Source organism: Salinibaculum salinum (genome assembly GCF_037645885.1).
GTDB lineage: Archaea > Halobacteriota > Halobacteria > Halobacteriales > Haloarculaceae > Salinibaculum > Salinibaculum salinum.
This window is the reverse complement of sequence record NZ_JBBENW010000003.1, coordinates 1-57,671: the sequence shown is the minus strand read 5'-3', so window position 1 is coordinate 57,671 and position 57,671 is coordinate 1. Positions and strand designations below refer to the sequence as shown.

Here is a 57,671-nt window from a genome sequence, read left to right as displayed (position 1 = left end):
CGAGCACGCCGAAGAGTTGCTCTCGCGCGTCACCGTGTGGGCCGAGGAGGACGCTGGCGACCACGAGGCCGAACTCCGCGTCGAGACCACGAGCGTCGGCGGTGAGGAGTACATCTTCGGCCCCTCGGATGTCGCGGCCCTCCTGGAATCGGAGATTACGAGTCACGAGACCGACCGAATCGTCCTCGACCCCGAGTACGACCCCGGAATCGGCGCGCCGCTGTTGCGGCCACTCGAAGTCGAACTCGCGAGGGAGACGACCGTCTCCGTCGAGGAGGCGCCGGTCGAACACCCAACCCGACGCGTCCCGCTGCTTCGCCAACAGACAGCAGTCGGCGTCGGCGCGCTCTTCGGGCTCTCCTTTATTTTCTATCAGGTCCTTGGCGGCACGTTCGACCTTTTCGACATCGTGACGGGGACAATCAGCGCGACAATCGTCGCTGTTTCCCTTGCTCGCGTCTCGCTGAATCGTCGTCCGAACGGGAATTCACTCGCCCGTCTCGGACGCGGGATGATCTACATTCCGTACCTGCTGTACGAAATCGTTCTGGCGAACATCGTCGTGGCGGCAGTCATCCTCAATCCCAGACTGCCGATCGACCCCCGGATGACTCGCGTCCGGGCGAGGCTGATTGGCCCGCTCCCGGTGACGACGCTCGCCAACAGCATCACGCTGACACCGGGGACGCTGACCGTCAGAGTTCGCGGTCAGGACCTCGTGGTACACACGCTGGTTCCGTGGGCGCGTGACGGCCTCTTCGACGGATCGCTAGAACGCGCGGTCCGGTTCCTTTTTTATGGCCGGTCCGCGATGGCGATCCCGTCACCGCTGGAGCGCGACGAGACTGAAGTGTTGCAGCAACCGTCAGATGCTGCGTCTGAATCGGGAGACGGCGACACACCAACAGATGCCCAGACAGACGGTGAGAATCAATGAGTCTCGATCCGTTCCTGTCGGACCTGTTTCTGGCAACTGCCGCGGTACTCATGCTTCTCGCGATCGCCATGTTCTACCGTGCCGTCAAGGGACCGACGACCCAGGACCGCGTGCTCGCGGTCAACGTCATCGGGACGAACACGGTTATTGTCCTCGCGCTGCTCTCGGCGGGACTGGACGAACCGTCACTGCTCGACGTGGCACTCGTCTACGCGCTGTTGAACTTCCTGATGGCAGTCGCCATCTCGAAGTTCACCGTCGAACGGGGTGGTGTCCTGTGATGAGCACGCTCCACACCGGCGCAATCGTCGTCTGCCTGGGACTCGGGCTGTTCTTTACACTGGTCTCGACGGTCGGTGTCCTGCGGCTTCCGGACGTGTTCTCGCGTGCGCACACGGCGTCACAGGCAGACACACTGGGTGCCGGCTTCGCGCTCGCCGGGACCGCACTCGCCCTCGGCGTCCAGTCGCCGACGGTCAAGACGGTCCTCCTGCTCGTCTTCATTTTCGTCACGAATCCGACGGCCGCACACGCGATTGCTCGCTCGGCCGACGCGGAGGAGATCGAGGCCTGGACGGTCGACGACGACCGCGACGATGCGACGCTGGCGCAAGCGGGCAACGGCCCGGAGCCGAGCGACGAGGAACTCGGGGGTGAGGAGGCATGACAGCTGAACTGCTGCCGCTGGCAGTGCCAGACCCCGTGCCAATCTCGCTGTTCGAGGCCGCGCTGTTCGTGTTCGTGCTGGCGACAGCAGTCGCGACGGCGCTCCTCCGGGACATTCTCGCAGTTATCGTCGTCTTCGCGGCCTACAGCCTCGGCATGGCGATCTTCTACGCCGTCCTGCTGGCTCCCGACGTTGCGATGACCGAGGCCGCAATCGGCGCTGGCGTCACGACGATACTGCTGTTGCTGACGATTGCGAAGACGGTTCGGCCGGCCGAAGAGCGGCTGCTGGAGCGGGTCAGTGTTCCTGGCCTCTTCGTCACCGGTGCGTTTTTGACCGTTCTCGTCGCGACGATTCGGGAGTTCCCGGCCGTCGGCGACGGGCAGTCGATGGCGTGGTTCAATCCCGCCGTCACGCAGTACTACATCGACTCCTCGTACGCCGATACCGGCGTCGAGAACGCTGTGACGGCTGTCCTCGCCGGCTACCGTGGATTCGACACCTTCGGCGAGGCGACGGTGGTGTTCGCGGCCGGTGTCGCAGTGCTTATCGTACTCAAACGGACGGTGTTCACTCGTGAGTGAGCGCAACCGACAGGACGGTGACGGGTCGCCCTACGTCGAGAGCCAGGTCATCATGACGACAGTCCAGCTCATCGCGCCGTTCTCGATGACGTACGGGTTGTTCTTGCTGTTCCACGGCGCCGACACGCCCGGCGGGAGCTTCCAGGGCGGAGCGATCATCGGCGCGACGGTGTTGATGATCGCCTTCGCGTTCGGCATCGAATCGACCCGGGAGTGGCTGCGCAACCGGACCGTGGTCGCACTCGCGGCCGGCGGCACCGCGGCCTTCGCGCTCGTCGGCTTCGTTCCGGTCCTCGTCGGGGGGAACTTCCTCGAGTACGAGATGTACAAGAAGGTGTTCGGAATCAAGGCCAAGTGGGGACTCGAAGCCATCGAGATCCTCGGCGTCGCACCCATCGTGGCCGGCGTCGTCTGTGGCCTGTTTTTCGCCCTCAGCGCCGGGTTTCTCTCGGGCGGGGACATGTGGGGGAGTCAGGAAGAGGATGCGAGCGATGTCGACGCGGTGACCGAGGTGACAGACGATGATTGAACTGCTCACACACCAGTACACGTATCTCCTGTTCGCACTGTTGCTCGCAATCGGCCTCTACATGATGGTCGCCAACTCCAATCTCGTCAAGATGATCATCGGGTTGAACCTGTTCCAGACGGCCATCTTCCTGTTTTTCATCAGTACTGCCTACGTCGCTGGCGGGTCGACGCCCGTTATTCCGGAGGAAGCGGCCGCCTACGACCCGTTCGTCAGCCCGCTCCCGCAGGTCATCGTGCTGACCGCAATCGTCGTCGGCATCGCGCTGACCGCCGTCGCACTGGCGCTCGTCGTGCGTATCTACTCGGAGTACGGGACACTCGACGAAGACGTCATCAGGAGGGTTCGTGCCGATGAGTGACCTGCTCGGCATCGACCCGGAACTGCTGCCGGCGCTGCTCATCGCCGTGCCGATTCTCGCAGCGACGCTGCCGCTCGCGCTGGGCGTCCTTCGCGAACGCGTGGGTTGGGCCGTCGCGGTGGTCGTCCTCACGTTCGAGGCACTGATGGCGACCCTCCTCGCGTACGCCATCTACGCCCAGAACAGCCGCGTCGTCCACGTTCTCGGCGGCGAGGCGTTCGGGCGCAAGGACGTGGTCGTCGCGGGTACCGAGACGGAGAACTTCATCGTCGGTATCGAACTCGTCGGTGACGCGCTCTCCGGTCTCGTCGTGCTCGTCGTCGCTATCGTGGCGCTCGCTGTGCTCGCGTTCACGCGTCGTGGCGGCCCCCGCGGAAACGCCTTCTACAGCGGCTACCTGCTGCTGACGGGCGGACTGATGGGCGTCGCCGTCACCGGTGACGTGTTCAATCTCTTCGTCTTCCTCGAGATCACGGGGCTGACGACGTACGCGCTCATCGCGAGTGACTCCTCGGCGGACTCGGCCGTCGCCGCGCTGAAGTATCTCGTCATCGGGACGGCGAGCGCCTCGATGTATCTCGTCGGCGTCGGCTACCTGTTCGTCCGGACTGGGACGCTGAACATGGTCGACCTCTCGCGGTCGCTGGCCGGCGATCCGTCGTGGATTGATGGCGCGCTGTACACAGACCCCCTCGTGGCTGCGGCATTCGGTTTCATTGCCATTGGACTCATGACGAAGGTGGCTATCTTCCCGCTGCACACCTGGCAGCCCGACGCCTATTCCGAAGCGCCAGACGCGGTGACCATCTTCATCTCCGCGCTCGTCTCGACGGTGAGTGCGTACGCCTTTGCCCGTCTCACGCTGTTCGTGTTCACGCCCGACTTCTTCGCTGTGAATCCGCTGCTCATCGACGCCGTGCTGGTGATGGCCGGCCTCAGCGTCGTCGCCGGGAGCGCGCTTGCGGCATCACAGCGCCGAATCAAGCGGATGTTCGCCTACTCCTCGGTCGCGCAGTTCGGCCTCGTCGTCATCGCAATCGGCGTCGCTGTCCATCCCGCCGGCGGTGAGGAGGCAGTCCGGTTTGCCGTCTACGGAGCGGGCTTTCACCTCGTTGCCCACGCTCTGATCAAAGGCGGCCTGTTCGCGACCGCAGGAGCGATTGCCGAAAGCGAAGACGCCCGGACGATAGACGAGTACGCCGGGCTGGCCAAGCGCCGACCGTTCCTTTCGGGGGCGATGGCGATACTCGGCCTCGCCATCATCGGCGTCCCGCCGACGGCCGGCTTCGTCGGCAAGTGGTACGTCGCCGTCGCCGCCGTCCAGACGGGGCTGTGGCCGGTCGTCTTCGTCGTCTTCGCCAGCACCGTCCTGACGCTTTTGTACGTCGCCAGAATCCTCGAAAAGCTCTACTTCGACCATCCGGACGAAACCGCAGCGACCGAGGCGACAGCCGACCCCGCCGTCGCCGCAGACGGTGGCGAGTCCGACAACGAGACCCTCACCGACAACCGATCGCTGGGGATGATCGGACTCGCAATCGGGGCGGCGATTCTGGCGGTCGTCCTCGGGTTCGCCGGCGCGGAAGTCGCGTCGGCGCTCGACCCGGTCGTCGACGCCGTCGTCGATTCGGCCCCGGCGGTCAACCTCGGCGACGGCACCCCGGTCTGGGAGACCGCTGAAACCACAGAGGTGACCACCAGTGACTGAACACGTCGTCGCGTCGTACCGGCCGCTCGCCGCGGTGCTAGTCTCGGCGCTGGCAGTCGCGCTCATCGTCGCCTCGCACCGCCGGCCGAACGTCCGCGAGGGATGGTCGGTGCTCGCAGCGCTCGCGAAGTTCGGTATCGTCGCGAGCATGCTCCCCGGCGTGCTGAACGGCCTGGAGTATCGCTGGTCGCTTGGCGAGTTCGTCTTCGGCATCGAGTTTGCGCTCCGCGCCGACGCGCTGGGACTGCTCTTTGCGATGCTCGCCAGTTTCCTCTGGATTTTCACTGCCTTCTACACCACCGGCTACATGCGCGGGCTGGACGAGCACGCGCAGACGCGGTTTTTCGCCTCGTTTGCCGCCTCGCTGTCGGCCGCCATCGGTATCGCGTTCGCGGAGAACCTGGTGGTCATCTTCATCTTTTACGAACTGCTCTCGGTGGTGACCTACCCGCTGGTCGCCCACGACGAAACTGAGGAGGCCCGGACTGCCGGCCGGAAGTACCTCGCGTACACCTTCTTCGGCGGTGGCTTCCTCGTTCTCGGTGGAACCGCACTCGTCTACTGGGCCGCTGGAACCGTGCAGTTCGGTGAAACCGCCGAAGGGCTCCGGATGCTGGCCGAAACCGACCCCATCATCGCACAGGGAATCTTCGCCTTCCTCGCACTCGGATTCGGGACGAAAGCCGCAATCATGCCGTTCCACTCCTGGCTCCCGGACGCAATGGTCGCGCCGACACCGGTGTCGGGACTGCTCCACGCTGTCGCGGTCGTCAAATCAGGGGCCTTCGGCGTCGCGCGCGTCCTCCTCGACGTGTTCGAGCCGGACCTGACCGCGGACATCGGGATGCACATCCCGCTCGCGGCGCTGGCCGCCTTTACCTTCCTGACGGCCTCGTTCATCGCGCTCCGGAAGGACAACCTCAAGCGCCGGCTGGCCTACTCGACGATTAGCCAGCTCTCCTATATCATCATGGGGATGGCGCTGCTGACGCCGTACGGCATCGTCGGCGGTCTGCTCCACATCCCCGCACACGCGTTCATGAAGCTGACGCTGTTTTTCTGCGCGGGCGCAATCCACGTCGAGACTCACACCGACGACATCTCGCGGATGGCGGGCATCGGCAAGCGGATGCCGCTGACAATGGGTGCCTTTACCATTGCCGCCGCTGGCATGGCCGGCATCCCACTCGTGGCGGGCTTTGTCAGTAAGTTCTACATGCTCGTCGGTGCGCTCGGCATGGAGGCACGGATTGCGGGCGCTATCTTCGCCGGGTCGCTCATCATCTCTGGCGTATTGAACATCGCCTACTTTTGGCCCGTGGTCTACACCGCCTTCTTCGAGAGCGAGGACGAACACGACGCAAAACCGCTCGCGGAGTTCCCGATGGGCGGCATCCGCCAATCGTACCAGAACGTGGTCGCTGCTGACGGCGGGCCGGCCGCTGACGATGGAGGCCACGAAGATGAGGGTCACGATGAACACAGCGACCACGATGACCACGGCCATCACAACGGGCCGCCACCGGGTGGCTGGGACCGCCGGACGCCCTTCACGGAGAGCACCTGGCTCATGATGGTCCCGATTACCGTCATCGTCACCGGCGCAGTCGTACTCGGCGTGATACCAGGCATGACAGGGTTCCTCAATCTGGCCATCGAAATCAGTGAACAGGTCCTCGATGTCACCATCGGAGGTGGGCTGGCATGAGCGAACTCGCGACGCTCGTTCCGCCGTTCGTCATCGTCGCCGTCGCCGCCGCGCTCGTGACTGTGCTCCCGCGGCGTATCGGACACGCGCTCGGCGTCCTCTCGCTCGTCGCCGTCGCCGCGATCTCGCTGACTGCGCCGGCTGGCACCTACTACCAGACCAGCCTCTTCGAACTGTTCGACGTGGCGCTGTTCAGCGTCAACGGCTTCTCGTCGGCCTTCGGCTTCGCCTTCGCCGCACTCGGCAGTGCTGCGGTTCTGTACGCCTATTCCAGTGAGGCACCCCGTCTGGTGACCGCCTTCGCACTGACCTACGTCGCCTCGACGATGGGCGTCCTGTTCGCTGGCGACTGGCTCACGCTCCTCTTTTTCTCGGAGTTGATGGCCGTCACCAGCACGCTACTGGTCTGGCACTACGGCGGCGCGGCAGTCAGAGCAGGATTCCGGTACGCACTCGCACACGGTATCTCCGGGAGCCTCCTCCTGCTCGCCGTCACGTGGCACTTCGTCGAGACGGGGACGTTCCTGTTCCCCGAATCGGGCGTCGCTTCGATTGCGAGCGGGATGCCGCTGTATCTCGCCATCGTTGGGATGGGCATCAACTGCGGGTTCGTCGGACTCCACTTCTGGCTGCCCGACACCTACCCGCGGCCCCACTTCGCGGCGAGCGTCTTCCTCTCGGTGTTCACCACGAAGACCAGCGCGTACGTCATGTACCGCATCCTCCCGCTCGGCGATTCGCTCACGCTTGCGGTCGCATACATGGGCGGCGTGATGGCTGTCTACGGCGTCGTCTTCGCCCTCCTGCAACACGACATGCGCGCGCTGCTCACCTACCACATTCAGGCGCAGGTCGGCTATATGATCGCCGGGATGGGACTGGGGCTGTATCTCGGCGGCAACGCGCTCGAACTGGGCGCTGGCGGCGCGCTCGCCCACGTCTTCAACAACGTGCTGTTCAAAGCGCTGCTGTTCATGGCCGTCGGCGTCATCATCTACCGGACCGGCATCGAGGACCTCTACGAACTCGGCGGGCTCTGGCGGCAGATGCCGCTGACCGCCGCCGGCTTCGGCCTCGGCGCGCTCTCGATTACTGCGATTCCCGGCTTCAACGGCTTCATCAGCAAGGGGATGATCCTCGACGCCGCAGACCCGCACTACTACGGGTCGGCGGCCACCGAACCGATCTACTGGCTCCTCTGGCTGGGCGCTATCGGGACGCTGCTCTCGTTTATCAAACTCGGCTACTACGCCTTCTTCCACGGCGAGTGGGACGGGCCGGAACTGTCCGACGCAAAGCCCGGGCACACGGTGGCGATGCTCTCGATCGGCGGTCTCTGTCTGCTCTTTGGTGTCTGGTGGGAGGGTCTGCTGTCGGTGCTCCCGTGGCCGCTTGTGGCCGAGGAAGCGTACAGCCTGCACCCCTACAGTACCAGTCACCTTCAGAGCCAGGCGATACTGATCGGTATCAGCGTCGTCGCTTTCGCTGTCATCAAGAAGCCCCTCTCGAAACTTGGTCACATCCCGGACCCGGCCAAGGCCGTCAGCTGGCTGGCGTTCTACGGTGGTAAGGTGGCGGTTATCGGCGTCACCGAACTCTACGGTGTCGTCGACCGCGCCGGTATCCGGCTGGTCCGGACCTGTTACTGGGTCGGGTCGAACCCCGCGCTGGCGGCCGCGCGGGTCGCTCGTCGACTGCCACGCACCGTTCGACCGACCCTCGGTCACGACGAACCGCCGACTGATGGCGGAACTGTCTCCCGGCACTACCTCCGGGCGGACATCAGAACGACAATCCTTGTTCTGACGGCGGTTCTCACTATCGTGCTTCTCCTCGCGCTGTAGTGACTCGGCAGGGTTTCGCCGTTTGCCAGATTCCTAGAGGTGTCTGACCCGATGTATCAACGCGTCCGGCAACACGTCTGGCGAGAGGAAATCCTCGCCTGGAACCGCGTCAGTTTCGAACCCGGGGTCTTCGGCGGGTGGGCCACCTCGGTTTTCCGGTGGCGGTGCATTGTGAGCGTACACGCTGTTGGGGTGGTTATACGCCCAGACGTGCATCACCCACGGTGTCCGGCACGGTTCGTCCAGTAGCTCGCTGAACGAGGGGTTCGAATGCACCAGCCAGTACTTTTTCCAGGAGGAGACGCCCGGTGCGCCAGTGTGGGCGTGCCACGGGAGGCACGGGTCGGTCTCGTTGTCCTCGTCACCGTACACGGCCGGCGGTGGCTCGATGCGATCGCCATCGCGTGTGGCGATGAACATTACGCCGATCGGTCGCCACCATCGGTGGTCGACGAGAATCGACTCTGGTCGCTGGGGGTCGAGGACGCCGTCATCCCCGATATACTCGGGATTGAGCCAGTGTGACCAGTCGCTCTCACCTTCCGCAGTCAGGAAGTCGAAATACGGGATGTACCCCTCGTCGATGAGCGCGCCGACCGTCGGATAGTTCGTTGCCAGCGACTCACTGACCGCCTCTTTGATGGCCTCCGTTTTGGGATGGTCGTCCGCGCAGCCTTCCTTCCCGTGCCCATCGTAATGGTCCATCGCCGGTTCGAGTGTCATGTCTGGACAGGGATTCGAAATGGGGTCGTCCCCACCACCTAACAACGATGAACCGAGGCCGACGGAGCCGAGTGTTCCCGCTGAGCGCTGAAGCACGTCCCGCCGAGATATTTCGAACGGTGCCATTGTGTATCACGGTGTGTCACCTGATACAATATTCGTTATTGACACTTACGTGCGGAGACAGTGCCGTATATCGGTTGTCACGTACGATGTCGCCGCCAACTGGTCCAAATAAAATCCAATCTAACATTCGCGAAAACCCTGGACAGGGGCAGGTTGTGTTACCTCTCGTCTCACTCTGTACTCCGGTGGGAACCGCGTTAGCGGGCGAAAAAAGCTGTTTGAGTCTGTTCAGTAGGCCAGTGCGCGTCCGTCGGACTGTTCGAGTCCGACAAGTAACGCTGTCGTCATCTGGACGAACATGGCAGTCAGTGCGACGAAGAACATCACGATAGCGGCAGTCATGAGCAGTTCACTGGTGACAATTTCGCCGACGAGCGCCACCAGAACGGCGAGTATCTGAATCGTGAGCAGGTTGTTGAGTGAATCCATTATTGTAATTGCAAGAACGTCCTCCAGGGTAATAGGACGTGCGCGAGGCGTGTCGTCAGGAGACCTGGTGGTTCGTTTCGTGGTATCACGAGTCTGACTCTCAAAAGGAGCGTCGAGAATGGATCGGTGATCCCGATATTACGGGACGTAGGGTCAGCGCTGTCCGTCCGGCACCTTGGTCAGCAGTTCGGCCACGTCCTTGATATTCCGGGTGTCGATGAGCAACTCGGCGGCCTCACGAAGCGCGAACTCCGCCTCGATGTCGACACCGTAACACGCCGCGTACAGTTCCAGCCAGTCGTTCATCGCCGACTCCAGCGCGTGGTACGGCTCCGGCGGGAAGTGGACCATGTGGCGACCAGTCCGTGCTTCGACGAACAGCGAAATCGCGGGGCCGGCGCCCTCCCGCAGGAACTCCATCGCCCGGTCCTCCGCGGGGGGATCGGTCGGAGGTTCGAAGGCCGTCTGCTCGGCTTCGACCCGCTCGGAGAGGTCCCAGATACGCTCGGTAAAGCGGGTCTGTGCGTCCATGTTAGCCCTGTTTGTACTCGACGCCCTTGCCACCAGCCGGGTGTTCCCAGTGGGTGTCTGCAACGACAGCGCAGGTCCCACACTCGACACACGGCTGCGTGTCGAGGCTGACGACCTTCTCCTCGCCGCCGTTGGTCTGAATGGTCTCCTCGCGGTAACAGCCACCGCCGAAGTCCTTGGCGCTGACCGGACATGCTGTGACCGCCGTGCCGCTGGCGTCCCAGCTGTTGTCCTCTAGCTCGATGTGGGGGTCGCCCACGTTGTAGGTCAGGTCGCCGATGCGGTCGTCCAGTTCTGGTGGCTCGACATCGTTGGTTCCAGTGACGCGCGTCCCCATGACTTCGCCGACCCGCGTCGGAATCGTCACGTAGGACATCTTCGTGTCGGGAATCATCCCGAGCGCGAACGGCGAGTTGAATGACTTCTCCATCAGGCCGAGTTTGCCGGCGGCTTTCAGCCCGGCAGACCCGACCGGCGAGTTCAGCACCGCGTTACCGACCTTGTTGACGATGCTACTCTCGGAGAGAGCCCTCGTCGCCCGATAGCGGGTCGGGCGCAGTTTGGCCATCACGCCCTCGTCTTCGAGTTTCTGCTCGTAGAGCTGGCCAGCGTTGGATGCGTCACCCCGGGTCTTCGCCTCGTGGTAGGCTTCGGCAGCCAGCCCACCAGCAGTCACGGCGTGGTTCATCCCCTTGATAATCGGACCCTGGGCCTGCATCTGACCGGCGGCGTCACCGACCAGCAGGAGACGGCCGCGGTGTGGCGAGGGATGGGCCACCTTCTTCGAGTCCGGCACCAACTTGGCTGAGTACTCGCGTTCTTCGTACTCGCCCTGGAACCACTGATCCAGCAGCGGATGGGTGAGCAGGTTGTCGAGCAGTTCGTGGGGTTCGGCCTCCTCCTCGGAGATGGAATCGAGGTGGAACACCGTCCCGATAGAGAGGGACTCCTCGTTCGTGTAGAGGAAGCCACCGCCCCGGACACCTTCGAAGAGGTCACCCGAGAACAGGTGGGCAACGCCGTCGTCGGGGTGGACGCCGAAGCGCTCGTTGATGACGTCCGGCTCCATATCGACGACGGCCTTGACGCCCTGGAACCAGTCGTCGGGCTCGTCCCAGTCCATCAGTCCCGCATCGCGCGCGAGTTCGCTGTTGACGCCGTCGGCAGCGATGACGACATCCGCGGTAATCGGGTCGATTTCGTCGCAGGTGACCCCGACAATCTGGCCGCCTTCACGCAGCAGGCCGTTCACGCGGACGTTCGTCAGCAGCCCACCGCCCGTCTCGCGCGTCATCTCGTGGACGCGGTCGGCGAGCCACGAGTCCATCTTCCGCCGGAGAACGGCGTCACACCACTCCGTGTCGCTGTGGTGAATGTCGTGGAGGTCGAACGTCTTGACCTTTCGTCCGGAGACGTTGTGGATGTAGTACTCGTCGACGGGCCGTTCGGCGGCCTCTTCCCGGAAGTTCGGGAACAGGTCGTCGATAGTGTACGGCGAGGACTGCTCGGCGTAGATGAGCCCTCCCGAGACGTTCTTCGACCCGGCGTCGACACCGCGTTCGAGGACGAGCGTCTCGACACCCTGGTTTGCGAGCGTTGCTGCCGCCGCTGCGCCGCCGGGACCGCACCCGACCACGAGCGCTTCGTAGTGTTCGTAATCCTCAGTCATCACTTACCTCCGCGACTGCGTCTGCGAGTGTTCCCTCTTCGAGCGCGTCCGTCAACCGCGGGAGCACCTCGAAGAGGTCTCCCTGGATGTAGTAGTCCGAGAAGTCCTTGATGTCGGCGTCCGCGTCCGTGTTGATGGCGATGATGGTGTCCGAGTCGTCCATCCCGACCTTGTGCTGGACCGCGCCGGAGATACCCGCCGCGATGTAGAGGTCGGGTTCGACCTCCTGCCCGGATTCGCCGATTTGCCGTTCCATCTGGACGTACTGCTCGACGTGACCGTCGAACTGGTAGGATGCAGTGAGCACACCACGGGAGAGACCAAGGTCGGCCTCCTCGAACTGGTCGACCAGATCGACACCGAGTTCGATACCCTTGGTCGGGTCGTCGGCGATGCCACGACCCATCGCGACGATTACCTCGTTCCCGGTGAGGTCGACACCGTCGTCGAGTCGGTCGAACTCCGTCACGTCGACCTGGAACCAGTCGTCGGGCAGGTCCAGGTCGTGTTCGACGATTTCGCCCTCCCGGTCGTGGTCGGGGTCGGGCATGTCGAAGGTGCCCGGAATGACCGACGCACCCTGCGGGTGGAAGTCCCGGTGGGGCTTGTCGATACACAGAATCGTCGAGTACTCGAACCCGGAGAAGTCCGGTCGGGGCATGTGGAGGACGCGCTCGAACTTCTTCGAGTCACCCGGCGTACCGGTCTTTGCCGGGTTCGAAATCATCGCATCTTCGATGTAGAGGTCCGAACAGTCCGAGGCCAGCCCGGAGTCGAGTTCTCCCTGCACCAGCGCCGAGAGGTCTCGGCCGTTGTTCGTCGCCGGGAAAATCGTGTAGCGGGGTTCGTGGTAGTCCCGCCAGTCGGCCTCCCAGTCTCGACACATGTCGACGAATATCTGGGTGTACGGTTTGTGTCGGAACCGCGTGAGTCGGTCGTCGTCGTGGTAAACGACGCGGTCGGCTCCGTAGGCGACCGCGTCGTCAGCCAGTTCACCGACACCGTCGCCGATGAGTACCGCGACAACTTCCTCGGGGTTGCCGTCTTCGTCGCCGCCGTACCCCTCTTCGGAGTTGTACTCGGCCATCAACTGCTGGGCTTTCCCCAGCATCTCCTTGGACGTGGTCGTGAGTTCGCCCTGCTGCGTCTCACAGTAGACCCACATGTCCCGGTAGCTGCCACCGGACGTTCCCTCGATGTACTGTTTGTCCGCCGTGGGGTGGTCGAGGTCCGGATACTTCTCCTCTGGCGGGACGTACTCGACTTCGATCTCCTCGTCGCCGTCGTCGCCCTCCAGCGACTGGATGCGGTCCTCGATCTGGGACTTTGCACCTTTGCGGTCCTGCCCCTCTTTCTCGCGTTTGAGCAGATCCTCCAGCACGTCGACGTCGTCGACGTCCCGGACCATGTTCGCGATGTCCGCGATGGTCAGCTCCGTCAGGTCCGCGCTGGCGGGATCTTCGCCATCCTCGTCGTCACCGGCGACTTTCTCCAGTCGGTCCTCGATGAGCGTGACGACCGGTGCGCGTTCCTCGCCGCCCTTCTCCAGGGCGAGCATCTCTTCGAGTTCCTGTTCGTCGTCGATGTCCTTTAGTTTCGGTCCGAGCTCCGCGATGTCGTGGTCTGTGGGGTCGATGTCCGGCATTCAATCACCTGCCGCGAACGGTTGCATCTCGTCGAGAACGGCTTCCATTCCGTCCTCGTCGTCCGGTTCGATGTGCTGTGCCTCCCGCTCCGAGGGGGCTTTCGGAATCGGGTCGACACCCGAGACGATAGTCGGGGAACCGTCCAGACCGATGAAATCGGGGTCCAGATTCAGGACCTCGTGGTTCCACATCGAGAAGTTCTCCCAGTCGGTCATCTCCTTGTCCGACCCGTCCGCCAAGTACTCGGCGAACTCCTCGGCTCGCTCCTGGGTTTCAGCTCGGAAGTCCTTGTGCCGGAGTCGGTGTTCGGCCTTCCGGTAGGTCGGCTCGAACTCCGGGTCGGCGACGACGAAGGCGGGGAGGTCCGTCTCCACCGTCTCGATCTCGGAGATGTCCCCTTCGACGAGTCGTTTCGCGCGCAGCGTTTCCGCCTCCTCGTCGATGTCGAGCGCGATGACGTGCGTGATGAGCGGATAGTCCGGCAGGTTGTCGTTGATGTTGAGACACCACTCCGTCTGTGGGCCGGTGTGGCCCGTCTCGCCGTCTGCCGTCTTGAACCCGGCAAAGATGATGTCCGGGTTCTCCTCCATCTGGTCGATGCCCGTCGCGACGGTCATCGCCGTCGCCCACGTGTCCGCAGCACCCATCTCCCGGTCCGAGAGGAGATAGAGGTCGTCCGCGTACACGTCGCGCATCCCCTCGTGGAGAATCTCCGCGTAGCCCGGTGGACCCATACTCATTAGCGATACCTCTCCGCCCTGTCTGACTTTGGTTTGCAGCGCTGCCCGGAGTGCGTACTTGTCGTTGGGATTCATCACCGTGGGAGTCTTCCCACGTTCGAGGTGGCCGTCCTCGTCGAACGACACCTTTCCCTCACGAAAGTCCGGAACGCCTTTTGTCAGGACTACACTTCGCATTGATATCACGTACCGTGTGTGAGTTGCACTTCCACATTCACCTAATTGTTTCGTAATGACCCGTACGTTACCGTTTCACAGACGGGACCGATAGCAGAAACTGGACGGGGGCGAACCTGAGAACGAAAAGTCGTTCAGATCCGGCCAGCGCGGCTCGGGTCGACGTCGATCGCGTCGACCGGGCAGACGTCGACACAGAGCATACAGTCGATGCACTGGTCTTCGTGTGCCGGGTCGGCCTTGATTTCACTCTCGGGGTGGCCGGGCGTGTCGACCCACTCGAACACGTCCACCGGGCAGTCCTCCAGACACGCGCCGTCTGCGAGGCAGATGTCGAAGTCGACGGCGACGTGTGTCCCGTGGATACCCTGCTTCTCTTCGGTCGGGTCCTCTCCGTCAGGTGTCCAGACGCGGTGTCCCTCGTGGCGGTCTACTTCCTCGTACGTCTCCTCGAACTCCGGGTCGATTGCCATGGTATTTAATATCATATCGGGTAGATACTTAAACCTTGGACAGAAGGCAGCCGCCGTGGGGGAGTTTTCGGCCGGCCTAAGAGCGTCTCGGGCGTTTTCTCCGTCTCAGGGGTGGGCGTAGTACGCCACCAGGTCGTACTCGTCGTCGCTCTCGTCGTCACCGTCTGCCGCTCCAAATCTGTCCAGACGGGCGAACCCGACGCGCTCGAACTGAACCAACTCGTCAGTTTCGTACTCGCCGATACCGGGTTCCGCGTAGCCGTCCACGTCGCCTTCCATCGTCCGAAGTCGCGTCTCCAGGCTGTCCGCGGCCGGCACCCAGTGAATCACGTCGACTTCACCGTCCCGAACGACCTCGATATCGTCGCCGGTGTACTCGAAGGCGTCGCGAGTGTGTCGAACGCAGCCGTAGCCTTTCAGCCAGACGCGCTCGCCGTGGGGCGGCAGGTCCTCGGATTCGACCAGCACGCCGCTCTCGACGGAAATCGTCCGGTCGCCCCAGTCCTCGTGGTTGGGGTGAACCGGCGGATGACCCTTTGCTGGGCCGCCGACGACCTGGCGTTCGACGGCCCCACCGCCGTGTTCGTCGTCGTCGCGGACGAGGAACGCGCGGTCGGTCTCCTCGTCGACGATGTCGCGGTTGTTCGCGTAGATGCTCGACATCGCCAGGTCGACGTTCGACGTGGAGGTTCCGAGTCCGACCATCGCGTCGACGATGGCCTGCCCGCGAATGCCGCGGCGGCGGAGACTTGCCACCGTGGGTGCACGCGGGTCGTCCCAGCCGTCGAGGTCGCCCGCTCCGACGAGTTCTGCGATAGTCGAGGAGCTGAGTTCAATATCGTACTCGTCGACCTGGACGTGCCCCCAGTGGAGGACTTCGGGGTACTCCCAGCCGAAGTAGTCGTAGACGAACTGCTGGCGCTTGGCCGAGTCCTGGAGGTCGATGCCGCGGATGATGTGGGTCATCTCCGTCAGGTGGTCGTCGATACCGCTCTGAAAATCCAGCATCGGCCAGCAGCGGATTTCTTCGGCCTCTTCGCGAGGGTGTGGCGTGTCGACCATCCGGAACGCGACCCAGTCTCGGAGTGCGGGATTCTTGTGCTTGATGTCGGTCTTCACCCGGAGGACCATCTCACCGGCGCTGTACTCGCCGGCGACCATCTCGTCGAACTCCGCGCGGACGGTGTCTACGTCTTTGTCGCGGTGTGGGCACGGTTCGGCGCTGTTCTTCAGATTCGAGAACTCCTCCTGCGGACACGAACAGGTGTACGCGCCGCCTTCGTCGATGAGCGCCCGGGCGTGTTCGTAGTAGATGTCGACCCGGTCACTGGCCTTGAGAACGTCGTCGGGTTCGAAGCCGAGATACTCGATCGCGCCGAGAATGGCGTCGTAGGCGTCCAGGTCGGGACGCTTGGTCTCGGGGTCGGTGTCGTCGAACCGGCAGATGAACTCCCCGTCGTAGCGCTCCTTGTAGGTGCCGACGACGGCCGCCATCCGCGCGTGGCCGATGTGCCACGGACTGTTGGGGTTCGGGGCAACGCGCATCCGCACTTCCCCCTCCTCGGCGTTCGTCAGGTCCGGGAGGTCGTATTCGTCCTCCTCGTCTTCGCTCTCCAGTTCCTCGACTTTCTCCGGGGCGAGTTCCGCGAGTCGCTCTCGCTTCTCTGCGTCGTCCATCCCGTTGACATCGGTGATGACCGGACCGATGACGCCCGGAATTTCGTCGCCGTGTTCTCGGAACTCGGGGTTCTCGCCCATCATCGGGCCCATGATAGCTCCGACCTGTGCGTCGCTGCCGTGCTTGAGCGCGTTGAAAAGCGCCGCTTCCTCGGCGGCCTCCTCGACGCGTTCGCGTACGTCGTCGTCCATTACCTGCCCGTGAGAGGCGGGGCGTGAAAACTGGGTCGGTCGACACCAGCGGCGATGCTCCTGTACGTTGGCTTACACCCATCGCTGCAGAACTCTCTCAGTCGGTCGGTTCATTGTTCGTCGAATTCGCAGTTGACCGCCAGCGGTGGCAGCCGGCGCGAATATATGGGACAGCAGTTAGTGTGTCGTCCTCGGCGGCGAGGTGGCTGCCGAGTGCGACGTGGCTCCGGCGTTACTCCTCGGTGAGGAGTTCGCGCAGCACTTTGTGGAGGACGCCGCCGTTCTCGATGTACTCGACTGCGGCCGGCGTGGACACCTGTGCGGTGACGTCGAACTCGGTGGTCTCGCCGTCTCGCGGCTCCTGACTGTCGCCGCTCGTCTGTTCCGAGGCGCTGTGCGCCTCACGGGCAACGACGGTGAGTTCGTCGTTCATCTCGAGGCCGTCGTCGAGGCCTTCGATGGAGTACACTTCGGTGCCGTCGAGACCGAGTTCTTCCCAGCCCTCGCCCTCTTCGAACTGCAGGGGCAGGACGCCCATGCCGAGCAGGTTGTCGCGGTAGATGCGCTCGTAGCTCTTGGCGATGGTGGCACGGATGCCAAGCAGGTCGGTCCCCTTGGCTGCCCAGTCACGGCTGGAACCAGTCCCGAACTCGATGCCGGACATGACGATGAGCGGCGTGTCGTCGTCGCGGTAGCGCTCGCTCGCCTCGAAGACGGTGGTCTCCTCGCCGGACGGGAGGTGCTTGGCGTAGCCGCCCGTCTTCCCGTCAAGCATCTCGTTTTCGATGCGGACGTTGGCGAAGGTACCGCGCATCATGACTTCGTGATTGCCACGGCGGGAACCGTACGTGTTGAACTCGTGTGGTTCGACGCCGCGCTCTTTGAGCCACTGGCCGGCGGGCAGGTCCTCACCGAACGGCCCGGCCGGGCTGATGTGGTCGGTGGTGACCGTATCGCCAAGCGCCATGAGACAGCGGGCGTTGGCGATGTCCTCGACACCAGGCTCTTCGAGCGGGAAGTCTTGGAAGAATGGCGGCTCGCGAATGTAGGTGGACTCGTCGTCCCAGTCGTAGACCTCGCCAGTCGGTGCGTCGAGTGCTTCCCAGCGCTCGTCGCCCTCGTAGACGGAGGCGTACTTCTCCTCGAACATCTCTGGGGAGACGCTGTTGTGGACCATGTCGTGGAGCTCCTCGGTGTCCGGCCAGATGTCCTCGAGGAAGACCGGTTCGCCCTCGTCGTCGTGACCGATCGGCTCCTCTTCGAGGTCGATGTCCATCCGGCCGGCGAGGCCGTAGGCGACGACCAGCGGCGGGCTGGCGAGGTAGTTCGCGGCGATCTTCGGGTGGATACGAGCTTCGAAGTTCCGGTTGCCGGAGAGAACGCTCGTCGCCCAGAGATCGTGCTCGTCGATGGCGTCCTCGATGGGGTCCTGGAGCGGACCGGAGTTACCGATACAGGTCGTACAGCCGTAGCCGACGACGCTGTAGCCGAGTTTCTCCAGGTCATCCATCAGACCGGACTCTTCGAGGTAGGCCGTGACGACGCGGCTCCCGGGTGCGAGGCTCGTCTTCACGTAGTCGGGCACGTCGAGGCCGTTCTCGACGGCGTTGCGGGCAAGTAGCCCGGCAGCGAGCATGACCGACGGGTTCGACGTGTTCGTACAGGACGTGATTGCGCTGACGAGGACACTCCCGTGGCCAATCTCGACTTCCGTCCCATCGTCGAGCGTGACGGGGACTTTGTCGCCGAGTTCGAGGTCGTGCTTGACGGGTGCTGCGCCGTCGGCCTGGACGACGCCCTGTTCTTCGAGCAGGTTCGGGAAGTGCTCGTCGAGGTCGCCCATCGGGATGCGCGCGTGGGGCTTCTTGTGACCCGCGAGGCTCGGTTCGACAGTACTGAGGTCGAAATCGACGGTTTCGGTGTATTCGGGCTCCTGTTCGCCGTAGAGGCCCTGTGCATCCAGGTACTCTTTGACGAGTTCGATGTGGTCCTCGTCACGACCCGTGAGCTCGAGGTATTCGAGCGTCTTGTCGTCGACCGGGAACATGCTGATCGTCGACCCCTGCTCGGGTGCCATGTTCGAGATGGTCGCGCGGTCGGCGACGGTGAGCTCCGAGACGCCCGGGCCGTAGAACTCGACGAAGCGGTCGACGACGCCCACCTGACGAAGCTTCTCGGTCAGGTGCAACACGAGGTCGGTCGCCGTCGCGCCCTCGGGGAGTTCACCCTCCAGACGGACACCGACGACTTCGGGCAGGCCCATCGTGATGGGCTGGCCGAGCATCGCGGCCTCTGCCTCGATACCACCGACACCCCAGCCGACGACGCCGATGCCGCCGATCATCGGCGTGTGGCTGTCCGTCCCAACGAGGGTGTCCGGGATGAGCCACTCGTCGCCGTCTTCTTCGCGCCGGTGGACGACCCGTCCGAGGTGTTCGAGGTTGACCTGGTGGACGATACCGGTTCCCGGCGGGACGACCTCGAAGTTCTCGAAGGCCTGCTGTGCCCACTTGATTGAGCGGTAGCGCTCCTCGTTGCGCTCGTATTCGAGTTCGACGTTCTTCTCGTAGGCGTCCTCGTCACCGAAGTAGTCGACCTGAACACTGTGGTCGATGACCAGGTCACACGGGATCTCCGGTTCGACGATCGACGGGTCCCGGTCTTTGCGGTCGACCGCAGACCGCAGTGCTGCCAGGTCGACGACAGCCGGCACGCCAGTCAGGTCCTGCAGGACGACGCGCGACGGCTGGAAGGGAAGTTCGACGTCCGGGACGTCAGGTCCCCAGGAAGCGGCGTTGCGGACGTCGTCGGTAGTGATGTTCTTGCCGTCCACGTTCCGGAGGACAGATTCCAGCAGAATCCGGATGCTCACCGGGAGTTTGTCGAGCTCACAGAGCCCTTCTTCCTCCAGAACGGTGAGGTCTGCCATCTTGTATGTTGTACCATCGTGTTCGAGTTCACGAACCGCTCCGAATGGATCGCTTTCTCCCATACTTACCTGGTTTTTATATCCTGATTATATATCTGGTCCGGATTCCGTCTCTTCCTTCGAGTCGACAAAATCAGCTAGTTACGCTCTCTATACCGACATTTTTCGCCGGTAGAGAGGGTTTTGCTATAGTAACAACTGAAACGATTTACACAACAATCACACCGCACTCGTGCGCTTGTATGCGCAATGGCTTTCAGTGGCTACTATAGTGGTGGGACTTTCCCACTGCCCAGTCACGGCGGGAGTTGTCCCACGACGATTTGGTACCGTACTCAAGTGGGTTGCAGTCGACGTGCCGGTATGCGTCTTCACTGGCACCGTCGCGACTTGCGGGTGGCCGACAATCTGGCGCTCGAAGCAGCCGACAACGCGACCGTTTCCGTGTTCGTTCTCGACCCGTCGGTCCTCGACCACGCCGCGCCGCCACGCGTCGCGTTCCTGCTCGACGCCCTCCAGTCTCTGCGAGAATCCTACCGCGAACGCGGGAGTGACCTCGTCGTGGTTCAGGGCGACCCGACAGAACTCCTGCCGGCACTCGCTACCGAGTACGACGCCGACACTGTGACGTGGTGCAAGGATTACTCTGGGCTGGCCCGCGAGCGTGACGCCGTCGTCCGGCAGGCACTCGACGACGCCGGTATCGACCGCATCGCCGTCCACGACGCAATCCACCACGAACCCGGTGCAATAACCACCAACGACGGCAATCCGTACAAGGTGTTTACGTACTTCTCGAAGAAGTGGCACGACCGGCCGAAGGCGGACCCAGCGGACCCTCCGGCCAGCGACGACCTGGCCTCGGTCGCCGGCGACGACATCCCCACGCTCGCCGACCTCGGATTCGACGAACCGGAGGCGGCAATTCCACCGGCTGGAACGGCGGCCGCCCGCGACCTGCTGGCAGACTTCTGTGCGGGCGACATCTACCGGTACGACGCCCGGCGGGACTATCCCGCGGACGACTGCACCAGCCGACTCGCTCCACATCTCAAGTACGGCACTATCGGCATCCGGGAGGTCTACGAGGAGACTGAAGCGGCGAAATTCGACGCCGACAGCGAGGCCGGGCGAGAGTCCGTTTTCGAGTTCCAGGACCAGTTGGCCTGGCGAGAGTTCTACGCGCAGGTGCTCTGGGACCGGCCCGACGTGGTCACGCAGAACTACAAGGAGTACGACAAGCAGATTCAGTGGAACGACGACCCCGAGAAACTACAGGCGTGGAAGGACGGCACGACAGGGTATCCAATCGTGGATGCGGGGATGCGCCAGCTACGCGCAGAGGCGTTCATGCATAACCGGGTTCGGATGATTGTGGCGTCGTTCTTGACCAAGGATCTCCTCATCGATTGGCGGAAGGGGTACGACTGGTTCCGTCGGAAGCTGGTCGACCACGACACCGCCAACGACAACGGCGGCTGGCAGTGGGCTGCCTCGACTGGGACGGACGCCCAGCCGTACTTTCGCATCTTCAACCCGATGACACAGGGTGAAGATTACGACCCTGACGCCGAGTACATCAAAGCGTACGTTCCGGAGCTGGAGGGTGTTCCGGCCGATACGATTCATTCGTGGCACGAACTCGATTCAGGAACACGAAAGATGCACGCCCCCGAGTATCCAGGGCCAATCGTCGACCACAGCGAACGGCGCGAGGAGGCTATCCAAATGTTCGAGAGAGCGAGGGGCGACGAGTGACGCGAGGCCGACCGCAGGGAGGCCTCGGTTTGGACGAGCGGCGACGGTAGGAGCCGCGAGCAAGCGGAGCGAAGGAGTCGACCCTCGTAGTGGAGCGGGGAGCGTAGCGAGACGTGAGCGACGCGAACGTCTCGAAAATGCGAACGGGGACGGCAGGACCCGTGAGCAAGCGAACCGCGAAACAGCGCGCGTTACCGAACAGTCCGAGCGAAGTGAAGAGGGCCACAGATCGAAACCGTAGTGACGAGTCGCAGACGGCGGATATACCCGCCCGCCGTCTGTCGGTCCCCAGGTAGCCCCTTCCTCAACCTTTAACAGCCAGCCAGCCGATACAACGGATGGAGGGATATTATATGTCCGAACACTCAGAACCGGAACTTCCACCGCTTCCGTACGACTACGACGCCCTGGAACCGCACATCTCCGAGCAGGTCCTCACCTGGCACCACGATACCCACCATCAAGGGTATGTAAACGGCCTCGACGCCGCCGAGAAGACACTCGCCGAGAACCGCGAAAGCGGAGACTTCGGCGGTAGTGCCGGTGCAATGGGCAACGTCACCCACAACGGCTGTGGTCACTATCTCCACACGCTGTTCTGGGAGAACATGGACCCCAACGGCGGTGGCGAACCCGAGGGCGACCTCGCCGACCGCATCGAAGAGGACTTCGGCTCCTACGAAGGCTGGAAAGGCGAGTTCGAAGCCGCAGCCGGCGCAGCCGGTGGCTGGGCGCTGCTGGTCTACGACCCCGTTGCCAAGCAACTGCGCAACGTGCCTGTCGACAAGCACGACCAGGGTGCCCTGTGGGGCGCACACCCCATCCTGGCGCTGGACGTCTGGGAGCACTCCTACTACTACGACTACGGTCCGGACCGCGGCTCGTTCATCGACGCCTTCTTCGAGGTCGTCGACTGGGACAAAGTCGCAGAAGAGTACGAGAAGTCCATCGGCCACTTCGAGTAACGCGGTCGCCAAAATTCGATATTTTTACCGGCCAAATTCGGTAGCTGTCGCTCTGCGTCGCAGTAAAAATAAAGACGCCCTGCCGGCTGTCCGTTAGAACAGTCCGGGGAACAGGACGTACGAGAACAGCATGGCCAGGATGCCGACCATGAGCGAGTAGTAGAGGAGCGGCATGAGGTTCAGACGCATCACACGCCCCTCCTGTCCGACAAGACCGACAGTCGCCAGCGCGGCGACGAGGTTGTGAATCGCGACCAGGTTACCGATTGCACCACCGACAGCCTGCGCGCCGACGATAATCTGTCGGGGCAGTCCGAGTTCGCCTGCTGCCTCGAACTGGAAGCCGCTGAAGGTGATGTTCGAGACGGTGTTCGACCCGGCCATCGCCGCACCGAGTGCGCCGATGAGCGCAGCCACGAACGGATAGACCGGACCGAGAATGTCGGCGGTTGTCTGTGCCAGCACGATAATCATCCCCTGGAGCTCGACAGTCGGCGGATTACCCGATTGGAGCATCACCTGCACCATCGCGATGACGAAAATAAGCGCGATGAACGGCGAGACGAGTTTCCGCCCAGCCTCGGCGAACGCAGCGCTGACTTCTTCGCCAGTCATCCGGTAAATCGGAATCGCAGCGAGTGCGCTCAGGATGAGCCAGAAGCCGGGGACGTTCACCCACGCGACGGAGTTACTGATTCCCGTACCGAGAATTTCCGACCAGCCGAGGACGATACCGATGGTGAAGCTGCCGACTTCGACGCCGATATCAGCGTTGTTGATGAAACTACTGATCGGGTCAACTGCTCGCGTGACGACGAGCAAGACGACGAGCAGCGCGTAGGGTGCCCACGCGCGGGCCAGTGAGATGTCCTCTAGCCCTTCGTCGACGGTACCGGAGCTACCGGGCTCGATAGTGCCGACCCAGTGGTCGGGCCACTCCTCACGTGGGGGGAACTCCCAGTGGGAGTCTGGCAGGAGGTATCCTGCACGAAGGGCGGAAATAGTAATCGCACCGCCGACCATCGACCCAATGAGCGCCGGGAACTCCGCGGTCAGGAACCACGCGGAGGCCCAGTACGGGACGGCGAATGAAATGCCAGCGAACAGACACAGGGGCGCAACTTCGAGTGCCGGTCCCCAGGAGCCATCCTCATCGTCACCGAAGAAGTGGACGACCATCAGGACGGCAATAAACGGCATCACGAAGCCGACAAGGGCGTGGTACGTTGCCGCCCAGGCCGCCACCTGATTGGAGAACTCGACGACGGTGAACCCGCCTTCGACGATGTCCTCTTCGAAGACTTGCATCGGGCTCTGAATCCCGATGATAATTGGTGTCCCGACCGCACCGTAGGTCACAGCGATGATGTGGCCGATGATTCCTGCGATAACTGCCGCGAGTGCCGGGAATCCGAGTCCGAGCATCAGCGGTGCGACGACTGCTGCGGGGGTACCGAACCCTGCAGCACCTTCAATAAACGTCGCCAGGAAAAAGCCAATCAGGACAATCTGGACGCGCCTGTCGTCAGAAACAGTTGCGAATCCGCGATTGATCCGGTCGAACGCTCCCGCTTCCTGGAGCATATAGAGCAGCAGCAGCGCTCCAAAGACGATCCAGAGAATCGAGAGGGCCGTAATGACCCCGTTAATCGACGCTGCCGCCAGCCAGTCCGGGGGCATCTCCCAGATGAAGTAGCCGACGATGAGTGCTGTTATCCAGGCGATTGGCATCGCTCGTGTCGCCGGCCAGAGCAATCCCACTAGCAAAACGCCAGCGACCAACAGCGGCGTCGCCGCGAGTAGTATCTCTACTGTCGTCGCCATGGTTACACACCCCCCATTTCGATCGGTTCACCTGTCTTCTGAGCCACCGTGTTATCAAATGGCATGTATTGACTCCATCAAAACGTATAACAAACTATCTTATAAATGTCAGTGTTTATCAGAATGAACTATATCTTATACATGAGCACTTGGATATATAACGATAGATGCTGAACAATGCGGTAGAGAGATGGAGACTCACTGGAGCAGGGCAGTGAGTTCGATATGCGATTTTGATAGGAGTCAGTTCAGGTTAGCAGGCCCTGACGGTAAGATAGAATAAGGGTTTACTATGCTGAACACAGAGGGAAACAGCATGGGTGTCGAACAACAGGATACGACCGTTCACCCGGCAGACCCGCCAGGTGACCCGTCCGAACTCGCGCGAGTTCCGGACGAGACCGTTCCAGAGTACGTCGATCTCGCGTCGGACTTACACGAGTCGGTAAGCGGCGACGTGCGCTTCGACGAGTACGCACAGATTCTCTACGCCACCGACGGAAGCATCTATCAGGCTCGACCTGCCGGCGTTGTCTTCCCCGAAGACATCGCTGACGTCAAGGCAGCCGTCGAGATAGCGACCGAGCACGGCGTTCCGATTCTCCCGCGGGGCGCCGGTTCGTCCCTAGCCGGTCAGACGGTTGGCCCGGGCTGTGTCGTACTGGACATGAGCCGACACATGGACGGGCTCATCGACGTCGACACCGACGAGCAGTCAGCCGTTATCCAGCCCGGTATCGTCCAGGACGACCTCGAAGCGGAACTCGAGGAAGACGGGCTGAAGTTTGCCCCGGACCCTGCATCCTCCGGGCGCGCGACAGTCGGTGGTTCCATCGGGAACAACTCCACCGGCGCACACTCGGTCCGATACGGCATCACCGATGCCTACACCGAGGAAATCAAGGCCGTGCTGCCTGATGGTTCGCTCCTGCACGCACGCGAAGTCGTCCTCGACAGTGACGAATGGGACGACATCGTCTCGAAGGACGACCGCGAAGCCGAGATTTATCAGACCGTCCGTGAGGCAGTCGAAAACAACGAAGAGGAGATAGAGACGCGCTATCCCGAACTCAAACGCCGCGTGAGCGGCTACAACCTCGACCGCGTCATCTACGAGAACGAAGACGGCGAGGAGGTCATGAACCTCTCCAAACTCTACGTCGGTTCCGAAGGGACCCTCGGTGTCATCGTGGAGGCCAAGATCGGACTCGTTACCGTCCCCGAAGAGACGGCGCTCGTCCTCTACTGCTTCGAGGACCTCGTCGACGCGATGGAGGCCGTCCCGGAGGCGCTCGAATTCGACGTGAGCGCCGTCGAACTGATGGACGACGAAGTGTTCCGACTGGCAGCTGAATCCGACGGCTACTCCGAGTACGTCGAACCGATTCCGGAGGGAACGGAGGCCAGCCTCATGCTGGAGTACGACTCGGAGCTCCACGACGACTTCGAGGCGGCCATCGCCGAGACGAACGAGTACTTCGTCGACAACGGCAAGGCGTTCGACGCAATCGAGGCCTACACCGACGAAGACCAGGCCGACATCTGGAAGCTCCGGAAGGCCGCGATTCCGCTCCTCATGTCACTTGAGGGTGACCCGAAACCCTACCCGTTCATCGAGGACGCCACTGTCCCACCGAAAGAACTCGCAGAGTACGTTATCGAGTTCGAAGAAGTGCTAGAGGACCACGGCACCTCGGCCGCGTACTTCGCTCACGCCGGCAGCGGGACGCTCCACATCCGTCCCATCCTCAACCTGAAAGACCAGAACGGCATCGAGAAGATGCACTCCATCACGGACGACGTGACCGACCTGGTGATCAAACACCACGGCGCGTTCTCCGGCGAGCACGGCGACGGGATGGCCCGGACGGAGTTCAACCCGAAGATGTACGGCGACGACCTCTGGAACTCGTTCAAGGAGGTCAAGACAGCCTTCGACCCAGAGTGGGACATGCATCCGGGCAACGTTGTCTACCGCGACAGCCCCGAAGACCCCGGCCCGGACAGCGAGCGCGGCGTCGGTGCGGACATGCGCGAGAACCTCCGGTACGGCGCCGACTACCAGTCGGTCGAACCCCAGACCAAACTCGACTTCTCCGACGAGGGTGGATTCTCCCACCTCGTCGAGCTCTGTAACGGCTGTGGGACGTGCCGAGAGACCGGCTCCGACGTGATGTGTCCGACCTACCGCGCCTCGAAAGAGGAGATTCAGGCCACGCGCGGCCGCGCGAACATGCTCCGGGCAGCAATCAGCGGCGAACTCCCCGAAGACGAAATTTACTCTGACCGCTTCCAGGAGGAAGTGCTCGACCTCTGTGTCGGCTGTAAGGGCTGCAAGTCCGACTGTCCGACCGGTGTCGACCTCGCGAAGCTGAAAGCCGAGGTCAAACACGAGTACCACCAGCAGGAGGGGACGACCATCCGAGAGCGACTGTTCGCCAACATTGACACCGTCTCACGAATCGGGAGCGCGCTCGCGCCCGTCTCGAACTGGGCGCAGGAACTCCCCGGCTCCGACGTCATCGCCGAGAAACTCGGCATCGCGCCAGACCGCTCGCTGCCCCACTTCGCGAGCACGTCACTCGAAGAGTGGTTCGAGCAGCGCTACAGTCCCGTTTCGGAGGAAGAAGCCGACGACAAGGTCGTGCTCTTCCCTGACACGTTCACCAACTACAGCTACCCTGAACCGGGGAAGGCTGCTGTCGAGGTGCTCGAAGCGGCCAACATCTACGTCGAGATCCCCGACGACACCGTCCCGACGGGTCGGGCTGCGTTCTCGATGGGCAAACTCGACAAGGCGTACGACCGCGCCAAGCGCAACGTTCAGGTTCTCCTGCCGTACATCGAGAACGGCTACTCCGTGGTGTTCGTCGAACCCTCCGACGCCGCGATGCTCCAGGACGAGTATCTGGACCTGCTCGACGGGCAGGCAGCCCAGCGGGTCGGAGCAAGCGCGTACGGCGTCTGTGAGTTCCTCCACGCCCACCGCATCTACGACGACATCGACTTCGACGCGCCTGACGAGTATCTGTCTTACCACGGTCACTGCAACCAGAAGGCGCTGAACAAGGACCACCACGCCGCGGCGGTCCTTCAGCAGGCTGGCTACGAGGTCGACGCCCTCGATACCAGTTGCTGTGGGATGGCTGGCTCCTTTGGCTACGAGAAAGAGCACTACGACCTCTCGAAGTCCATCGGGAAGATTCTCTTCGAGAAAGTCGACGAGAGTCCCGGTGAGACGGTCGTCGCACCCGGCGCGTCTTGCCGGACGCAACTCGGTGACCGTGACGAACGGTCGGAGAAACCGCCGCATCCGACAGAAAAGCTCCGCGACGCGCTGGCCTAACTGAGCGGCACGTTTTCTGTTTTATTCGACCGGTTCGACCAGTTCGACGATGTGTCCGTCGGGGTCTTTGATCATCGCGGTCCGGGCACCGGCCGCGGGTTGGTCGCCCGGCTCTTTGACGACACCGTGATTCTCGATGTCCTCGAAGGCTTCGTCTACGTTGTCGACTTTTACCGCGAAGTGGTCATACGCGGTCCCGGGCTCGAGATCGTCCTGTCCCTCGGTGTCGGAGAGCTGGAGTTCGAGGCCGTTACCGTCAGCGACGTAGACGTTGCGCGTTTTACCGTCTGCTGTGGTGAAGCCCCACGTTTCCTCGTAGCCGAGTTCGTCGATATACCACTGTGCGATACGGTCTGCGTCCGAAACATTCAGACAGACGTGAATGACGTCCATACCGAACAGTGTGATTGGCTGCCTCTTAACTCGGGCGGTCCCGACCGACCGCACTGTGACCGGTCCGAGTACTACCAATTTGGTGGGATTGACAGCCGCCAGTGCTATAGTAGCCACTGAAAGCCATTGCACACACGACCGCACGAGTGCGGTGCGGTCGGTATGTAAATCGTTTCAGTTGTTATTACAGGTGTCCACCGCGACGTCGACCCCCGTAAACTCGAACTGGGCCCCGCCGCTTTCGGCTGCGGTCACGGTCACGTCCCATCCATGTGCCGCTGCAATATTCGAGACGATGGCCAGTCCCAATCCCGTTCCGTTCTCGTCGGAAAAGCCCGGTTCGAGTACCTTTTCGCGTACGTCCTCGTCGATACCTGGTCCGTCGTCGGCGACGAAGAATCCCCCTCCGTCTGCAATCGTACCGACGGTGACTGTTACCGTTCCAGACTCCGAACTGCTGCCGTGTGCTACGGAATTTCGAAAGAGATTCTCGAAGATCTGCTCCAGTCTGTTTCGGTCCGCTCGCACCGTCTGTTCGGTCTGTACGTCGAGCACAGCGTGTGCTGTTTCGACATGGTCCCACGCGTTTCTGGCCGTGTTAGCCAGAGTAACATCGCTCTTTTTGTCGATGCTCTGTCCCTGGCGTGCGAGTGTGAGTACGTCCTGGATGATTCGGACCAGCCGGGTGTGTGACGCCCGAATCTCCTCGATATGTTTCTCTACCTGCGGGTCGTCGACGAGTTCGGCGATGGCTGTGGTTCGGCCGATAGCAACGTCGAGTGGGTTCCGGAGGTCGTGCGTAATAAAGCTGGCAAATCTGTCGAGTTGCTCGTTTTGCTGTTCGAGTTTGGTTTGCTGGCGCTGTTGCGCTGTCACGTCGTGGAGGACGGCGAGCGTTGGATCCGAACCAGTCTCGCCATCGATCGTAGAGATTGTGAGCTGGTAGTAGCAGATGTCATCGCCTGTTTCGATGGGGACGATACCCTCGTTGCCTCGTTCGAGTTGTTCCCGGAGTGCTGGGTAGCCGTCGAGCCCGGCTTCGATACGGTCGATATCGTCGCCGCCGTCTGGAGCAACGAGAGTCGCGAACGCCTCGTTGCAATCGAGAACGTCGCCGGCCTCGTTCAGTACGACCAGCGCATCGTCGATGGCATCGACGACGACGCTCGCTTCCAGGTCCAACCCGGCCATTACCCAACCGTTCGGACTTCAACCTCAAATAAGTATCCGGCTTCCTGAAACCGGTGTGTTTAGGCACGCGACGCAGCTACAGAGCGACATGCCTGTCTCCAAAGAGGAGTTCGACGACCTGCGCGCACTCTCGTTCCGTGACCCCGATGAAGTGCTCGACGACGACAAACTGTACACGATCTACGAGATTGCCCGCATGCTGCAGGGACTCGACCCAGATGCCGACATCGACACCGGGACGGAGGCGATACTGCTGGACTGGGCGATTCCATGGGTGCTGACGAACAGCGACGAGTTCGTCTTCGCCGAACCGCGTGCTGACGACGAACCGGGCTACTACGGCATCGAGTCGTAACGGCACCCGGCGACTGCCTGTTCCACGGTACGGTTCCGCTCTAGGCGCGCATCCGTGCGGCCTGTAGCGCCAGTTCGATGTCCGTGTAGGGATTCGTCGTCACGCTCGGGCCGTGACCGGTGTGCATCTCCGCCAGGCTCTCGTCGACCGTATTGAGGACGCGACCGATGCTATCGACGAGCAGTTGGTGATCACCCTCCTCCAGGTCGGTCCGGCCGAATCCGCCGTTGGCGAAAATCAGGTCGCCAGCAAAGAGCGTCTGTGTCTCGGGCGAATAAAAACAGAGGTGGTCGTTCTTGTGGCCCGGCGTGTGCAGTGCTTCGTACTGATTATCACCGAGTTGGACCATCCCTCCGTCCTCGATTTCGTGGTCGACGCCGTCGATCGACGAGTCGTAGCCCCACACGTCCACGTCGAAGGCGTCGACGACGGCGTCGAGCGTACCGACGTGGTCGTAGTGCGTGTGCGTGAGAATCGCGGCGTCGATGTCGTCGACGTACTCGCGGGTTTCACTGACGACATCGAAGTCGTTGCCCACGTCGACCAGAACGGTTCGTTCACCCGTGACGAGAAAGACGTTACTGGTAAACACCTGCTGTCCTATAGCGAGGTTCTGAATCATGGCTCTCCGTTTGCCAGCGAGGTGCTTGGGGATGTCGGTCCCGTTCAGTCCCCGGTTTCTCGACACCCATAGGGCTATGTGTGGTGACATACAAATCAGACCAAGAGTGGAGATGTCTGATTCGGACGAACCTGTCGTACTCATCGTCGAGGACGAACCGGACGTTGCGGAGACCTATCGGCTCTGGTTAGAAGACGACTACGAGGTGCGAATGGCCCAGAACGGAGACGTTGGGCTCGAGAAACTCGACGCCGGTGTCGACATCGTCCTCCTCGACCGGATGATGCCGGGGCTCTCCGGTGACGAAGTGCTCGAACACATCCGCGAGGACGACCTGGAGTGTCGCGTCGCGATGGTCACCGCCGTCGAACCGGACTTCGACATTCTGGAGATGGGATTCGACGCCTATCTCTCGAAGCCAATCAAAAGCGAGCAACTCGTCGAGACGGTCCAGAACCTGCTCGAACGCTCGGAGTACGACTCACTCCTTCAGGAGTACTACTCGCTGGTCGAAAAGCAGGCGACGCTCGAAGCGACGAAGAGCCGAGCGGAGTTGGCTGACAGCGACGAATACGACCGGCTCAAGGCGGAAATCGGTTCGCTCCGGGACGACCTCTCCGAGACGCTCGGTGGTATCGAGGACGACGAGGACTTCATCGCAACAATCCGTGAACTGAGCGATGCCGATGAGTACTGACAACAGTATGTACGACCTCTCTGGAGTTCTGGATGTCGACGCAGTATCGTCGATTCGACCGGGGTCGAGCCTTCTTATCTCGGGACCGGCGATGACAGGAAAAGAGAATCTCCTGTTCGAGTCACTGGCTGTCGGAGCCAGCAATGGCGAAGGAGCTGTCGGCGTGACGACCGGCGGTCGGGCCGAGGATGTCATCGAAGACATCCAGTCGCGTGCCCCCGCCCTCGACAGCTACCGTCTCTGTGCCATCGACTGCAGAACTGACAGCGACCGACAGGAGTACGAACGCGACGATGGCGCGTACATCAATCGCGTCGCTGCACCTGCCGACATGACCGGCATCGGCATCGGAATCACGAAGTGTTTCGACCGGCTCCACGACGCCGGCGTCGACGAGGCTCGCCTCGGCCTGACCAACCTCTCGACGATGATTACGTACACCGACAAACAGACCGTCTTCAAGTTCTGTCACGTCCTCTCCTCGCGGCTCGACTCCGCGGAGTTTCTTGGTCTATTCACTATCGACTCCAGCGCTCACGACGACCAGACGCTGCAGGTCATCAAGCAGGCGTTCGACGGACTCATCGAGATCCGCGAACGCGACGGTACCCGCGAGGCACGGGCGATGGGCATCCAGCCAGAGCCCTCTGACTGGGTCGAACTCTGAGTCGGACCATCGTATTTTATGCCGCTCCGGTTCCGCCGCGGTTGTATGGAGGTCCAGTTACTCGAAGCGACCGAGGACCCGGAACGTCTCATCTGTCAGGGGGCCCGAAACGACTACATGTCGGACTTCGTCGGCGATCTCTCCTTCGAGGAGACGATGGGTACCACCGACGGTGACACCATCGAAGCGAAGATGGAGACGCTCATCCATCACCTGCTCCAGCACGGTCACTTCGGGCCGTTCGAGCACCCACACGCTACCTTTGCTATCAAAGGCGTCTCCCGCTCGTGTATGGCGCAACTGACCCGGCATCGTCACGTCTCTTTCGACGTCCAGTCGATGCGATATGTCTCCTTTGACGACGTGGACCCCGCCGACGTGCGCGACGGCGAGATGGTCGTCATTCCGCCGTCCGCTGACGACCCGGACTGGGTGGGCCGCAACCAGAAGACCGGCGACGTGAGCGACGAAGACGTCGCCGAGCGCGAGGAAATCTTCAAAGATGCCATCGAGAACGCCGTCGAGTCCTATCAGGACCTGCTCGACCTCGGGATGCCCCCCGAAGACGCCCGTTTCGTCCTCCCTATCGGGACGAAAGTCAACATCGTGATGTCGATGAACGCTCGAATGTTGATGCACGTCGCCGATATGCGCGCTGCCGCGGACGCTCAGTGGGAGATTCGACAGATGACGGAGGACATCCTCGACATCGCCGAGGAGTGGTGTCCCATCACCTTCGAGTACTACAACGAGGAGATGAAAAACCGGAAGAACAGATTGGCACCGTAGGTCTCTCCGGTGAATTGGACCGAACAAGAGTGGTGTCGGACTGACTCCCCCACTCACGGTACTTGCGTTCAGTCGCCAGTAACCTCTTCGCTTCCCTCGACGTTCGTCACTTCGAGACCACCAGATAGCTCGGTGTTCGGGTACGGCATATCGATTCCTTTGGCGTCGAACCGCTCTTTGACGGCCTCGACGAACTCGGCCCGAACCGCGCCGTAACTGCTCTCGTCCGGTTCCATCCAGATGCGTCCCGAGAGCACAACCGCCGAGTCACCGAGCGATGTGACGGGGGCTGTCGGCTCGGGGTCGTTGAGAACGCCGTCGATACGCGACCCTTCGTCGATGATGGCCTCTCGCGCCTGTTCGATGTCGTCCTCGTATCCGATACCGAAATCGACCGACACCCGCCGTAGCTGGTTGGCCACGTTGTTCACAACTGCCGTGCTGGCGAGTTCGCTGTTTGGGACCGTGACGAGTTCGTTGTCGAACGTGTCTAGCTTCGTCACCCGCAGTTTTATCTCCCGAACGACGCCGCTATTCCCGTTCCACTCGATCCAGTCGTCGACCGTGAACGGTTCGTCCTGAATGATGAACACGCCGGCGACGAAATTGGCGATGAGGTCCTGCGCAGCGAAGCCGACCGCCAGCGCGAGCGCACCGGCCAGAGTCGCGAACGCTGCCAAGACGACGCCGAAGCCGGCGACCGTCGCGGCCAGTGCGACCGCTAACACGGCAATAACCACGACGGTTACATTCACCGCCAGCCCGACGAGTGTCTCGTCGAAGTCTCGATGTCTGAGACCGCGCTTCACTGCTCGGGTTACGAAATACTTCCCAAGTAGGTAGATGACCACGAACGCGACGACGAACAACACGACTGTCGTGCCCGCACTGATGAGTGGTGGAATATACTCCTGTGGATCAAGCGATATCCCTTGTTGAAGTGGTAACATGCGACGTGAAGACTGACGACAACTGAATATTTAATAATGTTCTAAGTAATGGCGGCAACAGTGATGTCTGATACTGTCGCCGTCTCTCTTGATCGGCTCGTACCTTCTTGCCTCTTTTTACGCATGATAGTACGAACCAAGGCAAGTTCGACGTTCGAACTCTACAAGCACAGTATGGGCAAGTCGACAATCGAAGAAGTCGAAGCTTCGGTCTCGCGGACAGTGTATGCCGTGACTTTATTCTCCCGACAGGCAAAGGGCGGGGTATGGGAACGAGCGACCGTTCCGCGGACCCGTCGGCGGACCCGCGGGCGGAATACGACTACGTCGGCGGTGATGTCGAGCGGCCCGCACTCGTCGCGGACCTTCGCGACTGCGTAGCGGGTGACGTTCGCTTCGACGAGTTCTCCCGACAACTGTACGCGACTGACGCCAGCGCCTACGAAGTGACGCCCATCGGCGTCGTCTTCCCGGAGTCGACGGCGGACGTGGCCGCAGTGATGGAGTACTGCGCCGACCGCGAGATTCCGGTGCTTCCCCGTGGCGGCGGCACCAGTCTCGGCGGCCAGTCGGTCAACGAGGCGGTCGTTCTCGATTTCACCAGACACATGGACGCGCTGCTTGACGTCGACCCGTCAGCAGGGACTGCCCGCGCCCAGTCCGGGCTGATTCTCGGCGATCTGAACGAGACGCTCGCCGACCACGACCTGAAGTTCGCACCGGACCCCGCGTGGGGCGACAAGAGCGCGCTCGGTGGCGCAATCGGGAACAATTCGACCGGTTCACACTCGCTGCAGTACGGCAAGACCGACGCCTATATCCAGGAGTGCGAAGCCGTTCTCGCCGATGGGACGGTCACACGCTTTGGCGAGATTGCTGTCGACCGACTCCGCGAGCAAGCCGACCCCGACGGCGATACCGAAGCGCGCATCTACGACGCCGTCGCGGCCATCATCGACGAACGGGACGCCGTCGACAGCGCCTTTCCCGAACTGAAGCGAAACGTCTCGGGATACAACTTCGACCGTCTCGTCGACGAAGCCGAGACCGGGACTGTGAATCTCGCTCGACTGCTCGCGGGCAGCGAGGGGACACTGGCTATCGTCACGGAGGCGGAGATATCGCTCGAACCGATCCCCGAGACCAAGGGAATGGCGCTGTTGCGCTACGAGTCGCTGCTGACGGCGCTGGAAGACGTTTCCCCAATCCTCGAACACGACCCAGCCGCGGTGGAGGTACTCGACGACGTGCTCCTCGACCTGGCCCGCGAGACGGGTGAGTTCGGGCCGCTCGTTGACGAGATGGTTCCCGTAGGGAATGGAGCCGTCCTGCTTGTCGAGTTCTACGCCGAGACCGACAAGGAGGGAAAGCAGAAGGTTGCCGACCTGCTCGCCGATCGGATGCCGACGGTAACGGCAACGGCTGTCCCCGCCGAGGGTGCCGGCAACATGACGGATGATCCGGTACGGGCGCTCGGCGGTGACGAAGCTCACGACGACGCCGAACGCGAGCGATTCTGGAAGCTCCGCAAGAGTGGTCTCCCGATCTTGCTCGGTCGGACCACCGACGCGAAACACATCAGTTTCATCGAAGATACCGCAGTCCCACCGGAGCGACTCCCCGAGTTCGTGGCTGACTTCCAGGAACTGCTGGACGAAGTCGGTACGTTTGCCAGTTTCTACGCCCACGCAGGGCCGGGGTGTCTCCACATCCGCCCGCTCGTGAATCTGAAAACCATCGACGGCGTCGAGCAGATGGAAGCAATCGCCGATGGCGCAACGGACCTCGTCGTTGAGTACGGCGGCAGCGTCTCCGGTGAGCACGGAGATGGCCGCGCGCGGAGTCGGTGGAACAGGAAACTCTACGGCGAGGACGTGTGGGAACTGTTCAAAGACACCAAGACGGCGTTCGACCCCGACTGGCTGCTGAATCCTGGGCAGGTCTGCGGGCAGGTTTCCGAGGACGAGCGTCGGGACCTGCCAGCGCGGGCCGATTCCGTCGAGATGACCGAGAACCTGCGTTTCTCGCCGGAGTACGACTTCGACCTGGGATTTGACCCCCAGCTCAACTGGGACAACGACAACGGAATGCAGGGGATGGTCGAGCTCTGTCACGGCTGTGGTGGCTGTCGCGGCCCACAGTCGACTACTGGCGGCGTGATGTGTCCGACCTATCGGGCCGCTAACGAGGAAGTCACGAGCACGCGCGGCCGAGCGAACATGCTCCGACAGGCGATGAGCGGTGATTTGCCGGCAGACCCCACCGACGTGGAGTTCATGGACGAGGTGCTCGACCTCTGTATCGGCTGCAAGGGCTGTGCGAAAGACTGCCCGAGCGAGGTGGACATGGCCAAGCTGAAAGCCGAAGTCCAGCACCAGCACCACCAGGAAGAGGGGACGAGTCTGCGAGACCGACTCTTCGCGGACGTGGACCGCGTCAACGCAGTCGGGAGCATGCTCGCGCCGCTGTCGAACTGGGCCCAGAAACTGCCCGGAAGCGGTGTGATCGCCGAGAAGCTGTTCGGTATCGCACGGGAGCGCGACCTGCCGGAATTCCACCGACAGACTTTCTCGGACTGGTTCGATGACAGGGAGCCGACCGTTTCTGAAGCCAACGCTCATCGGAAGGCGCTGCTGTTCCCGGACACGTACACGAACTATACCCATCCCGACGCGGGCAAGGCGGCCGTTCGGGTGCTCGAAGCCGCCGGCGTCCACGTTCGGCTCGCACCCGACGTGGGACCGAGTGGCCGGGCCGCGTTCTCGAAGGGCTTTCTCGACACCGCCCGAGAGCGCGCGCAGACGAACGTCGACGCGCTCGCACCGCGCGTCGACGATGGCTGGGACGTACTCGTCGTCGAACCTTCCGACGCCGTGATGTTCCAGTCGGACTATCTGGACCTTCTCTCAGGAGAGAGCGCCGAACGCGTCGCGGCCAACACGTACGGTGTCTGTGAGTATCTCGACCGACACCGACTCGACGATACCATCGACTTCGACGCTCCGTCGATGTCTCTTTCCTACCACGGACACTGTCACCAGAAAGCGGCCAAGCGTGACCACCACGCGGTCGCCGTGCTCCGTCGGGCAGGGTACGACGTGGACGCGCTCGATTCGGGCTGTTGTGGGATGGCTGGCTCCTTCGGCTACGAGGCCGAGCACTACTCGATGAGTCGAGCGATTGCCGGCATCTTGCTCGACCAGATAGAGCACAGTTCTGGAGAGCGAGTCGTCGCGCCAGGGGCGTCCTGTCGCTCACAGCTTGCCGGCGAAACAGGGGGCCAAGACGGTACAGAACCGCCACATCCGGCCGAGACACTCGCTGAGGCCCTTCCTGAGTGAGTGAGTGCGGACGGCCGCAGGCACAGTGTTTTTATTCTGCCCTTGGGTCGTATAGGGTAGATGCAACGCCGGTGGTTCGTCGGGTTGGCAGTCGCGTTGCTGGTTCTCACGACGGGGGCCGCTCTCCCCGCCAGCAGCGCCACCGGGGACGAGACTACGTTCCAGCAAGCACAGGACGCCCCGCAACTGAGTACGCCGGAGGGATTCGACAGTACGGAGTTTCGGATTACCACCTACGAAAACGGCTCTGCGAGATGGACGATAACGCACAGTACCACTCTCGATGAAAACGGTACCGAGCGCGAGCAGTTCGAGTCGTTCGCGAGCACGTTCAACAACAACGAGACGCAGACGTTCCGGGATTTCAAGACCCGTGCCGAGGCGTTGACAGCCTTCGGAACTGAGGAGACGAACCGCCAGATGAACGCGACGGCGTTCGCGAAAGAGGCGACCGTCGACGAGCAGTTCCGCGTCTACGGTCGGTTGTCGATGTCCTTTATGTGGACCAACTTCTCTCGGACGACAGCCAGCGGAATTGTCGTCGACGACGTGTTCGCGGGTGGCATGTACATCGGTCCGGACCAGCGACTGGTGTTCGACAAGGAGTCGAACCTCGAATTCTCGTCGGCAGACCCCACGCCGGACAGGTTCGGCGTGGAGGACAATCTCACAGCGAGTGACTCTATCGAGTACCACGGCGAGCGGCAGTTCGCCGACCGCCGTCCGAAAGTCGTCGCGACCAGTCCGAACGTCACCGGGGCGGCTCAATCTGCGACAGCAACGCCACCATCGACGGCGAACTCGACCCCTGTCGACGCGGCGTCGAGTGAGGTCGGGCCAATCCCGCTTGCGGTTGCGATCCTCCTCTTGCTCGTCGTTGGGGGAACTATCGCGTGGTACTCTGGCAACCTCGGAGGGATCTTCCGCGAGCAGGGCGATGGAGGGAACGTTGGTGCAACTGAGGCCGAAACAGCGGCAGGGACCGAGCCGGCGGAGCCCTCTGTTCCCGAAGAGGAACTGCTCTCCGACGAGGATCGAGTGCTGAAACTACTCGACGAGAACGGTGGCCGAATGAAACAGGTCAACATCGTCGACAACACCGAGTGGTCCAAATCGAAGGTCAGCATGCTCCTCTCGGATATGGAAGAGGAAGGATCGATAAGCAAACTCCGTGTCGGGCGGGAAAACATCATCAGCAAGGCTGGCGAAGAACCCGACGCCGTCGGCTCGCCCTTCGACGACGAGTGAGACACCCTCACACCGCTGGCCCGAAGCGCAATCGTTAAACGTAACTCGTCGCTACTGAGGAATGCACACCGCTCCGTTGGTGTAGTCCGGCCAATCATCTTGCCCTCTCACGGCAAGGACCAGGGTTCGAATCCCTGACGGAGCACTCCAATCGGCTCCCTTCTTGCGGTTCTGGTCTGTGAACAACAGGTGACTTCGCCAAATGCTCAGACCAAATCGATTCGAAGGATTCACACACAACCGCGCAGTCTTGCGGTTTCCCTTCTTTGCCAACCTATCGGACTCGCAGGACGGACCTGCGAACCTACCGCAGTCAAGCGATTCCGTAATTTGTCCACCGCTCACAAGCTCACAGGGCCGACAGCAAATCGCCGGACGGAGGCCAGATAATGAGTGACCTCGATGACTATCCAGTCGTCACTGAGACCTCGGAGTCATTCTTGAACCATCGGCAATTACTTGATTATCGCTCCGAGCGCGAAGACTGCCTCAATTGGCTGCTGACCTATGGGAAAGATCCAGACAAAGCGAAGGGGTACGCGAAAGGGACTGTCAAACCCCGCTCGTATCGGATGGATCGATTCTACCGGTTTGTATGGGAGTTGGAGGGTGGGTATACAGCAAATCTCACTCATGACCATGCCGACGAGTGGATGGATCATCTTGCTCGTCGGGACGTGAGTGCGACACACAAGCGGAACTGTCAGAAATCAACAAAAATGCTCTACAAGTGGCTCCAACATGAGCGGGGGCTCGGCGCGTGGGAACCAGACATCACGTTTGCTGCCGACAGTAGCACACAGCCGAGAGATTACCTGACGAAAGATGAGCGGGGAGCGATTCGTGATGCCGCGCTTGAGTACGGATCAATTCCGTCTTACAACAATTTGTCACCCGCCGAACGTGACCGGTGGAAACGGCATCTTGCACAACGCTTTGAGAAACCAAAATCGGATGTTACCCCTGATGATTGGGACCGTGCCAACGGATGGAAAATCCCGTCACTCGTGTGGACGAGTCTCGATGCAGGGCTTCGACCAGTTGAGGTCAACCGGTCAGATGTCTCTTGGCTTGATCTCGAAAACAGCGTCCTACGAATCCCCAAAGGAGACAGTGCCAAGAACAGAGAAAATTGGGTCGTCAGTCTCCGTGATCGAACCGCAGAAATGCTGTCGCGGTGGATGCAGGAACGCCGCGCATATTCCGACTACGATGATACGGAATCAATCTGGCTTACCCGCGAACAGAATGCCTACGATACGGCGTCGCTCCGGTATCTCTTGCATCGACTCTGTGAGATTGCTGGAATCAATACGGAACACCGACAAATGAGCTGGTATGCGATTCGACACTCAGTCGGGACGTACATGACGCGCGAAGAAGACCTTGCAGCAGCACAGACACAGCTCCGTCACAAGAGTCCTGAAACGACTATGAAATACGATCAGACGCCAGTTGAAGACAGGCAAGACGCGCTGGACCGAATGGGATAACCCTCCACCCGGATTCACATTATCTCCGCAGCTTCTTTCTTGAGTTCCGGGATAGGGTGAATGTAGTTCGTTGCGGACGTTCTACTTTTCTGCCTGAGTTGTTCCGCGACCATTTCCAGTTCTTGGTATTCTTTGAATACGTAGGTGCCTATGCTGTGCCGGAATGAGTACCAAACGAGATTTCTCCCACGGGAACTGATTCCAGCTTCATTGATCAGATTGTCAAGAAGATCGTTCAGCGTCCCTGATTCATACGGATTCCCCTCACGGTTGAGCCAAATCTCGTCCCGTCCATCGTATTTGTCCCTCAGATCCCGTTGTTTGAGCCACTTCTCAAGCGTTGAGGCTGCTTCGTCCGACAACGTCGCGTTCCATGATGCATCATTTTTCGGTGCTTCCCCTTCAGGAATGTAGATCGTTTGCGTCTCCGGGTCGTACCAATCGACTTTCATTCTTTTGATAAGATCCGGTCGCCAGCCATGACCCCTCGTTGTCCGAATTAGCGACGGAATCTTCCAGCACTTGTTGAGCCGATCCCAATCGTCAGGTCGAACCTCGTCTTTCGGCTTCCCAAGCTCTTGTGCGATATGTGCTTTCGTCCTGTCACGCTCGTCAGGAGTCAAGTTATTGTAACTAGGAACGGTCTTGTAATCCAGCGATGCTTCCCATATCCTTTTGAGTTCCTTCTTCAGAAACGGATCCGGTTGGTTTTCTGGATTATCGTCGGAGAACGTGTATTTTGGATCCCAATCGATATTTTTGAACTCGAACCAGTTCCGCAAGACATCATTCAGTTTTCGTTTTGAACCTTCAGCGAATCGGCCACCGTCCATTTTCCGAAACGAATCGGTTTGTAACGCAGCATTAACAGCATCACCATCTTCCGGAGAGAACTCTGTCGTTACTGTTCCATTATTGTCCCAACTCCATTTCACCATTCGATGGAAGCGGGAGATCCGTACCTTTACCACTTTTTCGGCGTAGCCGATGTCTTTTATCGGTGCTTTGCCTTTCGTTGATAGGTACTGAGCAAACCTGGATAGTTTCTCAGTATATATGTCTTGCTGACGGGCGTTTAATTGGGTTAGCTGATCCTCAGAAATAAGAGATCCGTCCCATTCGCTACCGCTCATCGTTTACCCACCTCCGGCGAAGAGGGTAAATCGATACAGAGACGTCGTTTATCATCGGTTCGCAGGAGTAAATGAAATAGTTGTATTTAAAGAATTGCCCTGAATAGGCCCTAAAGTTACCTCAGGTACCTGCCGCGAGTCAGGTGCCTACTTTACCTTAGGTAAATCAGGTTCCGTACGAGCGCAGGATTTTCGTAGGCGTTTCACAAGGTGGTTGTCTGCGCTCGAAGTTTGGTGAATTAGCCGTAGAACGAGCCTGCGAAGTGAGCGCAAGTATCCGGCGGCGAACCAACCGGTTCACCGGAAAGCGGTGTCGCCGCTTTTCTGCTTTTTCCGCCCATGGTTTTGCTGCAAGAGGTAAGAGCTGTGCGCTAAGCCAGCCGAAAAGTGGTCTGTATAGATCACTTTCTGCTGGCCTGAACAATCGTGACTGTCTCAAAAAAAAACTGCGTCGGACACGCATCCGCGGGAATGAGGTCATAACTAAATCTGCGCAGCGAAATTGAAGATCTTAACACCGATATTATACAACTATTGAAAAAGAGTCTGGAACTGAGGTGCATCTTACAGATGTCCGTGAAACACTCGTTCGCATTGGAGTCAATCATATTGATGAGGTAGCCGATGAACTGAGGTGGTGGACTATCGGTACGAAGAAGATCCGGACTGACTACCCGTTGATTATAGCTACCGTCTGCTCATTATAGAGAATCCATTTCAATTTCCTAGTAAGACGCTGTCTTGCGGTTTTAGAAAAACCGTTGTAAATATCTAGTACGCCAATATAATTCACCACCTCATTGGCTGAAAGATAATAGTTCAAAATTAGCGGGATCCCCTACCGCTGTCTGAGGGTTTTGGAGATATCATTGAAGATTGCTACTACGTCCGGTGGCCTTGCCGTCTTCTGATTTTATACTAATCGTTGTAAATGTCCACATATTTGGATTCTGTCATCGGACTCTACAACGAGTATGTTCCGGAGCTAAATCGTGCTCCGGAATGGGGTAAGACTTCAGAATTCAGTCGAACATAGCTCACGAAACGCACCAGTATAACTAGGGTACTGTCCCCCATTTAGGGTTGGTTGGAGGGTGTCTGCGGAATTTGTCTTACCAATTAAATGATAATATCTGCTCTCGGCTGAGGTCAGGGCCGTTTGGCCCGAGCGTGTTCTGCTTGAGTGTCCACGTTGTTGTCCAATCAGAAATTACCCAGTCAAGTTGGTTACTGTGGTATGCTTCAGTGGTTATCTCCTTGCCCTTTTTGATACTGAATTCAGAATTGAACGGTCCGTTCGGCAACTCGGCAAGTCCTTTTCGATGCCAGTGATTGAAAACCTTATACGCAGTCTCCCGTGAATCAAATATTGCGACCGGTTTAATACCCTTTGTATGTAGTTCCTCCATCTTCCTGTACGTTTTCCGATAGAGTTTCAAGTTGTTATGGTTAGTGAGGATCTCATTCGCGTAGGACTGTCCGTGTTGGTCTTTTGCGATAGCATCAATTGTGTAGTTTTTCCAATCATGGTACGAACTGGTTTTTCGCTGCCGGATTTGATCGTGCAGACAAGCGAGGGCGACTGTGATACGGTGGACGAGGCCTTCGTATGGATCCCCACGAAGGTTGGGGAACTCATCTTTTCCATTGATTAGTAACCGGCCCTTCTGGGTGAGGTCGTACCAAGCTCGCTTACGGAACACCGATGTTGGTTTCAAAAATCTCGTTGTGTCTTCGAACCAATCAGCGGTACCAAATGCCAGTAGTGTCTCCCGACCGAGGTTTGTGTTGTAATACAGTTGTTTCAGATCGTCGTTGTCAAGATCGGCAGAAAGCTGGCTTATGGTGGGACACTGATCAGCGAGAAGGTGGACATCACAGACTTCATGCCCGTTCCACAACCGTGCGATCCGGTTTAGCAGTGTCTTTGCATCCTCATTTAGAGTGACTGTCGCTGAAGTACTCCCTCGAATTCTATCTTCAGCCTGCTCTGACCACTGGTCAGGATCAACACCTTGTGGTCGAGGTGGATTTAATGGATCACAGAGGAACCGATCTTTGAATTGGCCTCGGGAATACCACTGTAACCTCGGCCGGTCGAACGTATTGACCATTAGTACATAGTCCGTACCTGAGGTTGCTTTCGGGATGTCGAATCCCGCGTTGCTCGGGTCGTACTCGGTATCGTCTCTTGGGATTCGAGACCAGTCGCGCACATCTTCCTCGGGTTGGACTGGAAAGACTTCGAAGGTACATCGGCCTCGTGGGTTACGTGGTCCGGCCCGCCCATAGAGTGGTGCCTTGAGTAACCAGTGATCTTTGGATGGCTGATCAAATGGACTGAGTCGCATGAGTCTATATTCGATCCGTGTCGGGAAAAACAATTGGCGGGAATCGACGGCAAAGACGTTCTACCGCATGTTCTCAGTAGGTAAGGCAGACTCACAGCATGAACAAATTGCAGGGGGAAATGCCCAAAATCAATCTATTAGATGACGTTCGGATCGGCGAACGTGGACAGTATTAGTGTATCTCAGTTTTCTATTGAATCTCACGGGTCAACAATTCGATTGAGATTGTGTCACTGTAGTGAGATTCGTTACTGCAGAACTGCGATATGGTCGTGTTATATTTCTGGTGCTCGTACTGCCAGTCCGTATTTAGCCACTTCAGTGGGTTCAGCCAGTGAATTACAGTTCGCTGAGGGCTAACCTTTTAACTATTGTGTAGGTTACCACCTTCCGCGCCAATGATAGAAAAAGACACAAACGGAGCGGGTCCGTGCAAAGATATCGAGACAGCAGACCTGTTTGAACAGAACCTAGCCCCCGAGGTGTATCATGACCTCACAGAGGTGCGCCGGGACGTAGTTACTGATCTGTCTTTTTGCGAAATCGAATTCATCGAAGAGGAGTGCTCGCGTTGTGGAACCCGCATCCCCGGCCTTATGATCAATGGCGACCCACCTAAGTCGTTGCAGGAGTTTAAGATCATGCTCCATAATGTGTACGAGCCGTTCTACGGCAATCCGCGATCGGTTGAGTATGTCGATATGGATACGCGATTAGCTGAATCGAGCCCTGAAGCGACTATTGAGATATTCAAGTCGGTAATGTTTGCTGCTGCACTAGGCAGTGAGGACGCTGAGAACGAGACGGGCAAACGATCTAAACAGGCACTCTGGACGCAAATTCTCGGCCCAGAGTATACCGACGACGACTAACCTTTGATTTCCTCTCTGCTCTGAAGCATGAGGATTCCTCCGTAGGTAACCCAACTGGTTGGTTATCTCGGTTGTCAGCTTGCGGGTTCGCTGAGGCTAGTTTGGTCAGGCGATGATGGCTGTTCCCAAAATCGGTGGGGCCACTCACGGTCAACCCACTGTCAGTACGCCCTTCTCTATGTGCAAGATGTCTCTGATAACCCTTTGTCTATGTGTCAATACTATCTTCCTCGTGTCACTACCGCGCTTTTCGAACACCCCCGTTTCTTCGTCGTTTACCCCCTACAACACGTCGGTCTTTTCCGGACACACCCCCTCCTTGTGGCAGTACATGTATGAAATAGAACCTGTCGAGCTAATTGCGGACACCCCCCGTCCAGAGTTCTAACCGAACCAGTCCCGGGCAAACCTGCGGCTGAGTATAATGGTATCATCACGAGGGTTACCGAACGGGTCGCTATAGGGCATTAACCGTCGTCAGTCGCGTAACCGATCGTGTGTAGCCATCACGTTCTGGCGAATAGTTGCTTCAGCGGCGCCTACAACATCGTCATCTAGTCCTACCGCTGTAGCACGAGGGTTTTTACATAGGTACAAAATACCCCCGCCATGGTCAGATGTGACAATTGTAACGAAGAGCATGACCACGCAGAGTTAGTCGACGACGAGTCGTGCCCAACGTGCGGGACACAACTCATGTTCTCAGTCGGCCCGAGTAGAGGGTCAGCAGCTGAGCTTCTTCTCGAAGAACGACTAGCAGCCGAGACGCAAACAGAACGAGATGTCTACCGAACATTACTCCACTTACTCGCGTGCAACTTACTAGCTGACCAGGATGTCTCCGCATTTCTTTATTTCGGTGAGACAACAAATAACCTCAACTACGTGCTTGAAGACGCGTTAGAGGCTACCGGCTCAATCAAGGACGATACTTACTTGCAATGTCCAAACTGCGAAGAAACGATTAGCGCACGTGCGCAGTGGTTTGACGAACCCCACGAGAATTCGATTACCCCAATACACGCACTCCGGTAATCGTCACGGGCACTATCCTGGCACTCGACGCTGTGCCCAATCAGAACCCCTCAATAAACCATCACTATCATCCTTGTCGGTTTTTCCGGACACCCCGTGTGCAACCGACGACTCACCCCACCAATACTCCAATCTTTTCCGGACACACCCCGTCCCCCACACCCACACACCTTGATTTTCAAACCTGTCACGCTAATTGCGGACACCCCCCGTGTCCCATGGTCCTGTCGGGACCGGGATCAGGAGTACAGCTCCACCATCTTACCAAACATTCTGAGAACAGTAATCGAGGATTTGGTAAGACAAGGGTCTCTTTCAACGCCTGCTGCCCCCTCCAACACGGGACAGAAACCAAAATCACCTACTGTGGAGCCGGAATTCAATGAATTACTGGATATTCGTGGTCGGATACAGGAAGCAGAAGTTCTAACAGGCCAGCTATGCTACTGTTTCTCATGAGCGCCGAAGGCACCGGCGTTCGAAGCCCATCACACCGTCCCTGCCAGCCCGGTAAGACGTGAGCTGAACGAGACGCAGTGTCTCGGATAGGTCTCACGTGGAAACGGGGACGGGGGTGGGAATTAGTGCCTTCTCTCTGTCTGTGGGAAACAGACTGCGAACACCAGTGCGGAGTGTTTCGATCAAAAGATCGCAGGGGCATTGTGGATAATCGCGTCACGGTCACTAACCCGAATGGGGGTACAGAAGTGACTCCCACCACACCCTCCCGATGGTTGAACCGGTTCCTTGTTCACGAACAGGAAGGCAGTTCAACTCGTATAATCTGCTCACAACCCACCACAGAAATGACACCCAACTCGCAGCAAACGCCAAGAATCTCTTGCTGAAGCAAGATAGTAGAGTGGATAGATAACCCGGGGGGACCCTTATCGATTTGTTTTCCGGAACGGGTAGAAGTGGTCGGCAAATAACAGGGGTAGAACGAGGGTCTTTAAATAAGATTAACCGGCGAAAACCACAAGAATGCGAGAGAATCAAACAAGTCGATAAGGGTGGGTGTTCTTCTACCTGGCTTCATAGGGCTAGGAGAGAAGGAAGAACGAATGTGAAACGATCACCAAATATCGTTGAAAATATCGTTGAGAACGCGCGTGAGGACATTTTCGAGGGGACTGTTTTTCCAGAACAAATCGATAAGGGTCCCCCTCTCTCGTCGCACTTCCCGTGAGGCGAAAGTGAGGACAACAAAAGCGGTCACCGCTTCGACTAGGATCAACACTATTGTGCTAGCTCTGATAGTAGCGTATACTGAGGGACGTGTTCTGCATGACGACACACAATGCTATTGAAGAATTCACAGTAGATGATACTTGGACGACTTCCGATGACGTGTTTGAGGCGGTCTGCGAAGAGTGTCGTACTCTAGCACGATTCGAAACCAGTTACGAAACCTCGATCGGTGAGACGTTCAAGCACCATTGTTACAGTTGTGGATCAGGCCGATTTCCCGGGCTCATGAGTACAACACGGTTTCGAGTGACTGATCTGAGTCCTGACCTAGAGACACGTTCGGTGTCGGCAAACCCAGCGCCAATATACTCCGCCGACAATGCAGACTGAACGTCTCTCACATCCCGCGGTTGAAATACAACTCCCGCTCGATGGGAATAGCCATCAATATGTGATCCCATCCGACACGACACTCTTCTTCTGGCGGGCACTCACACCAGGCACCGAAGCTAGGCTCGCACCGCTCGATTCCAGACGAGGGTCAAGGCAGCAGTCTCTGGAAAGCAACCTCCGAGACCGAGTATCGTGGTCCGTCTCGCTTGACGGCGAGCCAATTCACTTCATGACGGAGTTGTATCGTGATTCGGGTTATCGAGGGCTCGGCTGGTGGTCTGTGACTGACGCGGTGGAATTACCTGCCGTCCTCACCATCGAGTTTGAGACAACAGGCGAACCCCCAACAATCGATGGAAACCCAATCGTCTGTTGGACCGACGACGGACAGAACATTCCATGGAACCGGCGCGTTGCCAGTACTGTCCACTTACGGTCCCCGACGAACCCTTCCCGCGAGTTCGAAACCGCTCGTGAGGCCCTCTGGAACCGACATGACGTTTACCAACCAGTTCAAGAACAGGCATGAAGCCACTGCGTCCTGTTTCGAGAAAAACTGAGTGAGACGGTTGCGTCGTCACTCAGTTTCGGCCGTGGCTGCAATTTCACTCTCGTAATTCCAACCGAGATCGTCGTGTTGTTCGTCCTGAGACCCCGAGATGTGGGCTTTGACTTGATCCTTCTCATCAGCCTCGAAGTCATGACAGATTGGACACGAGTATTTCCCACTCGTATCTGGAAGCAGTTCATCGAATTCAGGTGGCTTGTCTGAACTCATACAGGTATGCTTTTGCAGGGGAAGTACTAAAATCCCCTTTGCTGAGCAATAGATGGCCTCTAGAGGCTGATTTCCTAGCTCACGCATCCTAGTTCGCCTCTCCTAGATAGCCAATCAGAAACTGCATCTCAGGCCCCTCAAGCTGTTCGTGCATTCGAAAGCCGTCAATATAGACGGTCAACGATCCCATCCTGGTTTCGAGTTCAGTAGTAGTCCAGTCTCAACGTCATGCTGTACTGACCGAATACTTAACACGAACTTTCACGAACTAGTCATTTGGTATGCAGGTTGTCCCCGACCAAACGTATACTCTCACCGACGGTCTGCAATTAACGATTTCGAGAACCCCGAAAGATCCGGACCGAACGACAGCGACCGAGGACTACCGGTACGAACTCTCCTGTCTCGACTCGACTGGCCAAGCCACGACCCTCAACCTCGTCTGGACAGGTACTGCCGAACGGTTAGATAGCCCACTGCACCGTGGCGGGCAAGAAGCGACTCGACTCCAGATCCGTGTTCCAGAGGGATCTGGCTTGGCTCGCGTTCGCATTCGTGTTGCCGATCGGTCAGTGGCGGTGATGCTTCCAGATCCGACAGTCACTAGGACGATCGAATCGATCCTTCAAGGAGACAGGACAGACAGTCAGGAAGTGCTTGGTACTGTTCGGTCGGTTCCGGAGTTGGCGTTTGCCTGCGGGCAGTTTCTATCGGTTGAGCAGACCGTCACGGTATTACAGGCCGTTGCGAACGCAGACCGGTATGCCGCCAGTCGATTACATTCCACTCGCTACGCCATCATCCGTGGCGCACTCACTATTCCAGTGGGATTCACGCTGCAGACCGCAAGCCAACTCGAAGCACTTGTCGACGGACTCGACAACATCGGGGAGATTGGTGCTGTCGAGTTAGTACCGGCACTAGCCGACGTGATGGCCGCCGTTCATCAGACAGTCGATGAGACGGAGACGATGCTTGAGTCGTTAGGCTACGATCGAACGGATCTTGAACAGCGGGAGGACGGTCTCTGGTTCGCCTGCTATCTGGCACACCTCGTGTGCACGAAAGGGGTGTATGCAGCGGAAGGCTACGCGATGGAACGGCGCTACCACTTGACTGGCCAGTACGCCCGTCGAAAGAGAGATGCCAAGCAGGCTGCCTTCGACGACCGCGGGCGGGTCTGGCGGCGACTGCTTTGTGCGGCGGCCCGCCAGCACACGTCCGACGAGTTCGCGTACGTCCTCGCAAACGCCTTGTACTGGACGGGGAGAACCACCATGACCGACTCTTGGATGGAGACAGTGCTGTTCGAAGGTGCCGAACGAGCTGCTGAAGACGTCGGCGTCGAGGCTCTGGCCGAGCGTGCCCGCTACAATCACGCCTCAACGGTCGGCCACGCTCATCGCAGCAACAACAACTACCGCCTCGCACTCACTCAGTTCGAGCGTGCGAAAGCCATCGCTTCGGCGACCGATTCCCTCCACGAGTGGCTCCCGATCTACAATGCCGCGATAGTCGACGCCGACGCGGCTCTCGAAGCCAGCAACCACGAACGTGCAGTCGAACTTCTCGGCGACGCAATCGACCACGTGTTGACGTACGATATTCCCACTGACCGGTGTAATGAAATCGTCCACCATCTGGCCGGGCAGCAACAGGAAGCCAGAGCCATGACCAGCCGGTCACAGGACGACGTTGATCGAGCAGCGGCACTCTCTGAAGCCCAAGCACATTACGAGGCAAGTGGCTTGTCCCGCTCACGCGAGCGCGTTACACGGAAACTCGCCAACGCCACCAGCGATCACTCACCCGAGCGAGACGATCCACCAGACGCCGAACAGAGCTCAGACACGTCGACTCAGCCTTCCACGGGACAATCATCAGACGCTTCTGCTGCGTCGGACCTACCGGCGTCGGGTACAGAAAGCGAGACCACGTCGGGCTCAACTCCGTCGACGACAGAGTCTCACGCCGAACCAATTCGTGACCACACGCCGATGGCACCAAACGCGACTGATGAAGATGCATTCGTCGAACCACCCGAACTACAGGATCGACTCACGCAACCAGACGAATCCGCAGTTGGCGGCTCGGATCTCATGACCTCCCCTGACGATCGGGACGCACCTGAGAACCATCGGCATCCGGACGACTTTGACCACGACTCCGATACGACCCACTGATCGAAGAGAGCGTCACAAAGTGCCGCATGGAGACCCCTCAGAAAGCCACGGTCACTCCGCACGCTTACTGACCAGCGCGTTCACTTAGCCGAACTTGGAATGAAAGACTCTCCAGTGTGATCAGGCCGGTGTAGGTTCCTCACCGGGTTAGGCTCCAACCAGTTCAACATCCAGATGAATGCGCTCGTACAGGAGGTATGGGCGTTTCGTCCGTCCGATTGACGAATCGCTCCAGACCCTGTGACTGGTGGCTAGCCAAATCAAATTCCTGAATAGACTAATCTAGAATAGGCTAATTGAGAATTGGCTATTTGGATATAGTTTCCTAGACGAGCGCTGGTGACAGAAGAAGCGGTTACTCTTTCCACTGGCAATCTTGACGACGGACGCTGTTTCATCACCTAACAATAGCTCAGTCTCTACTGCCCGTTTCTAATTCGCCGTCTCGCTCGCTCGTCCAGCACGTGACTGGCATACCCGGCATCATCTCGATCGCTGTCTGCAACGGTTTCGAACGCTTGGCGCGAAATCTGCTTTGTCAGTAACTCACTGTCTTCAATCTTCCAGGCAAACGGCTCAACAGGATTGATTCCTCGCTTTTGCAGCATCTCCTCATCTACCCGTAGGGACATCACAAGATCGTCGCCGTAGGCACGCGCCTGATCACGGCTCAGCACCAAATTATCTAGGTACCCATCACCAGCAGGGGTAGGTGTCGCCCACTCGACTGTCCAGTCAGATCCGACGCGAGTTGCAGACATACCTCGCCATCGGTCATGAGGGAAAAAAACTTCGATGACGCGGCTCTCGACGAATCGCCAACTGCACTTTTGCCACTCGAAATACTACTTGTCGACATGTCCACGGACGAGGCGTATCGTGTGCGGGAGAATACGGGGAACCCGGCCCATCCCTCAGTCGATGACGTCATCGAGCTCGCCTTAGAACGAGCGGCTGATCCCCGACCGGAACAGAACCCGGATGCCCACTTCGACCGATACGTCAGCACCGCTGTCGAAGCGCATAGCAAATCTGCAGTTACCGAGTGTATACGTCTCGTCCTCGTTGAGGGACTCACTCAACGCTCAGCTGGCGTCAAAGCCTTTGGCGGAGAAGACTACGTTCGCGGGATTGAAGTCGGTGTCGCCGGTCGTTCCTATCTCCGGGAACTCCTTGATCAGCAAGCAACCGAGTCATGAGCAGCAAGGAGATGACCGTTTCCCCAACTTTGGAGTCTGTTTGCAGGCTTAGTGAACTGCGTGTGTAGCCAGTTAGCGTTGAGAATAACCTCCTTGTGGAGTGTTCGATGACACCCTCTGAAGGAGCACGTCAGGCGTCTGCGTACTCGGTGAGCGAGTGATTCGAGCTGTCGGTCGTCCACTTCCCGATTTGGATCAGTTCGAAGGACTCGATAGGCACATCAAGGGAGCCTGCAAGTTGTGCTTTGACCGTCGATGATAGTCCGTCGATGGGAATCGCAGTGAGGATATGTTGCGTAAGGAAGTAACTGCTCGCCATGCTGGTCGGCGCGATGACGATGACATCTTCCCCATCACGGTCAGCAAGGGCGAGTTCGGCATCCCGGTGCTGCAGAATAGTTTTATTGAGTTCCTCAACGGGGAAGAGAACACTCGCGTCCCCATGGTCGAGAGCAGCCGCCGCCGAAGTAAAATGTCCTTTGTGCATAACTACTAAAAAATATATTCTCATGGTGCATTAATATTGTGGTGGCGCGCACATCCTTGGTTTGACGAACCAGCAGTCCGGCCACTCACTATGCCACGCAACCTCTACGACTGCACTGCAACTGAACTCGCTACGCAACCAGTCGAACACCTCAGCCACGATACTGCACCCGCCGAAGCTGTCGAGTGGCTTGCTGACAACGGGTACGACGCTGCCCCTGTGTACGAGAACGGCGACCCTGTCGGGTTTCTCCACAGAGGCGACGTCACAACCGACATGGCGGCGAAACTCTCACTGAGCATCTCACCGCGCTCACAATCAATCACATGATCAGTGGCGACACGTCTTTCAGCGGAGTCCTCTCAGCACTCATCCCCAAGCCAGTGTATTTTCTCGGCGGACACAACCACGTCACCGGTATACTGACCCGTGCAGACCTCAACACTGCGCCTGCACGCATGTATCTCTTCGACCGTATCACGTACCTCGAAGAACATCTCCGCGCACTCATCCTCAGCGAAGCACCTGACTGGAAAAACACACCAGTTACAGCCGAGAACTCGACGACATCGAAAAACGGTACGAAGACGCACAAACCGCGAACGTCGTCTTGACTGAAATCCACTACGCACAATTTTCGACGCTTGAAACGATCGTTAGTAGCGTCGAATCTTGCTGGCAAGCCTGTGCTTCTTTACAAAAGGAGGAGCGAGCACTGCGTTTCACAACGTCACTGAACTTCGTAATGATGTCGCGCACGCTAACCTGCTCGTCGAGAACACAGACAGCAACGAGTTCCTGAGTGCCGGGCGGACTACCGAGAACCTTCACGACACGCTCGAAATCATCGACGACGTCCTTATGACCCTCCACGACGCGGGGTTTGCTCCCGGGACAGCGGCGATGCAGTAAGACTGCGTCAGCAGTAGAGTGATATGCCGTCCCACCCGTCTACCAGGATACGTTCCACGAATGGAAATCCCACCACAACTTCGCTGCTTGTTCTCTGGTACCGTCGAAGAGCGCGCCGATTCATACGTCATCGAAGTTCCGGCCGATGAAATCCAACTGAACAACGTTCGATTGGACAAGTCGTACCGGGTTGGAATCCTCCCTGAGACAACACAGTCGAACGGTGGTGATAACGAAACGCAGCCGCGGCACGAGCGAGACCACGCGGCACCGACGCCACCAGTCGACGAAGGCGAGACCAGAACTGTTGAAATCGAAGATATCGGTGACCAGGGTGACGGCGTTACGCGTGTCGAACGTGGCTTCGTCGTGATTGTCCCTGAGACTGAGCAAGGCGAACGGGTTGTCGTTGAAGTTACGGATGTCCGAGAGAACGTCGCGTTCGCCACTGTCGTTGACCGTGTGAGCTACTACCAGTTCTCGGTAATCTGGTCGAAATTCGTAACTTCGTAGCGGTTGGTTCGGTCAGCACCGAAACTCTCTCAACGACTTGAAGAACCGTTCTTTTCCATCCGAAGTGTCATAGTTCAGGTTATCTACGCTGGACAGTTCTTCAAGTTTGAAGAGATTGTAGTCGGGATTACTCACATTCGTTGCGGTGAACAGAAGCTGAAGTCGGCGGTGGACATACTGCCATGAGTTCTCACAAGGAGACCAACTTGGTTCCGGACATTCATTTCTGAATTCCAGAGGAGACGAATAGCGTAGTCTATTCACCACCGAGATATTAAATGAGAGGAATTCATTGTTGTGGGGTAATGACGAACGGCGGGACTTGTGAGTACATTCTTGATCCTGACGTACCGGACACTTGGGGAGGAAGTGATGACTCAAGATGCTTCGTGAGTAGTTCCGATCTGAACGACGAAGGTGTCTGGACCTGCCCTCACGACGCGGAGAAAGGTGAGGATCTTTGTCTCTTTCATCTCCCCGTTGAACAGAAAGAAGACAACCGAGTTACCTCTGCACTATTGAAAGCTGTTAATTCGATTGATGATGACATAGAGGAGTCGCGCTTGAGGACGCAATTTATCGGTGCCAGGTTCGGCGAATTGAAAATAGAGGGAGAATCCTTTGAGCTTCCTTCAGACCAACCTATCGATCTGACCCACTGCCGATTCCAAGACCATATTTCATTGACGGATTCGAAGTTCAGTGCGGAGATTGATTTCACCGGCGCAACGTTTGAAGGAGGACTTGAGATAGTAGATACTACATTCGGACGTTCAGTCAACTTCAACTGTTCATCGTTTGATGGGAAAACACTCTTCGATGGCGTCCGATTTGACGACCGTGTTTATTTCAAGATGATAACAGCGTCTGCGCCGTTAGAGTTGACGAGTACGACGCTAAACGGCTGGTTCAGTTTTCGTGATGCTGTTTTTGAAGGAGAAGTGAAAGTCAAGGATTCTTCGTTTAATGCACAAGACATTTCAGGAACATTTGCGGATGCTACGTTTGAACATAAGGCCACATTTGAAAGGACCTCAATTACCGGCGACTTTGGATTCACCACTGCGACGTTCCAATCGGGGCTCAACTTCGTAGAGATGCTGACCAAGTCAGATCTGGCGTTCCATAATACTGTTATAGCCGGTGATCTTGTTTGCGACGAGACAGTATTTGATGGGACTTTGGAATTCAAATCAACTCTTGAAAGTCCTAAAACACAGGTTGAAGGAGAGGCATCTTTTGAAGGGGCTAAGTTCGGTGTGAAACCCAAGTTTGCTGAAATTGAGTTTGGAGAAGCTTCGTTCCACAACGTGACGTTTGAGGCGGGAGCAATTTTTGAAGAGGTCCAATTCGACGGGAAAATTGATTTCTCAGGTGTTATGTCGAAGACAAAAGGAAACTTCGAATTCAACGATGTAATAGTAAATAAGCCAGCAAACTTCAAAGAATCACGATTCAGAAAAGGAATAGATCTCTCGGACACAAAGTTCCAAGCAGAGACGACGTTTCGAAAATCTTGGTTCTACAACTACAACTCTTTAGATAAGTTTGACGCAACGAACGTCGAGTTTGGCGGAAAAGTGAGTTTTGCCAAAGCAAGGTTTGATTCTCCCGCTCGATTCACTGATATCGAGGTATCAGGGACTGCAGATTTCCGGAATGTATCCTTCCATAGCGGGTCCGATTTTAGCGGAGCGTCGTTCGACGAGAACATTCTTTTCGCAGACGCGGTATTCGAATCCGGTACAGACTGGAGTGAGGTAGTGATTGATGGCGACGCTGACTTCAGCGGTGTCGATTGGGCGACTACTAATCAGCACCTTGAACCGGTCAAACATTCAATGACTGGAATGAAAATCCAAGGTAACGCTAACTTTTCTTCTCTCGGTTGGGAGAATGATGCTGTAGACTTCTCTGAGGCCAATGTTTCTGGCGAACTGATTCTCGATGAGTAGTTTCATATAATATATGATTCTTGATAATCTAAAACCGTTTGAATGGCGGACAACACACTCCTGTGCGGCTAACTTTTATAATCCATATTGCATACAAATACGACGGAAATCGATGTTCTATCCGCTGATTTAGGCGAGACTCTGTCGCCAAGACCCCTCCAACGTACACGATGATTGAGGATGGGGCCGAAAGCTGAACGGTGTCTTAAAGACACTTACCCGTCATACTCTGTGTAATGTCGGATGATGGCGGGCTCGATGGCTCGTGGGAGATTGGCGACCCGTCCGACGCTGAAGACAACTTCGTAGCGGGCACGAGCCTCAAGAAGACTTCTGATGAGAGCGTCTACGGCGAACAGCCCGATGTCAAGGTCGCTACGCTCGGGGATCCGATACCGATTGAAGACCAGCTACGCGATGCTCTCTGCCGCGGCCTCTCCCCCCGCGAAGCCGTCGGTCGCATCGGGATGCTCCGGACTACACGGTTCGAACTCGGCGTGGATGGTCTCGCTCGTGACCTCACCGACGCAGAAGCCAAACGACTGATTCTCGGCCAGGAACTCACCGACACGCCGTCCTACAGGCTCGAAGAGCAAATGAACGACCACGCGGTTCACGAGGAGATGAACGTCTCTGAGCGCGTCAGTGAGCGCACTATCGACAACATCCGTGACCGTATCCCCGACGAGAAACTCGCACGCTTCGAAACCGCCGCCGCGAACGTCGCTCAGTGGGCTGAAGACGAGAGTGTCGAGATGGCCGATCTCTGCGACGCGCCTGATCCGGAGGCCGTGGCCGATGGGATGGACGCGCCGGAACTCGTGAAGCTCACGCGGGCGATGAAGACGACCGGCTACGCCTGCATCCAACTCGGCCGCACGGATCCGTACTACGACAAGTGGGAGGTGTTCAAGCCGTACGAACTCGCGTCCCACCACAACATCCACCCGAACAACGCCCGGGACAGCCTCCAGCAGAAACCGTACTACTGGGCGCGAAAGACACCGACCTCGAAGGCGCTCTGGAATCAGGTACGCGAGTCCTCGCGCGGCCACTTCCGGGCGATGTTCATCTGTGCCTTCGAACAGTACCTGGACCTGCTCGACCGCTACAATCTGCTTCCCGACCGCCCCGATCTCGCTGTAGATCTCACTGGATGGCCGTGGTTTGGGAAAATAGACGACGAAGACACGCCGGACGACGACCGCGAACAGCCTGGTGCCGTCGAAGGGACGAAGCCCGGCCGGAACTACTCGCACTCGTGGCAGTTCGCCACCGTCTCGCTCGTGGGGACACCGGTACCGATGACGTTCGCCGCGCGGTCGGTCGAACACCGAAACCGGCGGGCTTACCACCTGAATCAGCTTCTCAACTACTCGGAAGCGAAGTTCGACGTCGGGCGCGTGTTCCTCGACAAGGACTTCTACACCAAGAATATCAAGGACGAGCTGAAGGAGCGCGACCAGGACTTCGTCATTACCGCGCCGCGGAACATGGGCGCGTTCGAGGACCTCATCATGGGCACGGAACTCCGCGAGGACTCGTGGAACTCTCAGCCGTACGAAATCGGCATCGGCGCGTCCAATGACGCCGACCACTATCTGTTCGTGAATCCGTCGGAGAAGCGGCTAAAGCGGGCCGACACCGGCCTTGAAGACCCGAAGAACTGGGAAGCGTTCTACACGAACATCAACCCGAGGACCGTTGATGGTGGCGGCGCGGCGCTGGCGGCCGACTACCGGCTCCGCTGGGGTATCGAAACGGCGTATCGGATGCTGAAACACGACTTTATGCCGAAGTCAGCGACACCGATGCGGAACCAGCGAGTATTCCTGTTCAACTGGGCGATCCTCCTAAACAACATGTGGATGGGCGCGAACGTGCTCGCGGCGGCGAACGAGCGGGACTACGCCCCGCACGAGGCCGACGAGCCGTTGCAGGTGAAGGACAACCAGGGGAACTACGAGTACACGGCAAACGAATTCATGACCGCGCTCGTCGATGACCTGCACCCGACGGACATCGGCGAAGTGGCCGACATGTCAGAAAAAAAAGTGATATCTTAGCGAACGCCAGCGGCCTCGATCTGACCACCTGATTCGACCCCGCGAATCGCTGTTGCGAAGTTACGAATTTCGACCCGATTACCGAGGACTGCTACGACTAAGGATACTGCCGCGAGGACGCGGGGCCGTCCCTGGATTCTTACCAAACATCTGGCCGTCATCTCTACAGATGTTTGGTAAGAATACTTGGAGCCATCCTGAGAACTGCTGCTTGCCCACCTGCGGTGCGTGGTTTCACCGAGATTTCTCCGCTTTCAAGTCTCTACTTGCGAGCATCTATCAGTGCCAGCAGGGATGAGTTTTCTCAGTCCGAAGAAGAGTCACCGCGCAGATTATCTCCGTAGAGAGCCTGTCTCTGTGGCATGCCGACAATGGATTACGAGGCGGCAGCAGCCCGAGTACTGAAGTACGTCGAGTCGGCCTCACATATCCACCCGGATAATAAGCAGCTGATTCACGCGTATCACAGGGACATGGTTCTCGCCGACATCAGCCCTGCCCAACAACAAAAACTACTCGCGCATTTCAAAATCATCACCGACCACGTCGGCCAGACTCCGTTTACTGCGCTCGACAAAGACGATATCGTGGAGCTCGTCGCGTGGCTGTACACCCGCGGCACGAGTGCATCGACTGTCGTCGACTACAAACAAGCGATCAAGCAGTTCTGGAAGTGGATGAACAATGGCGAAGACCCTGAAGAGACAAAATGGATCCGGCGCGGACCGGTCGAACAGAAGCGAATCCTGCCGCAAAGTCTGCTCACACCGCGCGATGTCCAAGCGATGGTAGAGGCGTGCCGCAATGACCGCGACCGCGCCTTCATCGCTTTGCTGTGGGAAACCGGGGCCCGGATCGGCGAGCTCATCGACCTTCAAGTGAGTCACATCGAGGAAACGACGCAAGGGAAGCAAGTCGTCATTTCAGGGAAAACCGGGTCACGCCGACTCCCCCTGCTCGAATCAGTCTCGTACCTCGACTCATGGCTCACCGCCCATCCAAACGGGCGGCCGGATGCACCGCTGTGGTGCAAGATCGATGAGACGCAAGGCTCCCCAGATGACACAATCAGTTACCAGTACATTCGCTTACGGATCCTCGATCAAGCGCGAGAACGAGTCGGAATTGAAAAGCCCGTCAATCCTCACCACTTCAGACACAGCCGCGCCACCTACTTAGCGAACTACTGCGGCTTCAATCGTGATTTGCTGGATATAGCTGGCGGAGTTTGATGCGAGCGTCATCGGCCGTGAACTGCCACTCAATCTCGGATTCGTCCTCGTTTCGGGTGCGTTCCCACGCAGCGACCTCCGT

At 58.9% G+C, this 57,671-nt stretch carries 46 protein-coding genes, 1 tRNA gene and 1 pseudogene (1 of these 48 running past the window's edge); 29 read left to right on the top strand and 19 right to left on the bottom strand.

Translation table 11 applies throughout. The features are described 5' to 3' along the window. The 9 genes in view from WDJ60_RS05645 to WDJ60_RS05605 are tightly spaced (at most 41 nt apart) and all read left to right on the top strand, a layout consistent with a single transcriptional unit that may run on beyond the window. A protein-coding gene (locus tag WDJ60_RS05645) for a monovalent cation/H+ antiporter subunit E (protein WP_340099122.1) crosses the window boundary here: on the top strand, window positions 1-937 show its 3' portion. 170 nt of this gene lie to the left of the window's left edge; only the last 937 of its 1,107 coding nucleotides appear in the window; its start codon lies beyond the left edge, outside the window; it ends in the stop codon at window positions 935-937. Then, a complete protein-coding gene (locus tag WDJ60_RS05640; RefSeq protein ID WP_340099121.1) occupies window positions 934-1,218 on the top strand; it encodes a cation:proton antiporter in 285 nt (94 codons plus the stop codon). The genes WDJ60_RS05645 and WDJ60_RS05640 overlap by 4 nt, the downstream gene beginning before the upstream one ends. Beyond that, on the top strand, window positions 1,218-1,604 hold the full coding sequence (gene mnhG / locus WDJ60_RS05635; RefSeq protein ID WP_340099120.1) for a monovalent cation/H(+) antiporter subunit G: 387 nt from the start codon (window positions 1,218-1,220) through the stop codon (window positions 1,602-1,604). Before WDJ60_RS05640 ends, mnhG begins: the two co-directional genes overlap by 1 nt. A 41-nt stretch (window positions 1,605-1,645) precedes the next feature. Then, window positions 1,646-2,188 carry a DUF4040 domain-containing protein gene (locus tag WDJ60_RS05630; RefSeq protein ID WP_417750435.1) on the top strand — a complete coding sequence of 181 codons (543 nt, stop codon included), beginning with the start codon at window positions 1,646-1,648 and terminating at the stop codon, window positions 2,186-2,188. Beyond that, the gene (locus WDJ60_RS05625; protein ID WP_340099119.1) at window positions 2,181-2,717 is read left to right on the top strand and encodes an MnhB domain-containing protein; all 537 of its coding nucleotides are present in this window, start codon (window positions 2,181-2,183) and stop codon (window positions 2,715-2,717) included. Before WDJ60_RS05630 ends, WDJ60_RS05625 begins: the two co-directional genes overlap by 8 nt. Beyond that, window positions 2,710-3,078, top strand: a complete 369-nt coding sequence (locus tag WDJ60_RS05620) for a cation:proton antiporter subunit C (protein ID WP_340099118.1) — start codon at window positions 2,710-2,712, stop codon at window positions 3,076-3,078. The genes WDJ60_RS05625 and WDJ60_RS05620 overlap by 8 nt, the downstream gene beginning before the upstream one ends. Then, window positions 3,071-4,786 (top strand): proton-conducting transporter transmembrane domain-containing protein, encoded by a 1,716-nt coding sequence (locus WDJ60_RS05615; RefSeq protein WP_340099117.1) that lies wholly within the window; start codon window positions 3,071-3,073, stop codon window positions 4,784-4,786. Before WDJ60_RS05620 ends, WDJ60_RS05615 begins: the two co-directional genes overlap by 8 nt. Beyond that, window positions 4,779-6,494, top strand: a complete 1,716-nt coding sequence (locus WDJ60_RS05610) for a proton-conducting transporter transmembrane domain-containing protein (protein ID WP_340099116.1) — start codon at window positions 4,779-4,781, stop codon at window positions 6,492-6,494. The genes WDJ60_RS05615 and WDJ60_RS05610 overlap by 8 nt, the downstream gene beginning before the upstream one ends. Continuing rightward, entirely contained in the window at window positions 6,491-8,338 is a 1,848-nt protein-coding gene (locus tag WDJ60_RS05605; RefSeq protein ID WP_340099115.1) for a Na(+)/H(+) antiporter subunit D, read from the top strand. Before WDJ60_RS05610 ends, WDJ60_RS05605 begins: the two co-directional genes overlap by 4 nt. A gap of 33 nt (window positions 8,339-8,371) precedes the next feature. Here WDJ60_RS05605 and WDJ60_RS05600 read toward each other — a convergent pair whose 3' ends face one another. The 9 genes from WDJ60_RS05600 to acnA form a co-directional block, all read right to left on the bottom strand. After that, the gene (locus tag WDJ60_RS05600; protein ID WP_340099114.1) at window positions 8,372-9,187 is read right to left on the bottom strand and encodes a hypothetical protein; all 816 of its coding nucleotides are present in this window, start codon (window positions 9,185-9,187) and stop codon (window positions 8,372-8,374) included. A 228-nt stretch (window positions 9,188-9,415) separates the two neighbouring features. Next, window positions 9,416-9,616, bottom strand: coding sequence for a hypothetical protein (locus WDJ60_RS05595; RefSeq protein ID WP_340099113.1), 201 nt, complete (start codon window positions 9,614-9,616; stop codon window positions 9,416-9,418). 153 nt (window positions 9,617-9,769) lie between these two features. Further along, a complete protein-coding gene (locus WDJ60_RS05590; protein WP_340099112.1) occupies window positions 9,770-10,147 on the bottom strand; it encodes a DUF8055 family protein in 378 nt (125 codons plus the stop codon). A gap of 1 nt (window position 10,148) precedes the next feature. Further along, window positions 10,149-11,816 carry an FAD-dependent monooxygenase gene (locus WDJ60_RS05585; RefSeq protein ID WP_340099111.1) on the bottom strand — a complete coding sequence of 556 codons (1,668 nt, stop codon included), beginning with the start codon at window positions 11,814-11,816 and terminating at the stop codon, window positions 10,149-10,151. Then, window positions 11,809-13,461, bottom strand: coding sequence for an electron transfer flavoprotein subunit alpha/FixB family protein (locus WDJ60_RS05580; protein WP_340099110.1), 1,653 nt, complete (start codon window positions 13,459-13,461; stop codon window positions 11,809-11,811). Before WDJ60_RS05580 ends, WDJ60_RS05585 begins: the two co-directional genes overlap by 8 nt. After that, window positions 13,462-14,379, bottom strand: coding sequence for an electron transfer flavoprotein subunit beta/FixA family protein (locus WDJ60_RS05575; RefSeq protein ID WP_340099109.1), 918 nt, complete (start codon window positions 14,377-14,379; stop codon window positions 13,462-13,464). It lies immediately after the preceding gene. Between the two features lie 134 nt (window positions 14,380-14,513). Continuing rightward, entirely contained in the window at window positions 14,514-14,852 is a 339-nt protein-coding gene (locus WDJ60_RS05570) for a 4Fe-4S dicluster domain-containing protein (protein ID WP_340099108.1), read from the bottom strand. Window positions 14,853-14,957: 105 nt separating this feature from the next. Next, window positions 14,958-16,721, bottom strand: a complete 1,764-nt coding sequence (locus tag WDJ60_RS05565) for a glutamate--tRNA ligase (protein WP_340099107.1) — start codon at window positions 16,719-16,721, stop codon at window positions 14,958-14,960. A 232-nt stretch (window positions 16,722-16,953) separates the two neighbouring features. Then, window positions 16,954-19,713, bottom strand: coding sequence for an aconitate hydratase AcnA (gene acnA / locus WDJ60_RS05560; RefSeq protein ID WP_340099106.1), 2,760 nt, complete (start codon window positions 19,711-19,713; stop codon window positions 16,954-16,956). A 300-nt stretch (window positions 19,714-20,013) separates the two neighbouring features. Between acnA and WDJ60_RS05555 the strand changes: the two genes are divergently transcribed. Further along, window positions 20,014-21,408: a cryptochrome/photolyase family protein gene (locus WDJ60_RS05555; RefSeq protein WP_340099105.1), complete on the top strand. Its 1,395-nt coding sequence runs from the start codon at window positions 20,014-20,016 to the stop codon at window positions 21,406-21,408. A 353-nt stretch (window positions 21,409-21,761) separates the two neighbouring features. Continuing rightward, window positions 21,762-22,373, top strand: coding sequence for a superoxide dismutase (gene sod / locus WDJ60_RS05550; protein ID WP_340099104.1), 612 nt, complete (start codon window positions 21,762-21,764; stop codon window positions 22,371-22,373). A gap of 93 nt (window positions 22,374-22,466) precedes the next feature. On the opposite strand, the gene WDJ60_RS05545 is transcribed toward sod, so the two are convergent. Next, a complete protein-coding gene (locus tag WDJ60_RS05545; protein ID WP_340099103.1) occupies window positions 22,467-24,197 on the bottom strand; it encodes an L-lactate permease in 1,731 nt (576 codons plus the stop codon). 316 nt (window positions 24,198-24,513) lie between these two features. On the opposite strand from WDJ60_RS05545, the gene WDJ60_RS05540 reads away from it, so the two are divergent. Continuing rightward, window positions 24,514-27,543: an FAD-binding and (Fe-S)-binding domain-containing protein gene (locus WDJ60_RS05540; RefSeq protein WP_340099102.1), complete on the top strand. Its 3,030-nt coding sequence runs from the start codon at window positions 24,514-24,516 to the stop codon at window positions 27,541-27,543. A 21-nt stretch (window positions 27,544-27,564) separates the two neighbouring features. On the opposite strand, the gene WDJ60_RS05535 is transcribed toward WDJ60_RS05540, so the two are convergent. Further along, on the bottom strand, window positions 27,565-27,936 hold the full coding sequence (locus WDJ60_RS05535) for a VOC family protein (protein WP_340099101.1): 372 nt from the start codon (window positions 27,934-27,936) through the stop codon (window positions 27,565-27,567). A gap of 174 nt (window positions 27,937-28,110) precedes the next feature. Further along, complete coding sequence (locus WDJ60_RS05530) at window positions 28,111-29,127, bottom strand: sensor histidine kinase (RefSeq protein WP_340099100.1); 1,017 nt, start codon at window positions 29,125-29,127, stop codon at window positions 28,111-28,113. 88 nt (window positions 29,128-29,215) lie between these two features. Here WDJ60_RS05530 and WDJ60_RS05525 point away from each other — a divergent pair, with 88 nt between their 5' ends. Further along, on the top strand, window positions 29,216-29,482 hold the full coding sequence (locus tag WDJ60_RS05525) for a DUF5827 family protein (RefSeq protein ID WP_340099099.1): 267 nt from the start codon (window positions 29,216-29,218) through the stop codon (window positions 29,480-29,482). 40 nt (window positions 29,483-29,522) lie between these two features. Here WDJ60_RS05525 and WDJ60_RS05520 read toward each other — a convergent pair whose 3' ends face one another. Beyond that, the gene (locus WDJ60_RS05520) at window positions 29,523-30,104 is read right to left on the bottom strand and encodes an MBL fold metallo-hydrolase (protein ID WP_340099176.1); all 582 of its coding nucleotides are present in this window, start codon (window positions 30,102-30,104) and stop codon (window positions 29,523-29,525) included. A 112-nt stretch (window positions 30,105-30,216) separates the two neighbouring features. Between WDJ60_RS05520 and WDJ60_RS05515 the strand changes: the two genes are divergently transcribed. The 3 genes from WDJ60_RS05515 to thyX are packed head-to-tail and all read left to right on the top strand — an operon-like array spanning window position 30,217 to window position 32,257. Further along, complete coding sequence (locus WDJ60_RS05515; protein WP_340099098.1) at window positions 30,217-30,801, top strand: HalX domain-containing protein; 585 nt, start codon at window positions 30,217-30,219, stop codon at window positions 30,799-30,801. Then, window positions 30,791-31,468, top strand: coding sequence for an RAD55 family ATPase (locus WDJ60_RS05510; protein ID WP_417750434.1), 678 nt, complete (start codon window positions 30,791-30,793; stop codon window positions 31,466-31,468). The genes WDJ60_RS05515 and WDJ60_RS05510 overlap by 11 nt, the downstream gene beginning before the upstream one ends. A gap of 45 nt (window positions 31,469-31,513) precedes the next feature. Further along, window positions 31,514-32,257, top strand: a complete 744-nt coding sequence (gene thyX, locus WDJ60_RS05505; protein ID WP_340099097.1) for an FAD-dependent thymidylate synthase — start codon at window positions 31,514-31,516, stop codon at window positions 32,255-32,257. A 68-nt stretch (window positions 32,258-32,325) separates the two neighbouring features. Here the strand turns inward: thyX and WDJ60_RS05500 are convergent, their stop codons facing one another. Continuing rightward, window positions 32,326-33,207 (bottom strand): mechanosensitive ion channel family protein, encoded by an 882-nt coding sequence (locus tag WDJ60_RS05500; protein ID WP_340099095.1) that lies wholly within the window; start codon window positions 33,205-33,207, stop codon window positions 32,326-32,328. A 266-nt stretch (window positions 33,208-33,473) separates the two neighbouring features. Between WDJ60_RS05500 and WDJ60_RS05495 the strand changes: the two genes are divergently transcribed. The 4 genes from WDJ60_RS05495 (at window position 33,474) to WDJ60_RS05480 (ending at window position 39,289) form a co-directional block, all read left to right on the top strand. Continuing rightward, entirely contained in the window at window positions 33,474-36,548 is a 3,075-nt protein-coding gene (locus WDJ60_RS05495) for an FAD-linked oxidase C-terminal domain-containing protein (protein ID WP_340099093.1), read from the top strand. Window positions 36,549-36,608: 60 nt separating this feature from the next. Next, a complete protein-coding gene (locus WDJ60_RS05490) occupies window positions 36,609-37,796 on the top strand; it encodes a helix-turn-helix transcriptional regulator (protein WP_340099092.1) in 1,188 nt (395 codons plus the stop codon). A gap of 70 nt (window positions 37,797-37,866) precedes the next feature. Beyond that, window positions 37,867-37,941: transfer RNA gene (locus WDJ60_RS05485), tRNA-Glu, on the top strand. Window positions 37,942-38,185: 244 nt separating this feature from the next. Further along, the gene (locus WDJ60_RS05480) at window positions 38,186-39,289 is read left to right on the top strand and encodes a tyrosine-type recombinase/integrase (RefSeq protein WP_340099091.1); all 1,104 of its coding nucleotides are present in this window, start codon (window positions 38,186-38,188) and stop codon (window positions 39,287-39,289) included. A gap of 14 nt (window positions 39,290-39,303) precedes the next feature. Here the strand turns inward: WDJ60_RS05480 and WDJ60_RS05475 are convergent, their stop codons facing one another. After that, entirely contained in the window at window positions 39,304-40,422 is a 1,119-nt protein-coding gene (locus tag WDJ60_RS05475) for a tyrosine-type recombinase/integrase (RefSeq protein ID WP_340099090.1), read from the bottom strand. A gap of 533 nt (window positions 40,423-40,955) precedes the next feature. Between WDJ60_RS05475 and WDJ60_RS18885 the strand changes: the two genes are divergently transcribed. Continuing rightward, window positions 40,956-41,129 (top strand): DUF7970 domain-containing protein, encoded by a 174-nt coding sequence (locus WDJ60_RS18885; protein ID WP_465269240.1) that lies wholly within the window; start codon window positions 40,956-40,958, stop codon window positions 41,127-41,129. Between the two features lie 405 nt (window positions 41,130-41,534). Here the strand turns inward: WDJ60_RS18885 and WDJ60_RS05470 are convergent, their stop codons facing one another. Continuing rightward, the gene (locus WDJ60_RS05470) at window positions 41,535-42,638 is read right to left on the bottom strand and encodes a hypothetical protein (RefSeq protein WP_340099089.1); all 1,104 of its coding nucleotides are present in this window, start codon (window positions 42,636-42,638) and stop codon (window positions 41,535-41,537) included. Between the two features lie 533 nt (window positions 42,639-43,171). Here WDJ60_RS05470 and WDJ60_RS05465 point away from each other — a divergent pair. Continuing rightward, on the top strand, window positions 43,172-43,645 hold the full coding sequence (locus WDJ60_RS05465; RefSeq protein ID WP_340099088.1) for a hypothetical protein: 474 nt from the start codon (window positions 43,172-43,174) through the stop codon (window positions 43,643-43,645). 3,196 nt (window positions 43,646-46,841) lie between these two features. Here the strand turns inward: WDJ60_RS05465 and WDJ60_RS05460 are convergent. Then, a complete protein-coding gene (locus WDJ60_RS05460) occupies window positions 46,842-47,042 on the bottom strand; it encodes a hypothetical protein (RefSeq protein WP_340099087.1) in 201 nt (66 codons plus the stop codon). 281 nt (window positions 47,043-47,323) lie between these two features. Here WDJ60_RS05460 and WDJ60_RS05455 point away from each other — a divergent pair, with 281 nt between their 5' ends. Continuing rightward, entirely contained in the window at window positions 47,324-49,225 is a 1,902-nt protein-coding gene (locus WDJ60_RS05455; protein ID WP_340099086.1) for a hypothetical protein, read from the top strand. A 419-nt stretch (window positions 49,226-49,644) separates the two neighbouring features. On the opposite strand, the gene WDJ60_RS05450 is transcribed toward WDJ60_RS05455, so the two are convergent. After that, window positions 49,645-49,986 (bottom strand): hypothetical protein, encoded by a 342-nt coding sequence (locus WDJ60_RS05450; protein ID WP_340099085.1) that lies wholly within the window; start codon window positions 49,984-49,986, stop codon window positions 49,645-49,647. A 96-nt stretch (window positions 49,987-50,082) separates the two neighbouring features. Between WDJ60_RS05450 and WDJ60_RS05445 the strand changes: the two genes are divergently transcribed. After that, a complete protein-coding gene (locus tag WDJ60_RS05445; RefSeq protein ID WP_340099084.1) occupies window positions 50,083-50,424 on the top strand; it encodes a DUF8158 family protein in 342 nt (113 codons plus the stop codon). A gap of 130 nt (window positions 50,425-50,554) precedes the next feature. On the opposite strand, the gene WDJ60_RS05440 is transcribed toward WDJ60_RS05445, so the two are convergent. Continuing rightward, the gene (locus WDJ60_RS05440; RefSeq protein WP_340099083.1) at window positions 50,555-50,911 is read right to left on the bottom strand and encodes a DUF8165 family protein; all 357 of its coding nucleotides are present in this window, start codon (window positions 50,909-50,911) and stop codon (window positions 50,555-50,557) included. 90 nt (window positions 50,912-51,001) lie between these two features. Here WDJ60_RS05440 and WDJ60_RS18815 point away from each other — a divergent pair. The 5 genes and pseudogenes from WDJ60_RS18815 to WDJ60_RS05405 all read left to right on the top strand — a co-directional run bounded on the left by WDJ60_RS18815 (window position 51,002) and on the right by WDJ60_RS05405 (window position 57,589). Then, window positions 51,002-51,823 (top strand): annotated as a pseudogene (locus WDJ60_RS18815) (CBS domain-containing protein). Between the two features lie 60 nt (window positions 51,824-51,883). Next, entirely contained in the window at window positions 51,884-52,336 is a 453-nt protein-coding gene (locus WDJ60_RS05420; protein ID WP_340099076.1) for a TRAM domain-containing protein, read from the top strand. Between the two features lie 305 nt (window positions 52,337-52,641). After that, window positions 52,642-54,291 carry a pentapeptide repeat-containing protein gene (locus WDJ60_RS05415; RefSeq protein ID WP_340099074.1) on the top strand — a complete coding sequence of 550 codons (1,650 nt, stop codon included), beginning with the start codon at window positions 52,642-52,644 and terminating at the stop codon, window positions 54,289-54,291. 236 nt (window positions 54,292-54,527) lie between these two features. Beyond that, window positions 54,528-56,357: a transposase gene (locus WDJ60_RS05410; protein ID WP_340099072.1), complete on the top strand. Its 1,830-nt coding sequence runs from the start codon at window positions 54,528-54,530 to the stop codon at window positions 56,355-56,357. 371 nt (window positions 56,358-56,728) lie between these two features. Then, a complete protein-coding gene (locus WDJ60_RS05405; RefSeq protein WP_340099070.1) occupies window positions 56,729-57,589 on the top strand; it encodes a tyrosine-type recombinase/integrase in 861 nt (286 codons plus the stop codon). Window positions 57,590-57,671 lie beyond the last annotated feature (82 nt).

Bases quoted from the DNA above. Each gene is read 5' to 3' on its own strand.
- WDJ60_RS05555 (WP_340099105.1), top strand. From the start codon at position 20,014: ATGCGTCTTCACTGGCACCGTCGCGACTTGCGGGTGGCCGACAATCTG.
- WDJ60_RS05450 (WP_340099085.1), bottom strand. From the start codon at position 49,986: ATGTCTGCAACTCGCGTCGGATCTGACTGGACAGTCGAGTGGGCGACA.
- WDJ60_RS05415 (WP_340099074.1), top strand. From the start codon at position 52,642: ATGACGAACGGCGGGACTTGTGAGTACATTCTTGATCCTGACGTACCG.
- WDJ60_RS05515 (WP_340099098.1), top strand. From the start codon at position 30,217: ATGTCTGATTCGGACGAACCTGTCGTACTCATCGTCGAGGACGAACCG.
- WDJ60_RS05585 (WP_340099111.1), bottom strand. From the start codon at position 11,816: ATGACTGAGGATTACGAACACTACGAAGCGCTCGTGGTCGGGTGCGGT.
- WDJ60_RS05600 (WP_340099114.1), bottom strand. From the start codon at position 9,187: ATGGCACCGTTCGAAATATCTCGGCGGGACGTGCTTCAGCGCTCAGCG.
- WDJ60_RS05455 (WP_340099086.1), top strand. From the start codon at position 47,324: ATGCAGGTTGTCCCCGACCAAACGTATACTCTCACCGACGGTCTGCAA.
- WDJ60_RS05410 (WP_340099072.1), top strand. From the start codon at position 54,528: ATGTCGGATGATGGCGGGCTCGATGGCTCGTGGGAGATTGGCGACCCG.
- acnA (WP_340099106.1), bottom strand. From the start codon at position 19,713: ATGGGAGAAAGCGATCCATTCGGAGCGGTTCGTGAACTCGAACACGAT.
- sod (WP_340099104.1), top strand. From the start codon at position 21,762: ATGTCCGAACACTCAGAACCGGAACTTCCACCGCTTCCGTACGACTAC.
- WDJ60_RS05640 (WP_340099121.1), top strand. From the start codon at position 934: ATGAGTCTCGATCCGTTCCTGTCGGACCTGTTTCTGGCAACTGCCGCG.
- thyX (WP_340099097.1), top strand. From the start codon at position 31,514: ATGGAGGTCCAGTTACTCGAAGCGACCGAGGACCCGGAACGTCTCATC.
- WDJ60_RS05465 (WP_340099088.1), top strand. From the start codon at position 43,172: ATGATAGAAAAAGACACAAACGGAGCGGGTCCGTGCAAAGATATCGAG.
- WDJ60_RS05475 (WP_340099090.1), bottom strand. From the start codon at position 40,422: ATGAGCGGTAGCGAATGGGACGGATCTCTTATTTCTGAGGATCAGCTA.
- WDJ60_RS05570 (WP_340099108.1), bottom strand. From the start codon at position 14,852: ATGGCAATCGACCCGGAGTTCGAGGAGACGTACGAGGAAGTAGACCGC.
- WDJ60_RS05535 (WP_340099101.1), bottom strand. From the start codon at position 27,936: ATGGACGTCATTCACGTCTGTCTGAATGTTTCGGACGCAGACCGTATC.
- WDJ60_RS05575 (WP_340099109.1), bottom strand. From the start codon at position 14,379: ATGCGAAGTGTAGTCCTGACAAAAGGCGTTCCGGACTTTCGTGAGGGA.
- WDJ60_RS05460 (WP_340099087.1), bottom strand. From the start codon at position 47,042: ATGAGTTCAGACAAGCCACCTGAATTCGATGAACTGCTTCCAGATACG.
- WDJ60_RS05440 (WP_340099083.1), bottom strand. From the start codon at position 50,911: ATGCACAAAGGACATTTTACTTCGGCGGCGGCTGCTCTCGACCATGGG.
- WDJ60_RS05605 (WP_340099115.1), top strand. From the start codon at position 6,491: ATGAGCGAACTCGCGACGCTCGTTCCGCCGTTCGTCATCGTCGCCGTC.
- WDJ60_RS05540 (WP_340099102.1), top strand. From the start codon at position 24,514: ATGGGTGTCGAACAACAGGATACGACCGTTCACCCGGCAGACCCGCCA.
- WDJ60_RS05495 (WP_340099093.1), top strand. From the start codon at position 33,474: ATGGGAACGAGCGACCGTTCCGCGGACCCGTCGGCGGACCCGCGGGCG.
- WDJ60_RS05525 (WP_340099099.1), top strand. From the start codon at position 29,216: ATGCCTGTCTCCAAAGAGGAGTTCGACGACCTGCGCGCACTCTCGTTC.
- WDJ60_RS05445 (WP_340099084.1), top strand. From the start codon at position 50,083: ATGTCCACGGACGAGGCGTATCGTGTGCGGGAGAATACGGGGAACCCG.
- WDJ60_RS05530 (WP_340099100.1), bottom strand. From the start codon at position 29,127: ATGGCCGGGTTGGACCTGGAAGCGAGCGTCGTCGTCGATGCCATCGAC.
- WDJ60_RS05490 (WP_340099092.1), top strand. From the start codon at position 36,609: ATGCAACGCCGGTGGTTCGTCGGGTTGGCAGTCGCGTTGCTGGTTCTC.
- WDJ60_RS05565 (WP_340099107.1), bottom strand. From the start codon at position 16,721: ATGGACGACGACGTACGCGAACGCGTCGAGGAGGCCGCCGAGGAAGCG.
- WDJ60_RS05420 (WP_340099076.1), top strand. From the start codon at position 51,884: ATGGAAATCCCACCACAACTTCGCTGCTTGTTCTCTGGTACCGTCGAA.
- WDJ60_RS05520 (WP_340099176.1), bottom strand. From the start codon at position 30,104: ATGATTCAGAACCTCGCTATAGGACAGCAGGTGTTTACCAGTAACGTC.
- WDJ60_RS05500 (WP_340099095.1), bottom strand. From the start codon at position 33,207: ATGTTACCACTTCAACAAGGGATATCGCTTGATCCACAGGAGTATATT.
- WDJ60_RS05620 (WP_340099118.1), top strand. From the start codon at position 2,710: ATGATTGAACTGCTCACACACCAGTACACGTATCTCCTGTTCGCACTG.
- WDJ60_RS05615 (WP_340099117.1), top strand. From the start codon at position 3,071: ATGAGTGACCTGCTCGGCATCGACCCGGAACTGCTGCCGGCGCTGCTC.
- WDJ60_RS05510 (WP_417750434.1), top strand. From the start codon at position 30,791: ATGAGTACTGACAACAGTATGTACGACCTCTCTGGAGTTCTGGATGTC.
- WDJ60_RS05545 (WP_340099103.1), bottom strand. From the start codon at position 24,197: ATGGCGACGACAGTAGAGATACTACTCGCGGCGACGCCGCTGTTGGTC.
- WDJ60_RS05405 (WP_340099070.1), top strand. From the start codon at position 56,729: ATGGATTACGAGGCGGCAGCAGCCCGAGTACTGAAGTACGTCGAGTCG.
- WDJ60_RS05580 (WP_340099110.1), bottom strand. From the start codon at position 13,461: ATGCCGGACATCGACCCCACAGACCACGACATCGCGGAGCTCGGACCG.
- mnhG (WP_340099120.1), top strand. From the start codon at position 1,218: ATGAGCACGCTCCACACCGGCGCAATCGTCGTCTGCCTGGGACTCGGG.
- WDJ60_RS05480 (WP_340099091.1), top strand. From the start codon at position 38,186: ATGAGTGACCTCGATGACTATCCAGTCGTCACTGAGACCTCGGAGTCA.
- WDJ60_RS05590 (WP_340099112.1), bottom strand. From the start codon at position 10,147: ATGGACGCACAGACCCGCTTTACCGAGCGTATCTGGGACCTCTCCGAG.
- WDJ60_RS05595 (WP_340099113.1), bottom strand. From the start codon at position 9,616: ATGGATTCACTCAACAACCTGCTCACGATTCAGATACTCGCCGTTCTG.